Here is a 56226-nt window from a genome sequence, read left to right as displayed (position 1 = left end):
GCAGGCAAGCGCTAAACCTAAACCGATGATATTGATGAGAACAAAGAACTTGCTTTTCATCAAGCTCCTCACAGTGACCTTAAAAAAATTCTTAAACATGATTTGACCTTTTGGTTTGAGATATAAATAGTAGATACAAGTTTAGCCTTAAAGGTTGCATGAATTTTCGAACATTCAACTAACAAATTAGTTGATTTTTTTCAATCTCGAACTTTTCCACTTGTAGGCCTTGAATATAAGCGGCTATAGTTACTTTTGTCAACAGAAAACTTATGGAAAAATGGAATTAAAAAAAGTAGCATTAAACGACCTTCATGAGCAACTTGGAGGCAAAATGGTCCCTTTTGCTGGCTATAACATGCCCGTACGTTACTCTTCTGATATCGAAGAACATAACACAGTGAGAAATGGTATTGGTGTTTTTGACGTTTCCCACATGGGAGAGTTTGTTTTGAGCGGACCAGATGCACTTGACTTAATCCAACGCGTTACTAGTAATGATGCCTCCAAACTTGTGGACGGACAGGCTCAGTATTCTTACTTCCCCAACGAAACTGGCGGAGTGGTAGATGACCTTCTTGTCTACAGATTCAATGCTGAGAAATATATGCTCGTAGTCAATGCTTCGAATATCGACAAAGACTGGGCTTGGGTGTCTAAATACAATACCAAAGGTGTTGGTATGAAGAATGTATCAGACTCTCATTCTCTGTTTGCGGTACAAGGCCCGAAAGCAGTCGAGGCGCTACAAAAACTGACTTCCGTCAACTTATCCGAAATCAAATACTACAACTTTGTAGTAGGTCCATTTGCAGGTGTTGAGCATGTGATAATTTCTGCAACGGGATATACAGGTGCTGGTGGCTTTGAAATCTACCTACATAATGATCATGCAGAATCTGTCTGGAAACAGATTTTCGAAGCTGGTGAAGAATTTGATATCAAACCTATAGGTCTAGGTGCTCGCGATACGTTAAGAATGGAAATGGGCTATTGCCTGTATGGCAACGACATAACCGATGAAACATCTCCTCTTGAAGCCGGGCTTGGTTGGGTCACGAAGTTCACTAAGGAATTCACCAATTCAGCTGCACTTCAAAAGCAAAAAGAAGAAGGTATATCCAACAAACTGGTTGCCTTCAAAATGATTGACAAAGGCATTCCGAGAAGTCATTATGAGCTTCTTGATAATGAAGAAAATAAGATTGGAGAAGTCACATCAGGCACAATGTCTCCTTCCTTGGGTTATGGCATTGGACTAGGCTATGTGACCAAGGAAAGCAGCAAAATCGGTACGGAAATCTTGGTGGCAGTGCGTAAGCGGAGACTTAAAGCCGAGATCGTAAAATTGCCTTTCTACAAATAATGAAAATAGATATTTGTTATACTCCTGAGTTGATTCATCAATTTGATGTTTCAGACAAATGCGTTGTGGTTATCGATGTTTTGAGGGCTACTTCATGTATGGTGGCTGGACTTGGTTCAGGTGTCAAGAGCATTAAGCCCGTAGCCACTGTTGAAGAATGCGAAGCACTCGGTCAACAAGGCTATATAATGGCTGGTGAAAGAGGGGGTAAAAAGTTGGAGCAGTTCGACATTGGGAACTCTCCTTTCGACTATATGCAAACCTCACTGAAAGGAAAAGACATCGCTGCAACAACTACCAATGGCACTAGAGCCATTGACCTCTCCAAAGAGGCGCCTGAAGTAATCATTGGTGCTTTTCTAAACCTGTCTGCAGTTGTCGATTACCTAAAATCCCAAGAAAGGGATATTCTCTTGTTTTGTGCGGGTTGGAAGGGTAAGTATAATCTGGAAGACAGCCTTTTCGCAGGGGCAGTTTGCGATGGACTAAAGAAAACAGCTGATTTCGATTCGGATGGAGTGACAGCGGCTTTCTATTTATATGAGTCAATGCAAAAGGATTTGTTCTACTACATCAGCAGAAGTAATCACGCTGCCAGACTCTCAAAGTTTGGTATCATGAAGGATATTGAATACTGCTCCAGGACGGATGAATTTAGCGTATTACCAAGACTGAAAAATGAGGTGCTGACAGTCTCGAGCTAGTCAACATTTAGGTCTACTTGGACCTCGGCATTCTTGATCACATTCTTCAGGCGTTTGCTTTTCTCTCTCAGGCCATATACCCATCTATTAATGGGCTGAAAGATTTTCGGCATATCAGTTCTGAAAATATCACAGAAGAGTACTACTCGGGTTTCCTCTGTTTTATTCCACACGGCATGTTTATATGTGTCGTCAAAGAGAATATCTTCTCCTTCTTTCCAGTCGTACCGTTCTCCACCATTTATAATATAACACTCCCCTTCTTTGGGGATAACCAACCCTAGGTGATAACGATACACACCTTTGTAGAATCCATTATGTGGAGGAATATGCTTTTGAGGCCCTAGAATAGAGAACATTGCTGTAGTAATACCGGGTATTTGTTTCAAGAGTTCCGTGGTTTTTGGAGCGCGACCGCAGTTCTCTTCTTGCCAGTTCCCGTAAGCCATGAACATAAATACCCTCCATGACGATTTATCTCCATCGTTGATGAACCTCTGAATTTTATCGACTTCATGAAACTTCGGTATATCTTTTTCAACTCGAAGCACCTCGATCAACTCGTCCCGAATGATTTCCCAGTTGTCCTTTAGCAATTGGTGTGATCTGAAGTGTTCTTCTAAATCAACAATGGGCGGGTTCTTATTGAAGAGTCTGAGTATCAGCGAAAAGCTAATGGCAATTAGACTTGGCTCTATGAAGTATAGAATGATGTTTAAGAGGAGAAAGACAACTATTATACCCCCCAGTATCTGAAGAATAATCATATTGGTCCGTTAGATTTAGTTTGTGTTTAATGAGTAATCCAACACAAAAACGAAAAAAAGCCTATCTCAGTTCATGAGACAAGCTTTCTTTTCCAAAATCTATTGAGCCTCTTACTTCTTTTCGAATGTGGTATTGGTTTCTGAAATGATGGTCATCGGGATTGTTATGCCTGGGGCATATAGTTTACCCTCGACTGTTTGAATGGCTTTGACTTTTTTAGGCATACCGGTTTTGACATCTAAATCAATCGTTGTCTCTTGATTACCATTCATTTCGGTATTCACTTCAGTACCCATGACACTCATTGTACCGTTGACATTAATTTTGGCAAGCGCAAGTAATGTATCATCATCACTCCAACTAAAAGTATTTTCCATCTCGACAGGAATATTATTAACCACGGAAGCAGTTTTTATCGTCCAATCAGCACCATTGTCCTGATCATAAATTGCCATCAATGACTCCATTGAGTTCTTTAATAGATCGTCATTATAGTTGGTCAACATTTGGTCTGCCACAGCACCCATCCCTACATTATTAAACTCATTCCTAATTGCATCCCTCATGTCGGAGGTGCCCGAAATACTGAGTATTTTACCCAGACGATTCATCTCTACTGTATAGGATTTGCCATTCATAATCCTTAACGGCAGACTGGTCTGGTCTTGGTCATCAGAATCCATTTCCGTGTTCCCCATAGGAGACTTTAAAGAGATGACTCTCCTCACTCCAGTAACTTTAATGGTATATACATCACCATCCACAGCCATCACTTCTAACTTATCAGTGTTGATCAAATTTTGATCAGTAGACAGAGACTGTCCTTGAACTTGCTGTTGAATATCCTGTTTTACTGTGGCCGTCATGATATAGACATCCCCTTTCTTCAGGTCGTATCCCCTAGGTTTTTGGGCGAGAACTCCAATAGCATTAAAGCATAGGAGCACCAAAACGAATTTTGCGCTTCTCATCATCCCTTCTTAATTATTTCATTTTGTAATTTCTACGGTCACTTCGGTTTTCAAGCTCATAGGAACCGAGGTACCCTGGATACTTAGTTCACCTTCCAATTCCTGAATAGTTTTAATACTTTTACTCATACCTGTCTGAGCATCTAAAGAGAAGACACTTTTTTGCGTACCGATCATTTCGGCAGTCATCTGCTGCCCCATGGTTTCGAATTCCCCACTAAGGATCATATCTCCTTCTGAAGTGATTTCAGCGTCACCAGAATAAGAAAATGCATAAGTGACACTAATAGGTAAGTTATTGACAACCATATTGGCTTCACGATCCCATTGTTTACCAGGCTCTTTATAAATGTAGAATTGGCCATCAAATGAAGTTGTGAGCGTCTTAGCATCAAATGATGTCAGTAATTGATCAGCAGATGATTCTAGTACGGTGCCAGTAAGATCTTTCTTCACTGCTTCCCCTAATTCATCCAAACCTTCAATGGACAAGACTTTTCCATATTTATTCATCCAGATGTAATAGCTCTTTCCGCTAAGTGCTCTAAAGGCCAAATGCTCATCTCCGTCTAAATCAGAATCCATACTCATCGATCCCTGTGGAGTCTTGGAAAGTAATGTCCTTGACAAGCCTGTAGTTTTGAATAAGAACCCATCATTATTCGTGTCAACTACCTCATACAGGTCTATCGTGGTGATTTCTTGTGTAGTGGTCATATTCTGACCAAACATGTTTTGTTCAATATCTTGTTTCACAACGACTGACACTCTGAATTGATCGCCCTTATTGAGCTTATATTCAGTTGGCTTCTGTGCCGAAAGATTCAGCGCCACAAATAGGCCTAATAAGGCCAAAATCTCCTTTTTAAATTTCATATCGTTCAGTTATTGTAGTTTCTCATTATTCTTATGCCTATCCTTATCTCTGGATGTTTTTTTATCCATTCTAGCCCTCCAGGCCGATTGTAGGTCTACCCCGGTTTGATTGGCCAGGCAAACTACCACAAAAAGTACATCCGCTAATTCTTCACCGAGGTCTTTAGACTTATCCGAGTCTTTCTCCGACTGTTCTCCATACCTTCTGGCAATGATTCTAGCTACCTCTCCAACCTCCTCGGTGAGCTGAGCCATATTCGTCAGTTCGTTAAAATAGCGTACACCAAACTCCTTGATCCAGGTATCTACTTCCTCCTGAACAGAGGACAAAGGTTTATTTTCTGTTGTCATCATTTCTTGTCTTTAGTATCAATAATGATGGTAACTGGACCATCATTTACCAATGAAACTTGCATATCAGCACCGAACTCTCCCGAACCAACAGGCTTGCTCAAATCTGAAGCCAATTGTTTTATAAATGCCTCATAAAGCGGAACGGAAATCTCCGGTTTTGCTGCTTTTATATAAGAAGGCCTATTTCCCTTTTTTGTACTCGCATGGAGTGTAAACTGACTAATGACCAAAGCTTCTCCATTAATATCCAATAAGCTCTTGTTCATTACGCCCTCATCATCAGGAAAAATACGCATATTTACAATCTTCCTACTAAGCCATTCCACATCAGTTTGGTCGTCTGATGCTTCGATACCCAGAAGGACCATTGTGCCCACCCCAATACTGGCCTTAACTATATTATTAATGCTTACCGAAGACTCTTTAACACGCTGTATCACTGCGATCATGGGATGCAAAAAACCCGATAAATAATTTAGGATTCAAGTTATACCATATCGAATGTAGAATGATGTGAGAATTTCGTTGGCCATTTCTTTCTGAAAAAGGCGAGAAACGCAGATATAGCATCGCTACATCGAGTATTCTCAACGCCTTTCAGGGAGAAATTGGCAGAAAGGCAGCATCATAGTATGTTCCATTTGGTATTAATTGCATATTTTCACTTCATGCGCATTCGGCTCTATTGGCTGTATATTTTTTTAGGAATTACTATCGCCTGCTTCTTCGGATACCAGCAATTGCAAGAACCGATCAGCTATGATTTGGCCTCAGAATTTGACGGCAATGACTACAGAAATATCTACGAATACTTCACTGGTACGCAATCCGAATATCAAGTTGCTTTTCCATTCCATCAGCGCATTCTAGTTCCGGCTTTAGCCGCTCTTATCAACTCGGGAGACATCTTGTTCGATTTTCAAATCGTTAATCTGATCTTTTCTCTTCTCGCGGTTTGGATCACCTTTATGCTTTGGAGACAGTTAGGCTTTGAGATCAAATGGTTTATTGCAGGCTTCATCTGGCTGCTTTTTCATTGGACAGGTCTGATTAGACTTAATGCATTTGACCCAATCACCGTGGACGTACCGCTGTATTGCTTTCAAGCTCTTTTCGTTTGGCTCATTCTGAAGCGAAAGTTCGTTCACCTTCTTTGGCTGGCACCGCTCGCCACAGCCCAAAAGGAATCCTTCATTGCCCTGATGATCGTATTGTTGCTTTATGCATGGTATCACGATAGAAAGTCGCAAGAAGGTTATTACGACCTCCCGCTGATTGCCGCATCTTTAGTATTGGCTGTGGTAACACAATCTCTTATCACCGGAAACTTTCTTCCTATTGAATCCGGAAAAGGCGCTTTCATTACAATAGGTTTCCATGCCAAGGAAGCCATTTTAAATCCTTTCGAAATTGTTCGATGGTTGGCGGCTATGGCCATGGCCTTTGGCCCGGCTCTCTTTCTAACTTTTGGCCAATATGCTAAAAGCCATCGATACGATAATAGGCGAAACCTCCTGCTCATTTTCAGCCTGACCTATTTGGCATTTGGCATTTTAGCCGGAGGTGACATGACACGCATTATCTATTTGGGATTTCCATTTATTGCCACCTGGATCATCTATGAACTAAGAGAACTCAACACCAAGCACCTTCTAACCCTAGGCATATTATCGTTGCCATTAACGATGCTTTACAAAAGCATTCCAAACCCTGCCTTTGAATGGGAGGTTTGGCAAAGCTGGTATCCTGAATTTGCCGAATCAAGTATAGTCCTGATCATACTAGCGTATACATTAATAGTAGCCTTTATCTTAAATAGAGTGATGAGGTTAAGTGTGATGAAGTGAATTGAAAGACTATTCTTTCTTAAATTAGGCGCTTTAAGTATCAACCTTAATTAGACCTTATGAAGCGTCCGGCTTTTCTCTCTTTAATCATTTTGTTCTGTGTTTCATTAACTGCCATAGCCCAGTCAACTGCTGTGCCTGTCTTTAAAGATGGTGAAGCGCAGATTGTAGAAGCCTTCAGCAATTCGGCTGATTGGATTCGTCATGACCTCTGGGTAGAAACAGAATTCGACACGGATGGTGATGGTAAAATAGATCGTGTACACGTGGCTGTGACAAGGCCCATGCAGACAGAAACCGAAGGATTAAAGCTGCCTGTTGTTTATGAGTCAAGCCCTTACTATGCAGGAACTGCCGGTAACGCACCTGGCTTGTTTTGGAATGTTAAACATGAAATTGGTGCTACTCCTCCTCCGAGAAACCATGTAGAGGTTCAAAGAAGAGGTCAAAGACCCATCATCTCTAATTCACAAATCAGTAGGTGGGTACCTAGGGGATATATCGTTGTACATTCTTCTTCTCCTGGAACAGGTTTGTCACAAGGTGCACCGACTGTAGGAGGCGACAATGAATCATTGGCACCTAAGGCGGTGATTGAATGGCTAGCTGGAAAAGACAACGGCTATACTACTCCTGATGGTGATGAAAAAGTCGAAGCTTTTTGGTCGACCGGTAATGTAGGAATGACAGGTACTTCTTATAACGGAACCATACCCCTAGCCGCTGCCACTACAGGTGTGGATGCGCTAAAGGCGATCATCCCAATTGCCCCAAACACCTCTTATTACCACTATTACCGCTCGAATGGATTGGTAAGAAGCCCTGGTGGCTATTTGGGAGAAGACATTGACGTACTGTACGACTTCATTCATTCCGGTGCAGAAGACAAAAGGCCTTATAACAATAAGACTGTCAGAGATACCGAAATGGCCAACAATATGGATCGCATTACAGGCGACTATAATGACTTTTGGGCAGGACGAGATTATCTCAATGACATGAAGCCCATGAAGGCCGCTTTGCTAATGTCTCATGGTTTTAACGATTGGAATGTAATGCCTGAGCACAGCAACCGCATTGCTCAAGCGGCAAAGAAAATGGGCATCCCGACACAGATTTACTACCACCAAAATGGTCATGGAGGTCCACCTCCAATGAAAATGATGAACCGTTGGTTTACGCGATACCTACATGGCATTGAAAATGGTGTCGAAAATGATCCGAAGGCATGGATCGTCAGAGAGAATGATACCAGAACAGAACCAACTGCCTATGCCGATTATCCTAATCCCGAGGCCAAACCCGTAAAACTCTATCTGGAGGGTAATGCCCCAGCTGTCGGCAATTTGACCACCTCCAAGCCCAAAGGAAAGATGACCGAAACAGTCACTGACGATTATACCAAGTCTGGAGCCGTATTAGCTCAGGCCACTACGTCAGACAACCGTCTGCTGTTTGTTACACCTATTTTGAAAGAGGATCTTCACCTCTCCGGCTTATCTACTATCACCATTAAAGTTGCCAGTGACAAGCCAGCAGTGAACTTATCGGTATGGATGGTCTCTTTACCTTGGAACGAAGGTGACGGCACAAAAATCACAGACAATATCATCACTAGAGGCTGGGCAGATCCTCAGAACAGTAAATCACTTCGAAAGAGCAATCCACTTACCCCCGGTAAGTTTGTTGCACTGAAGTTCGACTTACAGCCGGATGATCAGATCATTCCTGCTGGCCAACAAATTGGCATTATGATCTTCTCGAGTGATAGTGAGTTTACTCTACACCCAGAACCAGGTACAAAGCTAATGGTCGACCTTAATGGAACTTCCATTTCAATTCCTGTAGTAGGAGGAAAAGCAGCGTTTGAGAATGCCACCAAGTAAATGGTCTAAATACCAAGCTCCATCCGCCACCTTGAGAACCAATCGATCGTCATACTGAACCTGTCTACCGACTGGCAGGCTCTTTTCAGGATCTCGGCCTTGTATAGTGTCAAAACAATATAAAAAGTCTTAGCCGTCTGTCGACAGGCAAGCTTATATAAAGCATCTTGGAAGTCCACAAATATTTAAGACCCTGAAACAAGTTCAGGGTGACGGGGAAAAGTGCTACTACATCTTCTGCATAATCTCTGACTGATAGAAATAGCAGCCTTTGTCTTCTTGCTTGGCTACTTTCATCATAGCGTCAGCCACTTTATCGGCATGGATGGGACGGTATTTTTTCCAAGGACCGATAAAAGGAACAATCCTCGTAAAAAGCTGAGCCATCTTTTCACCGGGACGATTCTCTTTTCGATTGCCCCTCAGAAGTGAAGGCTTGAAAATGTAAATCGTACGATAGTCGAGAAACGAAATTTTATCTTCCAACTCCCCTTTAACACGGCTGTAGAAATTCCTAGAGTTCATATTTGATCCCATGGCGGAGACAAGAAAAAAGCGTTTGGCTCCGGCTTTGAGGGCGCGCTTTGCCAACTCCATTGGGTAAGTGAAATCCACTTTATAGAATGCATCCTGTGAACCCGCATTCTTAATGGTTGTTCCAAGTGTACAATAGATATCATCGGCCTCTGGAAATTCATCCATATCAGCCAATTGATCGAAGTTGACAGTAAGTTCTTTTAATTTATCGTGCTGGATTCCGAGTGGCTTTCTCACTAGCGCAATGACTTGACCATAGTCTTTGCTATTCAGTAACATTTGAGTAAGTGACTGGCCAATCAGCCCGCTTGCACCGGCAATGATTGCAGTTTTTGATTCCATACATCTAAAATAGCCAAAAATTCATTTTGAAGCGTAAGCCCCTTGTCTTTCGCATACCATAAATGTAAGTACTCAGTAAACTCCTTGCCTGTCTTTTCCTGACTCACTTTGTTATCAAGAAACGCCTTCTGCATAGGTTCAGGTCTTGGACCCCAAGTGCCTAAAACTTCCAAAGAATCGTCCAAAGCAATCAATTTAGGAATGGAACGGCCGCCATTGGTCAAAAATGCATCGATCAGCGGCAAGTTTTCATCCCTTAGGACAAACCTTAGGTCAATGTTTGGATTTAATTCTGCCATTTTATTAAGAAATGGCAAATTCTGAGCGGCATCACCACACCAACCTTCGGTGATGACAAGCCAGGTCATTTTTTGATCAACAGCCTGTAGTTTACCCATTAATTCTGGTGTAATCTTGCCGATCTTCTCCCACTTGCGCATGCGCTTCTGATTCAGCGTAGCGTAGTTGATCATACTCTCGGACTGATTGGCTCCTGTAGTTTTTCCTTTGGCCAATAGACCATCTAAAAACTCACGATAAGAAGCGTAGGTATAAGCTTTGTTGATAAGGGACTGATTAATCAAAAGTGACATAATGTTATCTTCAATGTTCTAACACTGAGTTAACATAATTGTTATTCAGAAAAGTTCGCTTGTTCCCAAGTTTTATAATTTTCCAGGTCTTCGCGGAAGCATTTACCCAGCCACACGAGAATAGTGGCATCATCTAGCAGGCCCGCTACTGGGATAAAATCAGGAAGTGCGTCTAGTGGTGCGATGAAGTAGAGTAATCCTGCAATTATCATCACCAAAGTTTGCCAAGGCATATCTTTATAGGTGCCGCTCACCGTATTGGTTACCATGCGAGAGACCAGTTTCAGGTATTCAACCAGTTTTTCACGGAGAGAATCATCTTTCTCTGAATCATCTAACTTCGCTTTTAGCTTCACCAAAAGGTTTTTCAAAGACTCGCTGTCATTGACAATTGCGGCAGCCTTCTTTTTGAATCGGTTAAAGTGCTTTTTTTCTCGTGCAGATGGTTCCTTGGCCATGTATTGGGTGTTAGAATAATTGTCTTATTTCCTCTTTAACAACTGATAGTGTCTCCCCTACAGGATCTCTATCCAATTTAATCATATAATCAAAAATCGCCTCCGCCAGATCGATTGCATTTTTCTTTTCATCCATTTTTTGAGAAGACTCTTGAACAGCCGTGACAATATCGTTAACCGTAGCCCGAACTCTCGTCCAAACGCCATCAGAAATATATACTTGCTGTGAGAGGTTATGATTGAACTCTTCCCTAATTTCTTTTAATAGCAATTGTTGAAAATCATAGGCACTGATAGACGGATCACTTAGCCTCAAAAGCATGTTGTTCGGAGAAATACGTTCCAACAACAAAGCCACGCGTTCATAAGCCTGCAGGCGAATGGGCAAAACAGTTTCGTTGTTTTTAATCTTTATATCTAGAAGCCTGTTATCAAACTGCTTCTGTAAAAAATTTCGCATAACCAGATACATGGCATACATGACCAGGGCAGCTGGAACTAATAATTTCAAAAACTCGGTTACATAGTCCATAAATCGGAATACACTTCGGTGCTTTTCATTTAAAAACTGAAATTAGTGAGAATCTCGAATAGGTATTTAAGTTTACATCTGAAAACGTGAAATAATTCTCATTCTTATGACCATTGAACCGGTAAGCCTTACAGAAAAGGCTGTTGAGGAAGTAAAAAACATCATGAACAATAAGAGCATACCTGAGGGCTATGGTCTACGTATTGGTGTCAAAGGAGGTGGTGGCTGTGGCGGACATGGTTTTATGTTAGGCTTCGATAAACCCCAAGAAGGAGACCTCACTTATGAGGTACAGGGCATCACCGTGCACATTGAAAAAAGGCAAACTATGTATCTGGTAGGGCTTGAGGTAGATTTTTATGAGGGAAGCGATGCGAGAGGCTTTACTTTTGTAAACCCAAATAGTGTTACATCGGAATAATTTTTCCAAAAGCCTTAGGCAGAATCGCTTAAGGTCTTTGTCAGCCAGTCATTGAGTTTCATATCCATCACCAAATGAATCCGGTCTTGCTCACTATTATTCATCACCCTATGCGGATCGGACAGCCGAAGGTACCAGCATTCGCCTTCTGCCATTAATACCTCCTTTTGGTTGACATAGAAATGAACATCTTCATTGGTCTGTATCGGTATATGAAGCCTTACATCCTCTTCATCCAAATCATAGTCTCGATGCTCCTTTATTTCAGAACCTGCTGTTAACTTCATAAGCCGAACTGATAAAAGCTTAGTCTCAAATATGCCGAGTAACTCTTGATAGTATGGGCATTCTTTGAGGTAAGGGGTTGGAACAAAATCATCATTATCTGGAACAGCAGAAGCCATCAAAACAGGGTGGTCCCTACCTCTTTGGGCGGTCAATGGAATCACCGACCAATTGCCCTCGTAGTTTTGGGTGACAAAATGATCAATCCAAGAAACTTTCTGCAGGTCAATCATATCCTTTTTGAGCCGTACTGGATCGAATTTAAAAGGTAATCTAATGGCATCATGTGTGAACATAGAGTAAGATATTGAGGCAAGATTGAAATACATAAATCACTAGCTATATATTTGAGAAAAATGACTCCATGTACCTTTATGACTTTGTAGTTCTCACGGACGATCACCACGTTTCACCTGGTCAAATCGATCAGTATATACAAAATGTTCTTGATGAAGATCGTTTAGTTATGGAAGCCCTTCAAGCAAAGGGGTATAGGGTATCACGAAAAAGTTGGTCCGATCCGGAATTCGACTGGTCCAATACCAAAGCGATCATCTTCCGAACCACCTGGGATTACTTCGATCGTTTCGAAGAATGGAAATCATGGTTAGCCCATACCAGCAAACTTACCCAAATGATCAACTCCTACGAGCTGATCGAATGGAATATGGATAAACACTACTTGGGTGATCTCGAAAAACAAGGAATCAATATCCCTCCTACCCGATATATTGAAATTGGGGAAGAAACTAGCTTGGCCCAACTCACCAGCGAAACTGGATGGAAAGATTGTATTCTAAAGCCCTGTATCTCTGGAGCAGCACGACATACCTATAAACTCAATGCCGACAACCTCAATGATCATGAGGCAATCTTACAGGAACTGATCGCGAAAGAGGCCATGATGCTTCAGCCTTTTCAGAAGAATATAGTAGAGAAAGGAGAAGTCTCCTTGATGGTTATGGGTGGAACATTTACCCATGCAGTATTGAAAGTAGCTAAGCCCGGTGACTTCCGTGTACAAGATGATTTTGGGGGTACGGTACAGCTCTATGACCCGTCACAAGAAGAAATTGCTTTTGCCGAAAAGGTGGTGAAGGCCTGTGATCCTCAACCTACCTATGCTCGAGTGGATATAATTAGGGATAATAATGATCAATTGGCTCTTATTGAATTAGAGTTGATTGAGCCAGAGCTTTGGTTTAGGCTATATCCAAAAGCTGCCAGAATTTTAGCCGAAAAGCTATAGTTCTCTTGGGTTTTTGCTCATAATATCGCTTCTTCTTTCCAAAGTAATCCACTTGAAAAATGAATCGAAGCAAGATTTTCAAGGCCCTTCTGCCCCTACCTTTGACCTTAATTACTCTCGGCTGTAATCCAGAAAAACAGACACTATTCCCAACTGACAATGAAGGCGGTTACACCATCGATAAATACGAATCCTCTGACCAAAGTCTGTCAGATTCTGTGTTGATCTTCGGAAAGATAGAGTCAATTCAAAAGAAAGAACCATTGCCAGCAAGTTTCATTAAATGGGCTTGTACAACTGAGATTTCAGACAACATTGGAAACTATCGAATGATGGTAATGAGGAATTTAGATGTTGAATTTCGTTTGTCAGCTAGAAGTATGCTTTATCAGGAAATAAGGACCAAGAGTATCGATTTCGGCAACTTGGATTCGCTACAAATCGACTTTTATCTTGATCTCTCGAATGAAGTCTTTTCGAGCTGTAACTAATCAGAATTTATTGTTTAAGATGGGTTAGCTATAAATAAACTCGAAAGCGCTTTTGTAGCTCCGCATTTTATTTGCACTGTCGATTACCAAATTGTTAAAGGAATCACAGTCAAGCGTTGCAGAACCTCCAATAATAACCAGATGGCTCTTGTAACACTGGAGCCATTTGAGCCAGAGTTGTGAGTTAGATTACACCTAGAGGCTACTCAGGTTTTAGCGAAGGCATTATAGTTCTCTCTGAGATTTACGTATTATGCATTGAATCCAACATTAACAGATGACCTATGGGATTTTTTAGTAGAGATAAAACCAGAACATATGAAGTTAACGGAACGCGAATGAAGTGTGTCGTTTGCCAACATGAAGAGTTTGAAGAACGACAAGCTCAACTTAACACTCAAGTTTCAACATTACTTGGTATCGATTGGGCCGACACAGAAGCCACATGTCTGGTATGCGATAATTGTGATTATGTTCATTGGTTTCTTCCAAGAGAATGAAAGAACTTTTCTGGACATTCCTTTTTTTTACTTTTTTCCAGGCTCATATTGATGCACAAGAGTTTGAACTTGGGGTTTATGGGCCGGTATATGCCGATCCCTATTTTACATATGAATTCTTAGAAGGCAATAGGTTCAAGTACACTGGATATGGTCACCTAGGTACAACCTATAGAGGAGGAGGGAGCTATAGTTTTGAACAAGACAGTATTTACTTCCATTATGAATCTTTGAAATTAGACCCAGCTCAATTGTCTGCTTATTCGATTGACCTTGACCATCAAAAAAGCACTGTACTCCTATCATTATCACTGCAAGTATTTGTGAGTTCTGATTCCTCTAGCTTCCCAGCTGCATGGATCGATATCAATTATGAAGGAACAAAAGCCTCAAGAATCTTACACACTGATGAAAATGGTAAACTGTCTATGTTACTATTCAAACCAATAAAAGAGAATATTCTTACTGTTCGGGCCATGGGTTACAGAACTCTCAAAATTCAACTGGATACGATAAAAAGCGCCTCCGCAAAGATCCGCGTATACTTAAAACCCGCTAATGAATTCACTATAGAAGATAAAATTTCTGCTTACAGGTTTCAGGTCATCAATGATACCTCCTTCACTTTGGCCGGAAAAAGCATTCCCAAAACACTATACCATAAACAGAAATAGTCTATTCGGAAGAATACAAAAACTCAAAAGCGCTTTTATATCCACCTACTTTATTCGCGTAGTCGATCACCGAATTGTAAAAGGAATCGCGTCCAAGCGTTGCAGAATCTCCAATAATGACCAGCTGTGTTTTGGCTCGGGTCATGGCTACATTCATTCTGCGATACTCTTTTAAGAAACCTATCTCATTCTGTTCATTGCTCCTCGTCAGGCCGATATAGATTACATCCCTCTCCTGCCCCTGAAACGCATCCACTGTGTTCACAGAGATTTGTTCTCTAACGGCATCAAAGGCTGGATTCTTTATGAGCAGGTCTTTCAGCAACTCGATTTGTGCTTTATATGGGGCAATAATACCTACTGATTTCTCCAAGGAAAGATTATTGGCCAAGTGTTTAAGCAAAAGATCTGCCTCCTCCTCATTGTAAGTACTCAAAGTTTCCTTATTGACCTTTTCGTGAAAACCACAACCAGCGGTGTCAATAAACTGAAAGTGCTCTATTTCGCTACCTTTCTCTCTTTGAAGTACTTCTTCAGCAGTCTTTAGCTTTCCATCATAGAAATGATCTCCAGAGAATTTCATGATATCAGGGTGCATTCGATACTGCGTTTCGAGCATTACGGACCCTTCAATATGGGCTATGGCCTTTTCAAATAGGGTATGAGCAAGGCCATCCTTAGCTGCCTGAAGCGACTTAATTGTTGGAGGCAATTGTAGATGATCCCCAGCCATAATCACGCGGTGTGCTTTGCGTATTGCGATCCAGCAAGCAGGCTCTAATGCCTGAGAGGCCTCATCGATAAATACAGATTTAAAGGTACAGTCTTGAATCAGTCGGTGTGTCGATCCAACGAGGGTACAAGCCACCACTTGGGCTCGATCAACCAGATCTTCCATAATTTGGGATTCGATACGATCGGCATCGCCTTTTAGCATTCGGGCTTCTTGCATGACCAGCTTACGCTGCATTCGTTCTTCGTACCCAAAGTTTCTTTTGTATTTCTGCCCCATCTTTCGGTACTCATCGGCACGCTTCCGAATGTCTTTCAATTCTTTAAAAAATGGGTGTTTGGATATCTTTACATCCAGGCTATTTTCAATTACCTCAGGTGTCAGTCGAGCCGGGTGACCAATTCTCAAGACTTCAATACCAAGACCATCGAGTTTCTCTACTAAGAGGTCTACCGCAGCATTACTTTGAGCACAGACCAAAACCTGCTTTTCCGTCTTTACCACTTCTTTGATGGCATTGACCAAGGTGGTGGTTTTCCCAGTACCCGGAGGGCCATGAATTATTGCCACATCCTTGGCATTGAAGATTTGCGTCAGTGCCTTATTCTGACCCTCATTAAGATTTACCGACTGAAAATCGAAGCCCTTCTTAAAGGATGCTGGCTTATCGCCATAGAGTATCTCTCTTAGATCAGCCAACCGTCCAGTTTCAGCACTATGCACTTCCTTCAATGCCTTTTGCATTTCGCGATAGCCACCCTCATCGAAGAGCAGGTTCACACCCAGTTTTCCATCTCTAATCCAATCAGGGATATCACTAGAATTGAGCACGATACGAACTTTGTCATTCCTGACATAACTGATGACACCAGAAACAGCATCAGCATCTTCACCATGACCTGAGAAGACACTGGCAATAGCACCGACCTGAAAAGCATGATTCTGTTCTAAATGCGTGGTCCGATCCAACTCAAGCGTATATCGATCGCCTGTGCTGATGTATTGATTCATCAATTGAACCGGATACCATGTCACACCCTTCTGCCTTCTTTCCTCAATTGAAGTATGAAGCATCTTACGCTGGTATTGCGCATAGTCTTCGTCTTTCTCAATTCGGAGCAGTTCCTTGAGATGCTGGATGGTAGATTGGGCTTCGGTCATTGGAATGTACCTGTGTGCAGTACTATTTGTGACGAATCATGGTTATCCGAGATTGCTTTACCTGACCGCCAACTGGTGGGTTTTTCTTGGCTACAGAAATCTCAATAGTGAAGATGTCATTAAAGGCTTCGAAAAGCCTTTCTAAAATTCTTTGTGCCACACGTTCAAGGAGTTTGGTAGGAATCGCCATTTCCTCTTTAGTAATGGCATAGATTCTTTCATAATTGACGGTGCCGTCAAGGTCATCATGTTCAGAGGCGATAGTGAAGTCTGTGGTGACATGAACATCCACAATGAACTCGTTTCCTTTCTCTCTTTCTTCCTCATAAAAACCATGAAAGGCATAGAATTCCATGCCTTCCAGTGAAACTATGTCTTTGCTCATGTTATTCGAACTTATCGAAGAAGGAGCTCTCCTGCTTCTCTTCTTCAGATGATTCTGTTGCCGCGGTTACTTCTTCGGAAGGTGGCGTTTCTTCGATTTCAGCCTCTGGTTCTTCATTTACCTCAATAGTCTCTTCAACTACTTCAGGAATTGATTCTTCCTTCGGCTCTTCTATTACCGCCTCAACCATTTCTTCTGGTGCTGTCTCTTCAATTGGTTCCGTAGTCACTTCGTGAGCAGTCTCATCAACCATCTCATTAATACTCTGCTCGGCAGCTTTGTGCTCGTTCTCTACCAGAATACTTTCAACATCAACAGGTTGTGAGGTATTATCATTCACTTCTCGGCCCAAATCCTTGGCCTTCTTTAAGTGAGGTTTTATATCACTCGGAAAGTCCTGATGTCTTCCAATTTTATTCAGTATATCTTCGGCAAGTAATTTCAAATCGGACATCAATGAGTCCTTACTGGCATTCATACTTCGGAATACCTGCTCTAATTGACGGATTTCATCTTCCATGTCATCAATTATGACACGCGACTTGTTCTCAGCATCTTCAATGATAGACCGAGCTCGTGATTTCGCTTCGCTCATCAAGGCATCAGCTCTCATCTCGGTTTCTTTCATGTGGAGTTCGGCAGTCTTGGTTGCCTGCTCTACCATATTGGCACCAGTATCTTCAGCCGTTTTCAGTGTTTTGAACAGGGAGTTCTCCACCTCACGTAGTTTCTTTACTTCATTTTCTGAAGCTTCGAGTTTATACTTTAGCTCTTTGTTTTGGTCATAGAGTCTTTCCCATTCAATGGAAAGAGAGTTCAAAAATGCGCTGACCTCATCTTTGTCATAACCACGAAAGGCTTTTTCGAATTCCTTTTGCCTTATCTCTAGCGGTGTAATGTTCATACTTACCGAAAATTAAAATTTGATATCCCAGATTGATATACTCCGGTCGTCACTGGCCGACAATAACAGGTTGTTGAAGTTTGTCCAAAGCACCTTGTTGATCGAGGTACCGTGGCCTGCATGCCTTGCCTTGTCAATGACTTTCAGGAGTTGGAAAGTCTCGGCATCCCAGACCTTTATGGACTTGTCCATGCTACAAGTTACAAAATGTTTGCCATCAGGGCTAAAAACCAAATGGTTAATTGCAAACATATGAGCCACGATCGACTCATGCATTTCATAACCTTTTTGTGTATCCCAGATTTTTAAGTGAGCGTCCCGACTTCCACTAATTAAGTAACGCTGATCAGGAGAATATTGTACAGTGAAAACCGATATTTTATGTGCTTCAATTTCCTTAATCAGACTGAAGTCTACTAAGCTATAAATGCGGATAAAATTATCGCTAAAGCCTACTGTCAAGTGGCCTAGTTCTTCAGAAATAGCAATGGTTCTCGCGCTTTTTTCCGATGCCTGTATGACTTGAACGGTCTCTAACGTGGTAATATCGAGTACATGCACCTCCCCATTCGCCAAGGCAGCAAAAATCCGATCCTTAATTACCTTGATATCGAAAATGGCGCTTGTACCAAGCTTGATGGAACCCACCTCTTCCTTTTTAGCAAGATCGACCAGATGTATCCCATCAAAGTTTTGGCCTATTACCAGTGCGTTTCTTTCAGCATAATAAAAAAGCGCATACACAGAACTAGGCACTTTAGCCATCATGCGCCCATTCTCCATGTCGTCAAGATTCCAGAGGGCAACCACACCGTCCCCTCCTGAAGAGAAAAACTCGTTTGGTTTTGGGCCTTGTTCAAGCGTATAAACACAGTCAGAGTGCCCTCCAACGGTATTTACTTTATTGACTTCGATTTTAGGCATGAATAAAAAAGCTAGTATCTTCGATTTGCGGTAAAGCTAAGTCGGCTGAGGTTCAAAACGAACGGTCATGCCGGAAAAATAATCCATTAGATTAGTTATGGATAATTTTATCCGGCATCTAATCAATAGAGCTTTTTAGATTCCGGATATTTTTCTTCTCCTTCAAAAGGAAAGAAGAAAAATTCTGGAATGACGAATGAAGTAGGTGGGATTTAGCTGCCATTAATAATTTTTAGCATTCATGCCAATTGCCCACAAATCTTCGATTACCCCTGAAGTCTCCTATATCTTATGGAAGATCACTGAAACCGAAGATGAATTACTGAAGCATTTAAACCTGAATGAAGAAGAACTTGATGATTTAAATGCTGTCAAAGCACCTTCAAGACGACTAGAGTGGTTAGGAGCTAGAACAGCTTTAAAGCACTTGGTAAATGAGCTCGGCCAGTTTTACATCTATAAGGACGAATTTGGGAAGCCCCACCTCAAAGAAACGAGCATTGGCATTTCTATGTCACATGCGAAGGGATTCGGTGCTGCAGCTATTAACCTCTCAGGAGAAGTTGGAATAGACATTGAAACCGAGCGAGCTCAGATTCATCGCATCGCACATAAATTTCTGCATGTATCAGAAGCAAGTTGGGCGAATGGTAACATAGAACAGTTGACCAAGGTATGGGCAGCCAAAGAAGCACTCTATAAGCTCCATGGAAGGACACAGCTGACTTTTGCAGAGCAACTGATCATCTCTGACTTTTCAAATGGCAGCGAAGTAAAAGGCCAAATCCTAGAGAATGAGATCGCCACTGATTATCAATTGGCGAGTAGTTTCCTCGACCCAATTCATATTTGTTGCGCCTATTAAGGCTACTCGGACTCCTTTTCAATAATATTCAAGAGTAGTTTAATCTCCTCCACCCTTTCAGTATGACCTAACTTTTCGTGAGAGTTGATCAGGTTTCTTAGCATACGAGCTACAATATCGATATGTGAGCAGGGTTCATAGAAACGATCGTTTGGCGAAAGCTTAAGGTTAGCGATGTACTCGTCTACTTCTTTCTTGGAAAAAACAAGGCCGCGATTAAAGGCATTGATGTAAAACTGGACATCGTCTTGCTTATAGGTCATCACGAAAAGGTTGGGAAGGTTTACACCAAAAACGGGCATTTTCAATTTCTGTGCTACCAACATGTAGATGATGCATAATGAAATGGGGTTACCTTTCTTGGTCTGTAAGACCACGCTGAGCATCGAATTTCCTGGGGAGTGGAAGTTTTTGGTATTAGCTCCAAAGTGAAGCTTCCCGAATAAGACTGAATTGAGAATTTTGATTTGATCCACCGGATGGATATCTGCCTTAAATTCAAGCCAGGCCTCATAATAAAGCTGCTCTAACTCTTTGCTCAATTGCTCATACTCGAGGTCCGGATACTGATAAGTGTTGATCAGCCAAACCCCTTCCAACAAGTCCTTTCCTCCATCTATCTTCCAGGCATACAGCTTCTCTTTGAGTAACTCAAATTGAAGATTATGTACCAAATCTTCTATCCTCTTTTGAACGACAGGGTTAAAGCTATTCTCCCATTCAAACTCCAGATAAGGAATGATATACGTACCCATTGACTTGATCTTATCTTCAATATGCTGGACAATTTCAAAGTCGTCATCATCCAGCAATGAGACCATTGCCTTGAGCTCTTTATTATTCAGATGTTCTTCTTCTGACATACTTATGTCTGGATCACTCCCACATTGAATTTCTCAGTAATTGGTGCCTGATTCGCTACCTCAATACCTTTCGAAATCACTTCTCTCGTCTCTAAAGGATTAATTATTCCGTCAACCCATAACCTCGATGCGGCATAATACGGGCTCATTTGTTCATTATAACTTGCGGTAATATCATCCAACAGTTTCTTCTCCTCTTCGGCTGAAATCTCTTTGCCTTGAGCCTTTAGCGTAGACACTTTGATTTGAAGCAATGTCTTAGCTGCCGAACCTCCACTCATTACCGCGATCTGTGCGGTAGGCCAAGCGTAGATCAATCTCGGATCATATGCCTTGCCACACATGGCATAATTACCGGCTCCGAATGAGTTACCTGTGATGATAGTGAACTTCGGTACTACAGAGTTGGCCATGGCATTCACCATTTTCGCTCCATCCTTGATAATGCCACCGTGCTCGGCTCGGCTGCCCACCATGAAGCCACTCACGTCTTGCAAGAAGACCAATGGTATTTTGCGTTGGTTGCAGTTCATGATAAAGCGTGCGGACTTGTCAGCAGAGTCGGAATAGATTACTCCTCCCATCTGCATTTCTCCTTTTTTGGACTTAACTACAACTCGTTGGTTGGCCACAATGCCTACTGCCCAACCATCGATCCGTGCATAACCACAGACGATGGTCTGACCATACTTTTCTTTGTACTCATCAAACTCGGAGTCATCTGCAAACCGCTTAATAAGCTCTCTTACATCATAGGGTTTAGTCCTATCTAAGGGCATGAGTCCCAAAATCTCTTCAGGGTCAAGCTTAGGCGCTTTGGACTCAACTCTGTCAAACCCTGCCTTCTCAAATGCTCCGATCTTGTCGAAAATGTTTTTTATGTAGTCCAAACAAGCTTGGTCATTCGGAAACTTATTATCTGTCACTCCCGAGATTTCGCAATGAGTTGTTGCGCCTCCCAGTGTTTCATTATCAATGTCTTCTCCGATAGCCGCCTTAACGAGGTAGGAACCTGCTAAGAAAATAGAACCTGTTTTGTCAACAATGGCCGCTTCATCACTCATGATAGGTAAATAAGCACCCCCTGCAACACAACTACCCATGATCGCTGCCACTTGGATGATGCCCATAGAAGTCATCTTCGCATTGTTTCGAAACTGCCTTCCAAAGTGCTCCTTATCTGGAAAAATCTCATCCTGCATAGGCAGGAAAACACCAGCACTATCCACCAGATAAATGATCGGTAGACGATTCTCCATGGCCACCTCTTGAGCCCTCATGTTCTTTTTCGCAGTAATTGGAAACCAAGCACCTGCCTTAACAGTAGCATCATTTGCTACGATTACACATGATCGACCTTTTACTTTTCCAATTCCGGTTACTACACCTCCGGAAGGGCAACCACCGTACTCTTTATACATTCCCTCTCCTACAAAAGCACCAATCTCCAAAAAGTCTTCAGGCTTATCGATTAGGTAATTAATTCGCTCACGCGCAGTGAGCTTTCCTTTATCATGCTGCTTCGCAATTTTCTTCTCGCCCCCACCCAGTTTTACTTTTTTGAGCTTGGTGTCTAACTGAAAGATCAGTTGTTGTAATTCGTCTTGGTTCTTATTGAATTCAATATCCATTAAGTCTTATTTGTGCCAATGAGCATTGGCAATTCCTCATAGTTTACTTGTGACTAAAATTAGACCCAAGAAGTGGACTTTTCAAGTGCGGAAACCTATCGGTTCTTTTTCTTTTTGTCAGCGGTACTTCTTCCGTCAGCAGGAGGTCTATTCTTTCTGCCAAAGACAGAGAAGTGCATGTAGCGTTTAGGGTTGTATCTTAAGTCTATAAATAGACTATCTAAGTCGGCCATTGTTTGGGTCATTGTATTATACAACGAATCATCCGACATCAACTTACCCAAAGTACCATCATTAGAATTCAGCTTGTCAAGGAAGGTACGTGTTCCAAGGAGTAAAGAGTCCATACTGACTAATCGTGATTCTATGTCAATCGCATTGAGTTTCTCTCCCAATTCTGTGTACTGATCAGTCAATGGTTTTAATCCACTTAAAGCATAAGTTATTGAATCCGTTAACCAGGTAATTCTATTTTCAACTAGGTCCAAAGAACCTTCTAGTCTTCCCGTTAAATCTTTTACGTTTTCAGAAGCAGCGGTGAAATTGTCGATCGCTTTACCGATACTATCTGCTTTTTCAACAAAGGGCTCAAGTACACCATTAATCTTATTTACTAGGGCAGAAAGTGAATTTGCGGCTGAAAGTCCCTCCTCGGTCAATAATTCTGTAATCCCTCCGTCAATATCGCTGATCAGTGTTTCATAGGGCTCGAGTACACGTGTACCCGGATTCATTACCAGTTTTATCTCTATCCCTCCTAGAAAATCAGGTTTGGTTAGGCGTGCAATAGTACTGTCCGTCAGGTTGATTGTATTGTCGATAGCAAGGGTGACCAAAATCTTATTATAGCTCTCATCACTGAAGCCCCTATCGATAACACTACCTACATCCAACCCATTGAGAATGACTCTATCTCCTTTTTTTAGCCCACTGACGTTTTCATATTCAACGTAGTAAGTACTTAATGGAGAAAATACATCGAGTCCCCTCAAATAGTTAAAGCCAACGTATAATGCAAATGCCGTCAGCAGTACAAATAACCCTACTTTGAATTCTTTTCCTCTTGCCACTCGCTTAGTTTCCAGTTGACTCTAAATATTCAAAATAATCTCTAATTGCCCTAAAAATGGCAGATGCTAAATAGTCTTGCACCTCGGCACTTCCCAGGTCTTTTTCCTCTTTGGGGTTTGTAAGATAGCCTAATTCCACCAAAACACTAGGCATATAGGTGCTCCAAAGTACCCAAAGACTAGACTGCTTTACACCTCGGCTTTTTCTTCCAGCTCGTTTTTTGAACTGCTCATCGATATTTGAAGCGAGTAGAATGCTATTTTCCTGGTAAGCCTCTTGTTGAATTGAAAACATGATGTCTACCTCTGGAGCATTAGGATCAAAGCCTTGATAGATCTCTTCATAATTCTCCTCAAGCAAAATCACAGAGTTTTCGCGCTTGGCTACCTCAAAGTTCCTCCCCTCGTTTTTGGTTCCCATTACAAATACTTCCGTACCTGAAACTGACTCATAACCTGGGTTCATCGCATTGGCGTGAATAGAAACGAATAAATCTGCCTCTGCATCATTGGCCATGATGGCACGAACTTTGGGGTGACTGTACACATCATTTTTTCTAGTATAAATAACCTCAATGTTATCCGTAAGTGTTTCCAGGTATTTACCGACCAATAACGTAACCGGTAGTACTACATCCTTTTCTTTGAGGTTTTTCCCACGTGTTCCCGGGTCTTTACCACCATGTCCCGCATCAAGTACAACCTTATACTTTTTCTTTTCCCCACCATTTGGAGCCTGCATTGCATTGACTTGCAAACAGGAAACAATCAGAAAGATGACCAGAAGGCTATAATTTTTCACTTTGATGCGAATGAAACGATCGATTAAAATAACTTTACGCAAAAATCTTAAAATTTCCGAAAAACGGAAAAATAGCGTGTTTTCAAAACGGATTATATTTTTCTCGCTCTGTTTCTTCATTTTAGTTTTCAATATGAAGGCACAAGTGAATGCCGTAAAACCTGACTCGCTTAATACCCTTCAAAATCGTACCAATTCTTTAGACACCTCTCGGCCCGCGGCAAGAGATACACTCCCTGGTATTCAAGATTCCGCCACAGTAGTGGTCAATGGCATTGAAACAACCATTAAATACTTCGCAAAGGACTCTATCATTACCAAGACCCAGACCAATATCACCTATCTCTATGGCGAAGCCAAAATTGAATATGGCGATATTAACCTGAGAGCCGAGCAAATCATCATCGATCGAAATACTAACGAACTCATGGCCCGTGGAGTTCAAGATTCTACCGGTATCTGGATTGGCAGACCCATTTTTAAAGATAGAGGTGGTGTATATGAAACGGAGGAAATCCGATATAATTTCGAGACACAAAGGGCCAGAATCAAGGGAGTAGCCACGGAACAGCCTGATGGTCAGCTCACTGGAGATGTTATTAAACGAAATGCCGATCAGTCAGCATACATTTCGGAGGGTAAGTATATTCCCTGTCTGGACGACCCCAATGCCACCACCTATATTAAGGCGAAGAAAATCAAGGTTATCCCCGGTAAAAGTGTGATCACAGGGCCCTTCCTGCTTTACGTGGGTGATATCCCCACTCCGTTGGGTCTGCCTTTCGGATTCTTTCCAGATACAGATGAAACCGATGCCTCAGGTGTTTTATTTCCTAAATATGGCGATGAGCAACGAAGAGGTCTTTTCTTAAGAGAGGGAGGCTGGTATCAAGTCTGGAATGAAAAAATACATACCGCCATTACCGGTGACATCTACTCAAAAGGTAGCTGGGGTCTGAAATTACGGACAGCTTATAATAACCGATATAAATACAGCGGCTCGTTAGACATTACCTACAATCGCAACAGAACGCCAGAAACTGACGAGGTACCCCTTGACTCAAGAGACTTTTGGATTTCCTGGTCTCATAGACCAGACTCGAAGGGAAGAAACTCTAATTTCTCGGCTAGTGTCACAGCCGGAACGAGCACGTTTAATCAAAATAACCTATCTACGGTCAACTTACAGAATAACATACGTTCTGAATTTCGCTCTAATGTAAACTTCAGTGGGGTTATACCACGATCGCCTTTTAGCTATGCCATTAGTGGTAGACATAATCAAAACGTACAATCAGGTGTTGTAGACATTTCTTTACCAGAATTCTCTATGACCATGAATAGAATAACCCCATTTAAAAGGTCAAAGGGTGAATTCCTCAAAAGACTGAACCTAGGATGGCGCTTCAATGCTTCAAATAGAGTAACGAATGTGGTTCAACCAGGATCTGCCGGTTTCAACATCGCGAATAGAGCAGTAACCAACGATACTATTGCCGTTACCTTCGCGAGTATTCCTGAGTTATTGGATAACGCCAAGAATGGTGCTCGACATAACGTTGATCTCTCCACTTCATTTTCATTTCTAGAGAACCTTACATTCACACCTTCTTTTAATGTGGAGGAGCTCTGGTACTTGGAAGAACTGAATTATGAATTTCTTCCTGATGAAAATGCAGTAAGAATAGACACGATCAATGGTTTCAGTAGGGCTATGACTTACAGTACAAGCATGGGCTTGTCAACTCAGATCTATGGTATGTTCCCATTCAAGAAGGGACGAAAAATTGAGGCGATTAGACACATTGTTACCCCAACGATCGCCTTTACCTATAGACCTGATTTCAGTGACCCTAAGTTTGGCTTTTATCAGACGGTTCAAACTGATACTACTGGAGATGGTACCTTTAGACAGCTTTCTATCTATGATGGCTTCCGTTTTGGATCACCTTCTCTCGGTGAGTCTGCTGCCCTGAGTTTTTCGGTGAGCAATAAGCTCGAAATGAAGGTAAGAAACGATACGGCCCAGGCAAAAAAGGTGACAATACTGGACAACCTCTCTTTTACGGGAGGTTACAACTTCTTGGCTGACTCCTTCCAGCTTTCAAATATTAACATCAATGCTAGGACATCTCTTTTCGACAGGAAGCTCAATATTATAATGGGTGCCACGCTAGATCCCTATACCTATATAACCAGTACCAATGAAGGGGTAACTACAACCGAGCGGAGAGCCACACTGGCCATAAGATCAGGTCAGGGACTTGGAAGAATTACCAGTGCCCGATTCTCGTTGAGTACGAATTTAAATTCTCGGGCAAATAGCTCCAGTAGCCGGAGTTTTAATGGTGGTGGTGCAATGGGTGAAGAGGGCTTAAATGCACTCGGAGATTTCCCTGGTGAAGACCCCACTCAATTCGGGGCACTGAATAATGGAGGTAATAGCATCTTACCTGAGTATTTCTATGATCCCAATTCTTATGTGGACATTAACATCCCGTGGAACATAAGGCTTAGCTATGATTATAGTTATCGTTGGTCCACCACGGGAACAACCACCCGGCAATCTGTCAGAGCAAATGGACAGGTCCAGTTGACTCCAAAATGGCAGATGACCTACAATACGGGTTATGACTTTGATGCCAAAGACTTTGTACAAACCTCGATCGGTCTATACCGAGATTTAGGGTGTTGGGAAATGAGAGCCAACTGGATTCCTTTTGGAAACTTCACGTCTTACACGATCGACATCCAAATAAAAGCTTCTGCGCTTAAAGATCTTAAGATCAGTAGACGCAGAAGCCAATTTGATACGAGTATCTCTGCGAATTAAAGTGCTTCTATAAATAAGCCTGCTTCTGTCTTTTCGACTTTGGCAAGTCCATTCTGAGTTAACTCCTTAACAGACTTATCCCACTTTTTATTAGATAGCCCAGCACTCTTTTTAAGTACAGGTAATTCTGTTTTGCCTGACTTTGTCAACGTTTCCAGAATCCCCTTTGCTTCATCGCTTAATTCAATAGCCACAGCCTTCTTTTCTGGCTTCATTTGAGGAAAGAAGAGCACATCTTGAATAGAATTGGAATTGGTCATGATCATTGACAAGCGATCGATACCAACACCCAAACCAGCAGTAGGCGGCATACCATACTCCAAGGCTCTTAGGAAGTCCTCGTCTAACACCATCGCCTCATCATCTCCCCTTTTGCCCAACTCCAGTTGCTCTTCAAAGCGCTTTCTTTGGTCAATCGGATCGTTCAATTCGGAGAAAGCATTGCATATCTCTTTACCATTACATATCGCCTCGAACCTTTCTACCAAACCTTCTTTGTCTCTATGTTTCTTGGCCAAAGGAGACATTTCTACCGGGTAATCTGTAATGAAGGTTGGCTGAATTAATTTTGCTTCGCAGTGCTCGCCAAAAATCTCATCAATCAACTTGCCTTTACCCATGGTCTCGTCAATCTCTACTTTGAGGTCTTTCGCGGTAGTCCTCAACTGGTCTTCATCCATTTCGGAGATGTCTACTCCGGTGAAGTGCTCAATGGCTTCGAACATGGTAAAACGTTTCCAAGGTCTTTGGAAATTGATCTTATGTTCTCCAACCTGAACCTCCGTGGTACCGTGAAGGTCCATTGCTACCTTTTCAACCATCGCCTCCACAAGGTCCATCATCCAGTCGTAGTCTTTGTAAGCCACATAGAGTTCTACTTGCGTAAACTCTGGATTGTGGAACCTGGACATTCCCTCGTTTCTAAAGTCCTTTGAGAATTCAAAGACACCATCAAACCCACCAACGATCAATCTTTTAAGGTACAATTCATTGGCAATACGCAGATAGAGTGTCATATCTAGCGTATTATGATGAGTTTTGAACGGACGTGCAGCCGCTCCGCCATACAATGGCTGAAGAATTGGTGTCTCTACTTCCAAATAACCTTTATCAGCAAGGAAGTTCCTCATGGAGTTAACCAATTGGGTTCTTTTGACAAAGGCATCACGAACATGCGGATTCACAACTAAGTCAACATAGCGCTGACGATATCTTTGCTCAGGATCAGTAAAGGCATCATGTACATTGCCATCAGCATCCGTCTTTGGAAGGGGTAGTGGTTTCAATGACTTGGCAAGTACCTTTAGCTCGGTAACGTGAACAGAAATCTCACCTACCTGAGTTTTAAAGGCATAGCCCTTGATGCCGATAAAATCACCAATACCTAAAATCTTTTTGAAAACCGTATTGTAAAGCGTTTTATCCTCCTCTGGGCATAGGTCATCTCTTCTAAGGTAGATTTGTATACGGCCTTCCGCATCTTGCAATTCTGCAAAAGAAGCCGAACCCATGATTCTTCGGCTCATTAGCCTACCCGCCATGCTCACTTCCTTGAAACGCTCAGGTTGTGCATCAAACTGCTCCTTTACTTCCTTCGAAAAAGCAGAAACTTCAAAAGTTTCTGATGGATATGGATTGATTCCTAGCTTCTCGAGTTCAGCCTTTTCCTGTCTTCTTAGTAATTCCTGTTCGCTTAAAACCTGCATTTCACGATTTTTTTGAAGAGCGCAAAGATAGTGATTAGATAAGATTAATTAAACATTTATACCCTCTCATGTACATACTCGAAAATATTTTCTCCTAAAGTTTTAGGATTAATCCGAAATCTTTAGGACATTTCCGAAAATATTAGGAGATGAAAGAATTAACCAAGGCCGAAGAACAGATAATGCAGGTAGTCTGGGAGCATGATCAACTCTTCATCAAAGACATTGTTGATCACATGCCTGAGCCCAAGCCTGCCTACAACACGGTCGGTACTTTTTTAAAGATTTTGGAAACGAAGGGCTTTGTCACTCGCGTCAAGATCGGCAACACATTCGCTTATTCTGCTTCGGTGAAAAAGAAGGCTTATACACAAAGCTTTATGAATGGCTTTTTGAGCAACTATTTCGAAGGTTCCGCGGAAAAACTCTTCTCATTTATGGTAGAGGAAAAAAAGCTCAACCTGAAACAGATAGAAGATTTAATGAAAAAATTGAAGGACAATGATTAATTATATCGTAGAAGCATCAGTGTGCCTTGCGTGCTTTTATAGCATCTATTGGCTTTTTCTGAGAAGGGAAAAACTACTCTCACTCAACCGATTTTATTTATTGACCACCGCAGCAATCTCGCTGGTAATTCCATTACTCAGCTTTGACATTGGATTGAGTTTATTCTCTACACCAACTGGTCAACCCGCCTTGGTTCAGCAGGGCGTGAACAGTGTGGAAACCATTTCACAATCCCCAGTGCTGTCAATTGGCTTGATCTACAAGATCGGTTTAGGCATAGCACTCCTTTTGTTAGGGGCAAAATTCATGTATGCCAAAAAACGAATAGGCAAGAGAATATCACTTAAAGCTAAACCGATAGAAATTGCAGAAACTGAGGGGTTAGGGGCATACAGCTTCTTAAACACCATCTTCATTGGTAAAGAACTGGGGAAGAATTCAGAATTGAAGCAGCATATTATCGCGCATGAGTCTGCTCATATTGAAGGAATGCACTCCTTGGACTTGTTCTTCTTTGAAGTGCTTAAGTGTGTGTTCTGGTTTAACCCATTTAGCTATCTCTATGCCAAATCCATCAAGCTTCAGCACGAATTCATTGCCGATCAGCACGCACTGGAAATGACTAATCCGGCTAGTTATCAAAGATCTTTATTGGAGCTGACGCTATCACAAGTGAATAGCAGTCTTATCTCCAATTTCAACGAACATCCTATAGAAACAAGATTAAAAATGATTCAAAAATTAAACTCAAATGTTATGAAAAAATTCAAAACACTATTCGCCCTACCCGTACTGGCATTATTGGTCATTGCCTTTGCATGTACAGAAACAGCAGAGCCCGAAAGTGAACTGCTAGACATTATTGAAGAAGTGCCTATAAGTGCTAGTGAAGTGGACCCAGTTAGTGACAAAGTTCTAATGATTGTGGACTCATTACGCGCTATAGAGGGTAAGGCAAAGTATGGTTTCAAGTTTAAAACCGAGGCACATTTTGAAGAAGGAGATATAGAAAAACAGGAGTTTGAGATTCCGGTTTTCGAAATCCGTAAAGCCAGAGCCATCTACAAGGAACTGGAAGAGGCAAAAGATGGTAATGTCTTTGTAGAATATATTGATGAGCAAGACCCTAACTTGCACAAAGACCTTACAAAAACTTATAAAAGAGCTTATAACTCCTTTATTGATGAAAGCATGGATGACAAAAAGCTAATTGAAAGAAAGAAGGACTTTGAATTTAGAGTTAAGCAGAAGGACGGTCAAAAAAACTAGGTGACCCGTATTCAAAAAGAGCCAGATGAATTAATTCATCTGGCTCTTTTTATTTACGCTTTATGCAAAAACCAAATTATGCTCTGCGCCTTTTCAGTTCTTTCTGCACCAAAGTTAGTTCCCTACCGCTTTGTCCCTTTACTGAAGTATTCTCAGCTGCTCTTCTAATCAGGTAAGGGATTGTGGCTTTTATCGGTCCGTAAGGCACGTATTTGATCACATTATAATCGCCATGGGCAAGATTGAAAGAGATATGGTCACTCATACCATACAGCTGACCAAAATAGACTCTGTCATCATTTGGCTTTAGACCATGCTCATCCATCAATAAGGTCAACCGATAATTTGATTCCTCATTATGAGAACCTGCGAACAAGCCGATCTCACCAATATGTTCGATACAATAACTACATGCGGCATTAAAGTCACGATCCGTTGAAGCCTTATCAGGTTGAATGGGATCGGTGTAGTTCATTTCCACAGCTCTGACACTCTCCTTTTCCATATAGGCACCTCTTACCAGCTTGGCCCCAAGCACATAACCATCACCTTTGGCCCTATTATGCAACTTTTTCAGGTTTTCCAACATGGCATGACAATACATTTGGAAAGTATAGTAGACCACTGCTTTTTCCTTATTGTACTTCTCCATCATAGCGATGGTCATGTCGTCAATCGGCTTCTGAATCCATGTTTCCTCAGCATCGATCAGCACGGTAACACCCAACTCTGCTGCCAGGCTGCATATCTTAGCTACCCTATCTTGCACGCGGTCATAAGCGGCAGTTTCTTCACTGGTTAAGGTTTCTCCATTATGGATTTTGGCGAGTAAGTCAAAAGAACCGATTCCCGTGATCTTGAAGGCCGCGAACTTCATAACGTCAGACTTGGCGGCCGTTTTGATCGTTTCGATAACTTCATTAGTCGTTGCCTCGAAGCCTGCTTCCGTTTTTTCACCTTCTACTGAGTAATCGAAAATGGCGCCTATTCCATAAGCTTCGAGCTCGTCACAGGTTTCCGAACAAGTATCAAGGGTTTCTCCTCCACAGAAAATATCGAAAATGGTAGATTTGACTATGCCCTTGACTGGCAAGCCAACACCTAAACTAAATTTTGTCAAGGAGGTGCCCAGGCCAACCATCCATGGCCATTTCATGGTAGAAAAGATGAAATGTCTCTTTTTGAGTGCCTTATCAGACTTAGCCTTGAAAGCGATTTCTATTTGATCGAAATCAACAAACTTTTTTAGATCCATAGGGTGAATTAGAGAGGCAAATATAATTAACAAACCGTAAGTCGGTTACATTTGTTATACCAAAGAAGTAAGCTAAAGTAGATGCAGATAGAAGCATTAAATGATTGGATAGAAACGTATAAAAAACCACTGGTCATCTCAGGTCCGTGCAGTGTTGAAAACGAAAAACAAATTCGCGAATCCGTAAGTCCACTGGTTGGTAAAGTGGACATTATTCGTGGCGGTATTTGGAAGCCAAGGACCCGCCCGGGATCATTTGAAGGTGTTGGCGAAAAAGGCTTACAGTGGATCAAATCGCTCAAAGAAGAAGTCCCTTTCAAATTTGCGACTGAAGTAGCTACTCCTGAACATATCGCCCTTGCGCTGAAATATGAAGTAGACATGCTTTGGATAGGTGCTCGCACCACAGTCAACCCTTTTAATGTAAGTGAGCTAGCATCAGCACTTGAGGGTGTGGACATCCCCGTTTTTGTAAAAAACCCTATTCACCCAGAACTTTCCCTTTGGAAGGGAGCCTTAGAACGTTTCTCCAAGGCAGGCATTACCAAGCTGGGTGCTATTCATCGTGGCTTTCATACGTATGAAAAAAAGAAATATAGGAATGCTCCGTTCTGGCAGATTCCAATGGAGCTGAAAAGTGAATTTCCGACCCTTCCGCTAATCTGCGATCCAAGTCATATTGGGGGTACGAGAGAGGCTATTGAGCCTCTTGCACAAAGAGCACTTGATTTAGATTATGATGGTGTAATGATTGAAGCACACTGTGATCCATCTACAGCACTTAGCGATGCACAACAGCAAGTGAGCACCTCTTCTCTATTGGAGATTATTAGCCGCCTCAACCCCAGAGATGCCAGCTTCACAGAAAAGACCTATCTGGATCAACTCGAAATCATTCGAGAGCAGATTGATCAGGCAGACAGAGAATTATTGGAGGCTATCGCAGTAAGAATGAACTTAGTCGAGAAGATTGGCGAATTCAAAAAAGAGAACAATGTGGCTATCTTTCAAATCAGTCGGTGGAAAGAAATATTCAAGTCCAGACCAAATTGGGGAAAACAATTGAATCTTGATGATGAATTTATCGTTGACCTTCTAAGATTGTTGCATCAACAGTCAGTGAAAAAGCAGACTGAGGTGTTTAACATGATAGAAGAAGAACAAAATCATCCTAATGACTAATCTAGGACTACTCGGACCAGAAAACACCTATCACGACATTGCCCGAAAACGGTTTTTGCCGAACGTCAAGCCCACGTTTTATAAAAACTTTGACGAAGTATTTTCGGCATTAAAGGAAGGAAAAATCAATCGGGCATTGATCGCTATAAAGAATAGTACTTCGGGTTTCGTGAGCAACAACCTTGAGAAGATCAAACTTGGCGGCTTTAAGGTTGTTGAGGAATTTGATTTGCCTATCCACCTTTGCTTAGGGAGCATTAACCCTAACTCTTTGCATTCTATTAGGAAGATCTATTCGCACCCCATGGCGATCAAAGAGACCCAGCGTTTTTTTAGAAAGTACAGCCATATCACTTTTATATCGAGCACGAGTACTGCTGGAGCGATTGACGAATTGAAGAACAATCGAGATCCGCATGGTGCGGTTATCTCGAGTATGGAAGCATTAGAGAATAATGCGCTTCATGTTATTTCTGAAAATATCGAGGACGAGCCCAATAATTCCACGACTTTCAGCCTGATAGAAAAATAATTCAATCGATTTACTAAACTTTTCAGTAGAAAGTTTTTGACTAGTCGAGAAGATACATATGTTTATCACGTGAATAGAACATCAGCAGCTTACTATTACTTTTTTTACTTTTTCAGCTTGAATAAGGTGAGCCGCTGCTTGTAAAGAATTTTAAAAAATTAACAATAAGCCCGGTTCACAAGAATCGGGCTTTTTTTATTGCAAAAAAATGGAAATCGTAGACATCAAAGACTGGGGAATAGGTTTATCAGAGCATGTTTTAATTGCCGGACCGTGTAGTGCGGAAAGTCCCGACCAGATTGAGAGCATAGCCAAAGGACTCAGAGGCAGTAATATTGAAATGTTCCGAGCCGGAGTTTGGAAACCCCGTACTCGGCCTGGGTCGTTTGAAGGCATTGGATCTGAGGCGCTCGGTTGGTTAGAAAAGGCCCGAGAAATTCTGAATGTCCCTTTGACGGTGGAAGTAGCCAATACGGCTCATGCAGAAGCCGCCTTAAAAGCTGGTATAGATGTACTATGGATTGGTGCAAGGACTACCGTTAATCCATTTTCAGTGCAAGAGATTTGCGAAGCGCTAAGAGGTACGGACATCCCGGTTATGGTCAAAAACCCAATTAACCCAGACCTGCAATTGTGGCTTGGTGCTATTGAGAGGCTTAACAAGGTTGGCATCAACAAGGTGGCTGCTATTCACAGAGGCTTTTCTGATCCATATGAAAAGCGATATAGAAATAAACCAGAGTGGAGTATGCCGATTCATTTGAAAAGAATGTTGCCAGGCATTTCCGTTATCTGCGACCCAAGTCATATTGCCGGAACGAGAGAAATCATTGCCTCAGTGAGTCAAAGGGCAATTAACTTTGGATTGGATGGCTTGATGATAGAAACGCACCATGACCCAGACAATGCATGGAGTGATGCCAAACAGCAGGTGACTCCGGAAACACTCCAAATCATTTATGAGAATCTAAACTTCAGAGAGACACTTGACAAACACCCTGAAGCGATCAGCGAATTAGATGAGTTCAGGCAGAAAATTGACCTAGTGGACACCCAAATCATCGAATTGTTGTCCGATAGATTCCAGATGATCAAACAAATCGGTGAGTACAAAAGAGAACATAACCTGGCCGTTTACCAACCTAACAGATGGCATGACGTTATGGAGTCAAGAATCAACTCAGGCGTAAAGAAAAACATGACCGAAAAGTTCATGAAAAGCTTTTTATTTGCGGTACATGAGGAGTCTGTAAAAATGCAGGAAGCTCAACTGAAAGAAAAGGTGTAAACCAATATGAGTCAAATCACTATCGATGATATTCAGGCAAGTCTCAAAGGGTTCTTTGACGAGAACAGCCATACCAAAATGGCAGTTTTAGTCGATGAAAAGACACGAGAATTTTGCTACCCGATCATCGAGGACTTACTCCCAGAACATATGGTGATTGAAATTACCTCTGGGGAGATCAACAAAACGCTCGATACTTGCCAAAGTATCTGGCAGGCACTTACTGATGCTGGCTTTGATAGAAAGTCATTGCTGATTAACCTTGGAGGTGGTGTCATTGGGGACATGGGTGGTTTCTGTGCAGTGACCTACAAACGAGGTATTGACTTCATTAACATCCCCACTACCCTATTGGCAGCGGTTGATGCAAACGTGGGTGGTAAACTGGGCATAGACTTTAAAGGCTTCAAAAACCACATAGGTTTCTTTAAAGATCCCAATGCCGTATTAATAGATCCCGTATTTCTTGAGACCCTCCCCGAGCAAGAACTTAGGTCTGGCTTTGCTGAAGTAATTAAACATGGGCTAATTACCGATAAGGATTACTACCAACAAGTGGCAAAAAAAGGATTGGCTCAGGACAACTGGAATGCCGTCATTTCCCATTCTGTAGAAATCAAAAACGAGGTTGTAAAGCAAGACCCTAAAGAAGGAGGTCTAAGGAAAATTCTAAACTTCGGCCACACGATCGGCCATGCGATAGAAAGCTTTTATCTCGATTCAGAAAATCATTTGTTACATGGTGAGGCTATCGCTATCGGAATGATCTGTGAAGCCTATGTTTCTAAAAAGTTATTAGGTCTTGAAGAAGTCGATCTACAGGAGATTTGTAGCACAATTCTGAACATTTACCCTGAACTTAGCATTGAGAAGAAAGACTTTACATCCATCATCAAGTTGATGTATCAGGACAAAAAGAATGTGGCCAATTTTCTCAACCATTCCCTCCTATACGAGATTGGTAGAGCGGGTTATGATGTAGCTGTTGATGAAAAAGATGTGATGGATGCCCTGTTCTTCTACTTAACCTTAAAGCGATAAATTGGAAACCATTACGCTGAAACACAGTCCGGTGATTAAAAGCTCGGAGGTTCAGCTCGAAGCTTCAAAAAGTGAGAGCAACCGTGCCCTGATTATCAATGCGCTTTCAGGTGGAGAATCTGGCTTGAAAAACCTTTCTAACGCTAGAGATACACAGACCATGCTTCGGTTATTGGCCAGTGAGGAAGATATTCTGGATGTCTTGGATGCCGGTACTACCATGCGTTTTCTTACCGCTTATTCAATTCTGGGAGACAAACCCAGAATACTCACAGGAACAGAGCGGATGCAGCAGCGTCCGATAAAGATTTTGGCCAAGGCGCTGAAACAAATTGGAGCTAAGATCAAGTTCTTGGAAAATGATGGCTTTCCTCCACTTAAGGTGCACCCGCTAGTAGAGCAAAAGAAGAACCTCATTAGCATTAAAGGAGATGTGAGCAGTCAGTATATTTCTGCTCTGCTTATGATTGCCCCTTGCCTACCGAATGGATTGACTTTAGAGTTGAAAGGTAAAGTCGGAAGTCGACCCTACATCCAGATGACATTGGATATGATGCGCCTTTTCGGAATCGATGCATCATGGACCAATAAGACCATTGAGATCAAGGCTCAACAATACGGATCATACGATTACGTAGTGGAGTCCGACTGGTCCGGTGCCAGCTACTGGTATAGTTTCGTGGCCTTGGCAGATCAGGCCAAGGTGAAGCTATTGGGACTCAGACAAAAATCCCTTCAAGGAGATATCGCGATTGTAAGAATCATGAACCAACTCGGTGTGATGAGCACTTTCGAAGAGGACGGTGTGATTCTGGAAAAGATACCCCATGGAAATTCAGTAGAAATAGATTTCTCTGACTGCCCTGACCTTGCCCAAACAGTTGCCGTAGTGTGTGGTGTAAAGAGGATTGAAAGTCGTTTTACTGGACTGGAAAGTCTACGCATAAAGGAGACTGACAGAATTAAAGCACTCAAAAGGGAATTGAAGAAGTTCTCCATCAAGTTAAAGGAGACGGAGGAAGGTGTTTGGGAAGTCAAGTCTAAGTTTGAACCTGGGCAAGACACTGTCAGCGTTCACACTTATGAAGATCACCGTATGGCAATGGCCTTTGCTCCATTATGTACTCAGCAAGAAATCATCATTGAAGATCCGAGCGTGGTGAATAAGTCCTATCCAAGCTTTTGGGATCATGTGTCTGAAGCCATTGGCGCCTAAATTGATCTAAATCAAATGTCAGCTAAATTACTTTCCATATCTTGGAATCAATTCAGCGCGCACATCGTTTAGCCTTCATTGATCTTATCCCAGCATGTCAAAAAAGAAAAAGCTTAACAATATTACAGTCGGCCAGGTATTTAAAACTATCATTTGGCCCAAACGAGGGCTCCTATTGATAGGATTAGTTCTCATTTTACTCCGAAGTGCAGCAAGTCTAGTTTTACCCGGAGCTACTCGATACCTTATCGATGATGTAGTAGTCAACAAAGACATGCAGAAACTTTGGCTGGTGATTATAGTGACGATCGCGGCCATTATTACACAAGCTGGAACGTCCTTTGCACTTACTCGACTGCTGAGTGTACAAGCCCAAAAGCTTATCGCCCAACTCCGGGTAAAAGTCCAAAAGCACATTCTCTCCTTGCCCATCAATTACTTCGACAGTACAAAATCGGGTGCTCTTGTTTCTAGGATTATGACCGATGTAGAAGGTGTTAGAAACTTGGTGGGTACAGGTCTTGTTCAACTCTTAGGAGGACTATTGACTTCTATTGGGGTCTTGTATATTCTCATTGATATGAATGCAAAGTTGACAGCATTCGTTATTGCCCCTGTGGTCATTTTTGGATTAGTGGCTATGAAAGCCTTCGCATATCTGAGACCAATCTTCAGAAAAAGAGGGCAGCTTAATGCCGAAGTCACGGGTCGTCTAACGGAAACCTTAAATGGAGTAAGAGTAATCAAGGGTTTTGGTGCAGAACTTCAAGAAATAGAAACTTTCGAAAATGGTGTTGATGAGCTTTATCAGAATGTAAAGAAGACACTGACCGCAACAGCGATTGTTACAAGCTCAGCTACTTTCTTATTAGCTGGTGTGGCTAGTACAGGAATTCTCGGTATTGGAGGGTATTACATTATTCAGGATAGTATGACTCCTGGTGAACTCGTTGCCTTCATTGCTTATCTGGCCGTTATGATTGCCCCTATTGTTCAAATGTCGAATATCGGTAGTCAAATCACTGAGGCCTTTGCTGGTTTAGATCGTACCGAAGAAATTATGAAAACATCTACGGAAGACGAGGATCCTAAACGCACGGTCGAACTCCAAGAAATCAAAGGTGATATCATATTTGACGATGTGAGCTTTGCCTACGAAGAAGATAAAGAGGTGCTCAAAAACATCAGTTTTGATGCGCCTTCAGGAAGTGTGACGGCTCTGGTTGGAACTTCAGGTTCGGGTAAGTCTACGATTGCAGGTTTGGCGGCTACATTCTTGAATCCCCGAGAAGGACAAATCACTTTGGATGGAATTGACTTGTCCACGGCTAAACTGAGAAGCTATCGGCAAAACCTAGGCGTTGTATTGCAGGACGATTTTCTCTTTGAGGGTACTATTAGGGCCAATATTCTTTTCCCTCGACCAAATGCCACTGAAGAAGAATTAAAGACTGCCGTAGAAAGCGCTTATGTCCATGAGTTCACCGATCGGTTTGAGGATGGCCTTGATACATTGATTGGAGAGCGAGGCGTAAAGTTATCCGGAGGACAACGCCAGAGAATTGCCATTGCGCGTGCAGTATTGGCAAATCCTAAGATTTTGATCCTGGATGAAGCTACTTCCAATCTCGATACTGAAAGTGAGACCTTTATACAAAAAAGTTTGTCTACACTAATGGAAGGCCGAACCACTTTTGTGATTGCCCACAGGTTGAGTACTATTCGACAGGCAGATCAGATATTGGTGATCGAAGAAGGGCAAATTGCCGAGCGTGGAACTCATGACGAATTGATCGCCAAAGAAGGTCGCTATTATCAGTTGTACACCTATCAGGCACGCATATAATCAATGAGTAAGCGCATCGACATTATTAAAAAAGAGGTCCTATCCAACAATTGGTATACCCTCAGAAAAATCACTTTCGACTATACAGCCAAAGATGGTTCCGTTCAAAGACAAGAGCGAGAGGCATATGACCGTGGAAATGGCTCAACTATACTCTTATATAATAAGGAGAAAGGCACAATGGTATTAACCCGTCAATTCAGAATGCCTACTTACCTCAACGGCAATGCAGATGGTTTTCTGATTGAAGCCTGTGCCGGTTTGTTAGAGGAAGATAACGCGGAAGACTGCATCCGAAAGGAAACGGAAGAAGAGACGGGTTACAGAATCGCCAATGTGCGAAAGGTATTCGAGAGTTATATGTCGCCTGGTTCTGTCACTGAGATTCTATACTTCTTTGTAGCGGAGTATGAAGACGACATGAAAGTCAATGACGGTGGCGGTTCCGATGAGGAAGAAGATCTCGAAGTCTTGGAACTACCATTCGACAAGGCCATTGAAATGGTGAGCACTGGCGAAATCAAGGATGCCAAAACGATCATACTCATTCAGTATGCTCAAATCAATGGGTTACTTGACGACTAAAATGTAGGTGATTTTTTACAGAAAGTCCTATTTTAGACTCATGTCAAAGTTTACGATTAGCTCCCTACTTATCCTACTATCTCTCACCTGTTTGGCCCAAGACCCAACCCGATTTGCTGAAGAGGTTGATAAGATTAAAGTGACTGAGACCAATTATCCCTCCGAAAATAGAATCGTTTTTACTGGAAGCTCTAGTATTAGGCTTTGGACAGACTTTAAAGACTACTTCTCCGATCACAATGTGATCAATACTGGGTTTGGTGGTTCAGAGACCAGTGACCTCATCCACTATAAGAAAGAATTGGTCAGCAACTTTAAACCCGAACAGGTATTCATCTACGAAGGAGATAATGATATCAACTCAGGTAAGTCCAGTTTTGAAATCTTTACTGACCTGACTGCTTTAGTAGGAGACCTGATCATAAAAGATGGAATAAAGAACATCGTTATCATTTCACCCAAGCCAAGCATTGCCAGGTGGTCCTTGAAGGCCAAGTATGAGGAGTTGAACCAAGTTCTTGAAAAAGTGTGCGCTATTTGGGACGAAATTCAATTTGTAGATGTATGGACCCCCATGCTTAATACCGATGGTTCGCTGAAAAAAGACCTGTTTATTGAAGACGGACTTCACATGAATAAGGCAGGTTACGACATATGGATAGCGCAAATTCGCCCATTTCTGATTAAACCATAATTTTTTTCAAAATTCTTTTCTGTGCAAAAAACCCTCTTTTGAGTAATTCAGAAGGGATTTTGAAGGAATTTCGCTGTCCGAATTTTTAGAGGTAGATAATTTTTTATGAATATATGTTGAATATTTCATATATGTTTTTCATCTTTAGGTACATTTAACCTAAACAGATGAAACCGATAGCAGTATACGTACTGTTCTTGGGCGGCATGATGGCTGCTTATTTCTCTCAAAAAGAGGATAAAAGGCCATCGTACTATGCCCAGCTGGAGTCGATAGAACTCGAATCTCCAGTTCAGCTCACCGGCTACTACTCATTGCCTGGTGAGCGCACCGGTTTCAATCAAGAAGCATCTAAAAAGGCCTATCACATCTATTTTGAGAACAAGTCTTCAGCACCACTGAAGGTTGCTATCCGCTACAAAGAAATCGATGGCGATTGGTCTGTAGATGGTCTAGTAAAGCTTGCCCCAGGCGAAAGAAAACTCATGGGGAAATCTGACGAAAAAACATATTTCTACCACGTTGCCACGAAGGACAAATCGCGAAAAGCGCCTTCGGACTCCTTCAAATTTCCATTAAAGGCTAAATCAGGCAAAAAATACCCCTTTAGGAAAAAAGAGATTTGGGAGTGTTACGACATGCAAGTGTGCAACGCATTTGCCGTGTTTAGGTAACGTAAGGACGGGGAGGCTGCTGGAGCCTCCCCTATGTCCATTCCATTAACTTCATCAAAACTTCTTCATCAACTGGTTAAAATAAGCTGGTGACTCTGTGAGTCGACTTCCATACCAACTGAATAGTTCACCATCTACCAACTCGATTTGGGTATTAGGCAAAGCGAGTTTCAATTCCTCAACATGCTTTTCCTTGAATGGATAAGGCTCTGAGGACAAAAGCAAGGCATCTGGATTTAGTCGCTGAAGCTCTTGAATATCTAGAGCAGGGTATCGGACTTGTTTTACAAGGTTTTCAAAGCCTATAGTGCTGATCATATTGTCAATGAAGGTATCCTTGCCAGCAGCCATATATGGATCTTTCCAGATCAGATAAATCACCGAGGGTTTAGACGGTGAAGGAGCGATTGCGGAAAACCCTTCCTGAATTTCATTTACCAAGTCTTGCGCTTCCTCCCCTTTACCAACAAGACCTCCGACAGCCTCAATCATCCCGAGTGCATCTTTCAGGTTGCCGATATCACTCATCCAAACAGGATAATCCCTGGCTAAGGCTTCAATTCCCTGCTGTTCATTCTCCTCCTTATTACCGATAATCAAATCCGGCTTAAGGGCATGAATCTTATCTAGGTGATACTTTTTGGTCCCTCCTACTATAGTTTTTTCAGATCGCCAATGTTCAGGATGAATACAGAACTTAGTAAGCCCTACCACACGATCCGCCAGACCGAGATGATATAATAACTCCGTTTGGGAAGGAACCAGAGAAACAATTCGTTGAGGTAATTCAGGGACGCTCACTTTACGTCCCATTTGATCTATTACCTCAACCATACTATTTCAGGTAGCTAAAATCATGATCGGCTGGCAACTGCACGAGAAACTCATACATCAAATCGATCACTTTATCAATGTCTTTTTCATGGGCCGTTTCAACCGTAGTATGCATATACTTTAAAGGAAGTGATATCAATGCTGAAGGCACACCTTCGTTTGAATAAGCAAAAGCATCCGTATCTGTGCCTGTAGATCTGGACGAAGCAGAACGTTGGAAGTCAATCTTTTTATCATCCGCTACACTCATCAACATTTTGAGCAGGTTATTATGCACCGCTGGGCCAACGGTCAAGACAGGACCTAAACCTGCCTTCTGATCGCCATCGAACTTCTTATCGTACATTGGTGAGTGCGTATCGTGGCATACATCTGTGACCACAGCTACATCAGGCTTGATCCGCGCTGCAATCATTTCAGCACCACGAAGTCCGATCTCCTCCTGAACCGCATTCACAACATAAAGAGCAAATGGCAATTCTACCTTGTTTTCCTTAAGTCTTCGAGCCACTTCGGCAATCATGAAACCTCCAATTCGGTTATCTAGAGCCCGTCCACACCAGTACTTATTATTCAACTTGAACAGTTCGTCTTCGAATGTGATTACGGTGCCCACGTGAATACCCATTTCTAACACCTCCTCTTTTGAAGAAGCCCCCACATCGATAAAGATGTTTTTCAGAGTAGGTGCTTTCTCATTCGCCTTGTCCCTAACATGAATGGCAGGCCAGCCAAACACGCCTTTAACCACACCCTTGTCCGTATGTAAATTCACTCGTTTTGAAGGGGCTATTTGATGATCTGATCCGCCATTGCGCACCACATAGATATAACCATCATCACCAATGTAATTGACAAACCAGCTAATCTCGTCAGCATGGGCCTCAATCACTACTTTGTAAGGTGCATCTGGATTAATGACACCTACAGCAGTCCCATACTTATCAGTGAAAAATGAGTCTGTGAAAGGCTTGATATAATCCAGCCAGATTTGTTGCCCTGAACTTTCAAATCCTGTCGGAGAGGCATTGTTCAAGTATTTTATTAGGAAGTCTTCGCTCGTCTTATTCATCTTATAATGGTATGTTACCGTGTTTCTTTTTTGGTAAAGTATCTACCTTATTCTCCAACATGCTGAATGCCCTGATCAATTTCAGTCTTGTAGTATCTGGAGTGATGACTTCATCGACATAGCCTCTTCTGGCAGCACGATACGGATTGGCAAATTTGGCCGTGTACTCGTCAACTTTCTCCTGTAGTTTGGCTTCGGGATCCTCGGCCGCGGCAATCTCTCTTTTGAAGATGATTTCTGCGGCACCCTTAGCACCCATTACAGCGATTTCGGCCATAGGCCATGCATAATTCATATCTGCCCCGATGTGCTTAGAGTTCATCACGTCATAAGCACCGCCATAAGCTTTTCTCGTAATCACAGTGATCCTTGGCACTGTGGCTTCGGCAAAGGCGTAGAGTAATTTGGCTCCATTAGTGATAATACCTCGCCATTCCTGATCCGTTCCTGGCAAGAAACCCGGTACGTCTTCTAAGACTAATAATGGAATATTGAAGCTGTCGCAAAAGCGCACAAATCTGGCACCTTTTACACTCGCATCAATGTCGAGTACACCAGCAAGTGATGCCGGCTGGTTACCTACAATACCGATAGACCTACCCCCGATCTTTGCAAAACCGACTATGATGTTCTCAGCATAATTCTTGTGCACCTCGAAGAACGAATCTTCGTCAATCAGATGCTCAATGACCTCATGCATGTCATAAGGTTGATTAGGGTTATCCGGAATGATATCGTTGAGTTTCGTTCTAATCTCACTCTCAGCATTGTACTTGTAAACTGGAGCATCTTCCTCACAGTTCTGAGGGATGTATGAGATCAGTCTCTTAATGTCGTTCAAGCATTGCACCTCATTGGCAGAAGAGAAATGCGTAACACCGCTTTTTGCGCTATGGGTACTTGCCCCACCGAGCTCTTCGGCCGTCACATCTTCCTGCGTTACGGTCTTCACTACGTTTGGACCTGTCACGAACATATAGGAAGTATTCTCCACCATAAAGATAAAGTCAGTAATCGCTGGCGAATACACCGCCCCTCCGGCACAAGGTCCCATGATTGCAGATATCTGAGGGATAACACCAGAGGCCCGAGTATTTCGATAAAAGATATCGGCATAACCTCCGAGAGAAACCACGCCTTCTTGGATTCTGGCTCCACCGGAATCGTTCAAGCCAATAATGGGTGCGCCATTCTTCATGGCCAAGTCCATTAGCTTACAAATCTTTTCTGCATGTGTTTCTGATAAGGAGCCTCCAAAAACCGTGAAATCTTGAGAATAGACGTAAATCAGACGTCCATTAACCGTTCCGTATCCTGTAACGACACCATCACCAAGGTAAACCTCCTTGTCCAAGCCAAAATCGGTAGCGCGATGCTCTACAAACTTCCCGATCTCTTCGAAAGAGCCTTCATCCATTAACAAAGTGATACGCTCTCTGGCAGTAAGCTTACCTCTCTTATGCTGTGCTTCGATTCTTTTCTCTCCTCCGCCCAACATGGCCTGTTCATGCTTAGATTCAAGCAATGCATATTTCTCTTCCTTGCTTAACAGGTGGGTCTGAGGTGCCCCGTTTTTCTGATCTCCCATAGGTACTTAATTAAGTAGCCAAAGATATATAGATAGACTCAAAAAAGAATTTTCGGCTCTAGTAATTCCACAATCGGAAGATTCATTATTTATCAATATGCCTTATATTCGGCCAACCTTTAATCAGGTCCTATTGACTATGCGCAAAGCGGTTATCGATCTTGGAACAAACACTTTTCATCTCTTCATTGTCGAGATTGACAAGGGCGAGATGAAAACCCTTTATAAGGAAAAGATTGCAGTTAAAATTGGTCAGAATGGTATAAGCAAAGGAAAGATTGCTAACGATGCCATCAAAAGAGCCATCCACACCCTGAAGATCTTCAAGACAGTGCTCGATCAATTTGAAGTGACCGATGTAAAAGGTGTCGCAACGAGTGCCATCCGTAGTGCAAAGAATGGTCAGGAGCTTGTAGAATTGATTAAGGAAGAAACCGGAATCCACATCAATGTGATTTCTGGAGAATTGGAAGCTGAGTTGATTTTCGAAGGTGTAAAAGCCGCCATGGAAATGTCTAATCAAAATCATTTGGTAATGGACATTGGCGGTGGCAGCGTGGAATTCATTATTGGTAATGATCAGGAAATACTGTGGAAAAAGAGCTTTGAAATAGGAGCACAACGCCTGCTCGATAAATTTCATAAAAGTGATCCAATGCCTGCCGAAAGTGTTGATGAAATGTTCGTTTGGCTGGCCGATGAACTTGCCGATCTCAAAACTGCGCTTGAAGTCCATAAACCAACTGGTCTCGTAGGTTGCTCCGGCACATTCGACACCCTATCAGAGATTTACCTTAATCAAATTAAAAAGGAACGCAAACTTTCAAGCACCACCTTTAAGCTACCCATCAAAGACTACCATGACATTCACAGAGATCTGCTGATCAAGGATAAGGCAGAGCGTTTGGCGATACCTGGCATGGTAAGCATGAGGGTCGACATGATCGTTGTGGCAAGTTGTCTGATCTCCTTTGTCTTGGAAGATTTGGATGTAAAGCATATTACGGCATGTACCTATGCCCTCAAAGAAGGCCTGCTCTATTCCGACAGAGCCTTAACTGAAATATCAGATAGTAAATAATTCATGGCTGTTTATTCACATAAAGAACTCTACGATTTTGCCCATGCTGTTTTTATGAAAATGGGTTGCTCCGAGGCCGATGCGACTACAGCATCTGACACCCTGCTATCAGCAGATTTAAGAGGTGTTGATTCTCATGGTGTAGCTCGGCTGAGTGGTTATGTAAGGCTCTGGGAAAAGGGAAGAATTAATACTACACCTGATATTAAAATTGTACATGAATCTCCCAGTACGGCAGTAGTGGATGGTGATGCCGGCTTAGGTTTAGTGGTAGCCCCATTTGCCATGCAAGTAGCCATTGAAAAGGCAAAAAATGCTGGAACTGGCTGGGTGGCGGTAAAAAACTCTAACCATTATGGTATTGCCGGTTATCATGCGATGAAGGCATTGGAACACGATATGATTGGTATGTCTATGACCAATGCCAGTCCTTTGGTCGCTCCTACTTTTTCAAAGGAGAGACTATTAGGCACAAATCCGATTGCTGTGGCGATTCCGGCTAAAGACGAACCACCATATGTGGGCGACTTTGCTACGACTACTGCTGCTAACGGTAAACTGGAAATCTTACAAAGAAAGGATGAGCCAGCACCAGAAGGGTGGATTCAGGATGCCGAAGGTAATGTGACCACTAGCGCCTATGGCGTGAAAGAAGGTGGGGCTTTGAGACCACTCGGAGGCGATAGGGCCAACGGAAGTCACAAGGGTTATATCCTGGGTTCTATGGTAGATATTTTCTCTGCTGTGCTTTCAGGCGCCAACTATGGGCCATGGGCTCCTCCTTTCGTGAGCTTTATGGATCCCGTCAGTGATCCTGTGGGTGAAGGTCTTGGTCATTTCTTCGGTGCCATGCGCGTAGATGCCTTTAGACCTGCTGATGAGTTTAAGTCGCATATGGATAAATGGATCCGGAGATTTAAAACCTCAGAGCCAGTAAATCAGGAAGAACCTGTGCTAATTCCTGGTGACCCTGAAAGGGCGATGGAAAACGAGCGGATGACCAATGGAATTCCATTATTGGATGCGGTGGAAAATGACCTGTGGCAGCTTGGCGATCGTTTTGGCGTAAGCCTTAAAGGGTAATCCCTCCTCTGATCACGACAGCACTGTTGTAAGGGGATTTGAGATCATCATGTAACAGATTAAGCAGTACCGTCAGGTTAATCCCTCCTCTGCCAAATACAGGTTGAAAAATACCACCCCCAATAAATAGTCCTGGCACCCATTCTCTCACTGTTCCTTGTGACCCGTCAAAGGATGGAAATTCAGTATTCAACGTTTCAAATTCTGCATGGGCGAAGAAGTTGTCATATACCCGATGTCTCAAGAAGGTTCTTCCTCCATATACACTGTTGCTCACCGTAAATCTATTACCCGATGGAATTGCGATAAACTCTCTGGAGAGGTATAGGTAAGTAGTTCCAACACCCACCGAAAAATCATCATTGAACATATAACCCGCTAATGGGGAAACGTCTATGAATGTAAAGCGATTACCAAGATTAAATGAGAAGTTACCTCCAAAGTATAATCGATCCTTGAAGCTTAGCTCTTCTGGCTCTTCTTCGAAATAGACTTGGGCATTTGATGTAGAAACAACTCCAATTATGAGTGTAAGGGCAATTAAGATTTTTTTCATATGCACTGTAAACGAAAAAGTCCTCGAAAGAGGACTATAAATCTTGATTATTTTTCTTAGTCTTCGGTGACTACAATATACAAATCTTCAGAAGGCTTCTTCATGAGATAGTTTTCTCTGGCAAACTTTTCAAGTAAGGCTTTATTAGTACTTAATTCTTCCTTGTCCTTTAACACTTGAACCTTCTTATCAATATAGAAAGCCTTCTGGGCTTTGAGCCCATTCAGTTTTTGTGTCATTTTAATCTGAGAAACTACATCATTGGAGTCCACAAGGAGCATCCATACAATAAAGAAGGTTCCGAAAAGGAAATAGTAGTTCTTGAAGAATTTTGGAATCTTGGTGAAAGGATTCATAGTATAAAAGTAATCAACTTTTCACCAAGATTCCAAAAAGGAGGATTCTAGTTATTTGGTGCTCCTCCGTCAACCCATGCAAGAATGCTTGTAATCTGAGCATCCGACAAGGCAGGAGAGCCACCTGGAGGCATTGTTCTACCAGCTACTCTATTTCTAATGGCAGCAGCTCTTGGTTGTACATCTCCAAATCCATTGATAGCAAAAGGAGCATTACCACCGTCAACATGACATCCGGAAGTTGCACATCTAGCAGTAAAGATTGGTGCTATATCATTAGCGAAAGAAGGCACAGCTTGTCCATCTTCACTTATCACCACTTGCTCAGTTCCTGAACATCCTTGGTTTGTTCGAGCAGTCACAGTATAAGTGCCAGCTGCTAAGTTAGAGAAGGTACCTGAAGCCTGAAAAGTATTGCCATCGATGCTATACTCAAAGGTTCCACTACCTCCTGTTGCAGAAGCCATAAAGCTACCATCCGATTGACCGGCCGCAGCATTGGTATTGTTTGAGATGGCAATAGAGACCGGTACAGCACATGGATCAGGTTGATCATCGCCTCCTCCGTCACTACCACAGGCAGAGATGATAAGGGCGATTGCTATTAGTGAATAAAGTACTTTAGTTTTCATAATCAATCATTTGATAGCCTATACCCTATGAAGTTGAAAAAGGCTGCGCCTGTTTAAGATTTTTTTGTGACAATCAGAATTATTTATGACCAACCAGCAAAAGCTGCCCCTTAAAAACAAAAAAAGCCCCTTCTGCGATATACAGAAGGGGCCATTTTTTATAATGTGGAGGAACTAGTAAGCGTTTCTGAAATTACTTCCTGGAAACTTAGCTACCTCACCCAATTCTTCTTCAATTCTAATCAACTGGTTGTACTTGGCCATTCTATCTGAACGCGAAGCCGAACCCGTCTTGATCTGACCTGTATTCAATGCCACTGCCAAATCTGCAATGGTGTTGTCCTCAGTTTCACCTGACCTGTGTGACATTACAGCCGCGTAGCCATTTCTATTGGCAAGGCTTACTGCTTCAATTGTCTCGGTTAAAGTACCAATCTGGTTAACCTTGATCAAGATTGAATTGGCAATACCATTGTCAATTCCTCTTTGAAGTCTGGTTACGTTGGTCACGAATAGATCGTCACCGACAAGCTGTACTTTGTCACCAATCTTGGTTGTCAAAGCTTTCCATCCTTCCCAATCATCCTCGAACATTCCATCTTCGATAGAAATGATAGGGTATCGCTCACTTAGATCGGCCAGGTAATCGGCCATCTCTACTGGAGAAAGCTTCTTGCCTGTTGAATCTTTGAAGTAGTATACCTTTTCATCTTCCAGATAAAACTCGGAAGAGGCTACATCCAGGGCATAAACTATATCTTCGCCTACCTTATAACCAGCATTTTCAACAGCCTCAGAAATGACTTGAAGTGCTTCATCATCTGAACCAAGGTTCGGTGCAAAACCACCCTCATCACCAACGTTTGTCGCTAGACCTCGGCTTGAAAGTACTTTCTTCAGGTTATGAAAAATCTCGGCACCCATTCTGATCGCTTCAGAGAAACTCTCAGCACCGACAGGCATAATCATAAATTCCTGAAAGTCGATAGAGTTATCAGCATGTGATCCACCATTGATGATATTCATCATCGGTACGGGAAGCGTGTTTGCACTTACGCCACCAACATATCTATATAAAGGAAGACCTAACTCAGCAGCAGCAGCTTTCGCAACCGCCAATGAAACACCAAGTATGGCGTTCGCTCCTAGTTTACTCTTGTTATCAGTACCATCCGCTTCAATCATGATCTTATCGATCAGGTTTTGCTCGAATACAGAAAAACCGATTAGCTCATCGGCCAGAATATCATTGACATTCTCTACTGCCTTCTTCACACCTTTACCCAGGTACTCGTTTCCGCCATCGCGTAACTCAACCGCCTCATGTGCTCCGGTAGAAGCTCCAGAAGGAACAGCAGCACGACCTAAAACTCCGTTTTCAGTGATTACATCTACTTCAACAGTAGGATTACCTCTTGAGTCCAGAATTTGTCTGGCGTGAATACTTTCTATTAAACTCATAGTTTGTTTCTCTTACGATTTGATAAGATTGATAAATTCATCGAACAAATAACGCGAATCGTGAGGACCCGGTGACGACTCTGGGTGATATTGTACGGAAAACGTTTTCTTACCTTTTACTTGAATTCCAGCACAAGTGTCATCATTTAAGTTTATATGCGTTAGCTCGACTGTATCGGACTTTTCAACATCTTCTCTGCTTACTGCAAAACCATGATTCTGTGAGGTCACTTCACTCTTGCCTGATACTAGGTTCTTCACTGGATGATTTAGTCCTCTATGGCCATTGTGCATTTTAAAGGTAGAGATACCGCATGCTAATGAGATGATCTGATGCCCAAGGCAAATCCCAAACAATGGCATATCTTCCGCCATAATTTCCTTAGCTGTTTGGATAGCATAGTCCATTGAAGATGGATCGCCAGGTCCATTGGATAAGAAGTATCCGTTAGGGTTCCAGGCTTTCATTTCTTCGAAAGAAGTTTTCGCATTGAAAACCTTCAAATAGCTACCGCGACTGGCCAAGTGCTTGAGAATACTAGTCTTTACACCAAGATCTAATACTGCAATTTTATGATCAGCATTTTCATCGCCAACAAAGTAAGGTTCTTTCGTACTTACGAATGACGAAAGCTCCAGGCCTTCCATTGAAGGTACTTCCGCTAGTCTTCTTTGTAGTTCATCATCAGACAAATCTTCCGAAGAGATAATAGCATTCATAGCACCTTTACTTCTGATATGACGAACGAGCAAGCGCGTATCCAATTCGGATACACCTACGATGTTGTTCGTCTCTAAATATTCTTGCAAAGAACCATCAGCTAAGTTTCTGCTGTAATCCTCTGAAAATGTGTTGACCACAAGTCCAGTGATCTTTGGTGCATCAGATTCATTTTCTGAATCTTCAACTCCGTAGTTTCCGATGTGAGAGGTAGTATTTATAACGATTTGACCGTAGTAAGAAGGGTCAGTATAAATCTCTTGATAACCTGTCATACCTGTATTAAAGCAGATTTCTGCTCCTACAGTCCCTATTTTTCCGATGGCAATTCCTTCAAAGCGAGATCCGTCTTCTAGTAAGAGGACTGCTTTCTTTTGGGATAAATTCAATGTGTTATGCGACATATGTTGATGGGCGTGCGACTTTTCGCATCGTGCAAAAATAAGCTCAAAAGTTTACCGAGCAAAATGGATTTTAAGAAGGGAGAATTTAGGGCTTAGAGGGGAGGGTTTGAGATGTTAGATGTTAGATGTTAGATGTTAGATGTTAGATGTTAGATGTTAGATGTTAGATGTTAGATGTTAGATGTTGAAAAACGGAAATGCTTGTTATTCGTTATTCCGGCTAGCGTGTGTTTTCTGAAGTTCTCAGGTTATTGTGACTTTCTCAGCAAATAGATTATCAAGAGGACTATCACTAGTAGTATCAACAGACTAGATAAAGAAATCATGAAGTAGGTATCATATAGGCTGAAGTCTACCGAACCAGGCACAAAGTATGTCAGTAGTAACAATACAACCGATATATAAATTAGAAGCCTCTTATTCATCCCCTTGACTCGGTTTGATTAAGTGTAGACGTGTCAACCAAAATAATGCAATTCCAATGAGAATACTATTACCAAAAAACGTCACTGTTTGAAATGTAGGCCACTCACCATAGAACCAAATATAGTAGACCAGAGAGGCGATAATAGTTGTATAACACACAGTCAGTAATGCTCTAACCCAGCTAACTATGATCCATCTACTGCCTCGATAGCGCTCAATTAAAAAGAGATAAACCCACAAGACGAAAAAGTATGGAACAGCAAAGAAAAACAGCTCGATAAAGAGAAAATAACCCAATGTAGAACCAAGAGGTTGATCTATAGAGTTGTTAATACTCTGGGTAATCAAAAACACTCCCTTAAGGACTAAGTCGATAACCATGAGCTTGAGAAATATACTATAGAGGTCTTTCAATATCTCTTCTTTAGACCTCGAAAATATGTGCTTTCAAATTAGCTCACAAAAAAAGGGATTGAACTTGCGCCCAATCCCTTTTGAAATATTTGTTAGAAAGACTATTCTGCGTCCTTCTTTTCTTCTTCTGAATCGTCAGCAGAAGCTTCTGGCTCAGTAGCCTCACCTGCTTCTGCAGCTGGTGCTTCTTCTTCCTCAGTCGCTGCTTCAGTAGTTTCTTCTACTTCTGCCTCAACTACCTCTTCTACCTCAGGAGTTGTCTCTTCTACAGTAGCCTCTTCAACTACTGCTTCTTCCACAACTGCCTCTTCAACCACAGCTTCAGTAGCAGTAGCTTCAACGGCTGTATCAGCTGCTTTCTTCTTACCACCTCTTCTTCTTGTGCTCTTCTTCTTAGGCGCTGCTTCAGTCAACAACAATTCGTTGTAGTCTACCAACTCGATGATACACATATCAGCATTATCACCTAACCTGTTGTTAGTTTTGATAATTCTGGTATATCCGCCTGGACGTGCAGCTACTTTCTCAGCGATTTCGTTGAAAAGTGTAGATACTGAATCCTTGTCTTGTAGGTAAGAGAAAACAACTCTTCTAGAATGTGTTGTATCATCTTTAGCCTTCGTGATCAATGGCTCAACATATTTTCTCAACGCTTTTGCTTTCGCAACAGTCGTGGTGATTCTTTTATGCTGAATCAAAGAAGAAGCCATGTTAGACAGCATTGCCTTTCTGTGAGGCGCTGTTCTACTTAAGTGATTAAATTTCTTCCCGTGTCTCATTTCTCTTACTCCTCTTCGAGTTTATATTTTGCCAAGTCCATTCCGAAAGTCAGGTTCTTGTCAGCAACAAGTTGCTCTAGCTCAGCCAAAGACTTCTTACCAAAGTTTCTGAATTTCATCATGTCTGAAATTTCCAATCTTACCAAGTCGCCCAAAGAACGAACATCAGCAGCTTTCAAGCAGTTGTAAGCTCTAACAGAAAGATCAAGATCGTTCAAGTTAGTTTTCAATAGCTTACGCATGTGAAGCATTTCTTCATCTACCTGCTCTGGCTCATCTAGCGCGCCAGTTTCTAGGATCATGTTCTGATCAGAGAATAGCATGAAGTGCTGGATCAAAATGTGAGCTGCACCTTTCAATGCATTCTCAGGGTGGATAGAACCATCAGTTTTGATGTCTAACACAAGCATTTCGTAGTCAGTTTTCTGCTCTACCCTTGTGTTTTCCACGCTGTACTTCACATTTTTGATTGGTGTGAAGATGGCATCAATCGGAATAAATCCGAATACTTGCTCAGAAGGTTTGTTATCTTCCGCAGGAAGGTAACCTCTACCCTTCTCGATTGTCAATTCAATCTCGAACTTGATACCATTGTCTAAGTAACAAACCACGTCTTCTGGATTCAAGATCTCAAAAGCACTAGTGAATTTTCCAATATCACCTGCTGTGAATTTGTCTTGACCTTCGATCACTACATTTATCTTGTTGTCAACGGTGTCAGAAATCTTTTTGAATCTTACTTTCTTAAGGTTCAAGATGATCTCAGATACGTCTTCAACTACACCCTCTATAGTAGAGAACTCATGCAGTACGCTAGGAATCTTAATTCCTGTGATCGCATAGCCTTCTAAAGAAGAAAGTAAAATTCTTCTTAGTGCATTACCAACTGTTACCCCGTAACCTTTTTCCAATGGTTTAAATGTGAACAGACCGTGAAAATCGTCTGCCTTCTCCATCACCACCTTCTCCGGGATTTGAAATGCTAGTATTGACATATATCTAAAATTTAAAAGGTTCTTAAATGTATTATTTAGAGTAAAGCTCGACAATAAGCTGCTCTTTGATATTCTCAGGAATATCTTCTCTAGCAGGCGTATTGATTACCGAACCAGTCATTTCTGACTTGTTCCACTCTAACCAAGGGTATTTCTGTACTGAATTAGCACCTAAGCTCTCAGTGATCAACTCAAGAGATTTTGATTTCTCTCTCACACCAACAACGTCAGTAGATTTTACCTGGTAAGAAGGGATGTTCAACACTTCACCATTGATAGTGATGTGCTTGTGAGAGACTAATTGTCTCGCAGCTCTTCTTGTAGGTGCAATGCCTAATCTGAAAACGATGTTGTCTAGTCTTGTCTCCAATAACTGAAGTAAGATCTCACCGGTAATACCCGATTTTGCTGAAGCTTTATCAAAAAGGTTTGCAAACTGTCTTTCTAACACACCATAAGTGTATTTAGCCTTTTGCTTCTCCATTAACTGGATTGCATATTCAGATTGCTTTCTTCTTCTACTCCTGCCATGTTGGCCTGGAGGATAAGCTTTCTTTTGTAATGCTTTGCTGTGACCAAAAATAGGATCATTAAATCTCCTTGCAATTTTAGCCTTTGGACCTCTATATCTTGCCATTACTAATAATTTCTAAAATTAAACTCTTCTTCTTTTTGGAGGACGACATCCATTGTGTGGTAGTGGTGTTACATCTCTAATGAGTGTTACTTCAATACCAGAGTTCTGGATAGTTCTGATAGCAGATTCTCTACCTGCACCAGGTCCTTTTACAAAGACTTCTACTTTTCTTAATCCCAATTCATATGCTTTTTGAGCACAATCCTGAGCTGCTTGTTGTGCAGCGTATGGGGTATTTTTCTTAGAGCCTTTAAAGCCCATCTTTCCTGCCGAAGCCCAAGAGATTACTTGACCTTGTTGGTTGGTCAAAGAGATGATGATGTTGTTGAAAGACGCCTTGATGTGCGCCTGTCCAAGTGCATCCACCTGTACTACTCTCTTTCTTGCTTTATCTTTTCTTTTCTCAGCCATCTTTATAATATTTTTTAGCTGTTATTATTTAGTAGCCTTTTTCTTGTTCGCAACTGTCTTTCTCTTACCTTTTCTAGTTCGAGAGTTGTTCTTAGTATGCTGACCGCGAACAGGCAAGCCTCTTCTGTGTCTCAAACCTCTGTAACAACCGATATCCATCAATCGCTTGATGTTCAATTGCACTTCAGACTTAAGCACACCTTCGATCTTGAACTCTTCACTAATGATAGTTCTGATCGCTTTCTGCTGGTCATCATCTAGTTCACCAATCTTGGTATTTACATCAATACCAGCTTTGTTCAGCACATAATTAGCTGAGCTACGACCAATACCGAAAATGTATGTTAAACCAATTTCGGATCTCTTGTGATCTGGAATATCTACTCCTGCAATCCTTGCCATAATTATCCTTGTCTTTGTTTGAATCTAGGATTCTTCTTGTTAATCACGTACAACTTTCCGTTTCTGCGGATTACCTTACAATCAGCGCTACGCTTCTTGATGGACGCCTTTACTTTCATCGTTAGTTATTTATACCTGTAAGTAATTCTACCCTTTGTTAAATCATAAGGCGACATTTCAAGCTTTACTTTGTCACCCGGTAATATTTTGATATAGAACATTCTCATTTTACCTGAGATGTGCGCCAGCACAACATGTCCATTTTCCAATTCAACACGGAAGGTCGCATTGGGCAATGCCTCAATGATAGTTCCGTCTTGCTCTATAGATCCTTGTTTCGCCATATTAAAGTTTTACTACTTCTTCTATGTATTTATGCGTTGTCAATATTTCTGTTCTATCCTTGAAGATGGCTACCGTATGCTCATAATGTGCCGATGGCTGACGATCTCTCGTTCTAATGGTCCATCCATCACTTTCCTGAACAATGTTTCTGGCTCCCAAATTGACCATCGGTTCAATGGCGATCACCAAACCTTCATTCAATTTTGGGCCCCTTCCACGTTTTCCGTAGTTCGGTACTTCCGGTCCTTCATGGAGGCTTCTGCCCAAACCATGACCTACCAGCTCTCTCACCACTGTGTATCCTCTGTCTTCCACATATTTCTGGACGGCATAGGCTACATCTCCTATTCTGTTACCAAACTTGGCCTCTTCAATACCTTTATACAACGACTCTTTCGTTGCTTTAAGAAGGGATAATGTCTCGGGGGAAATTTCTCCTACTGGGTAAGTATAAGCGGAATCGCTATGAAAACCTTTGTAGAAGACTCCACAATCTATAGAGATTATATCACCGTCTTTCAATTCGTACTCGCTAGGAAATCCATGAACGACTACTTCGTTCGTAGATATACATAGCGTTGCTGGAAATCCATTGTATCCTTTAAAGGAAGCTTTGGCTCCATGATCTGCGATAAACTCTTCAGCTATCTTGTCCAGATCTTTTGTTTTTACGCCAGCCTTTACATGCTTGGCTACTTCTCCGTGTGCTTTGCCTAATATCTGGGCACTTTCACGAATCAGTTCAATTTCTTCTTCAGTCTTATAAAAGATCATTATGCAACAGCTACACTCTGAGATCTACCTCTCATCTTGCCTGACTTCATCATCCCTTCATAATGTCTCATAAGAAGGTAGCTTTCTATCTGCTGCAAAGTATCTAATATTACACCTACCATAATGAGTAGGGACGTTCCTCCGTAGAACAACGCAAACTGATCACCAACACCCGCATTTCTAGCAAACACAGGTAATACTGCGATGATTGCTAAGAAAATAGATCCTGGTAATGTAATTCTATCCATTACATCTCCTATGAAGTCTGAAGTAGGCTTACCCGGCTTAATACCTGGGATAAAACCACCATTTCTCTTCAGATCGTCAGCCATACTCGATGGGTTCACCGTGATCGCTGTGTAGAAGAATGTAAATGCTATAATCAAAATACCGAAAACGATATTGTATTGCCATGAATATGGATTGGAGAAG

62 protein-coding genes (2 of these 62 only partly in view) are annotated in these 56226 nt (G+C 42.0%); 23 read left to right on the top strand and 39 right to left on the bottom strand.

Translation table 11 applies throughout. The features are described 5' to 3' along the window. Positions 1 to 99, bottom strand: partial view of an ABC transporter permease gene (locus tag BFP97_RS19795; RefSeq protein ID WP_069844073.1) — the 5' end (the start) only. Its footprint begins 2283 nt before the window's first position; the window shows 99 of its 2382 coding nt (coding positions 1-99); its start codon is at positions 97 to 99; its stop codon lies off the left edge, out of view. A 181-nt stretch (positions 100 to 280) separates the two neighbouring features. On the opposite strand from BFP97_RS19795, the gene gcvT reads away from it, so the two are divergent. Next, on the top strand, positions 281 to 1366 hold the full coding sequence (gene gcvT / locus BFP97_RS19790; RefSeq protein ID WP_069844072.1) for a glycine cleavage system aminomethyltransferase GcvT: 1086 nt from the start codon (positions 281 to 283) through the stop codon (positions 1364 to 1366). Further along, complete coding sequence (locus BFP97_RS19785) at positions 1366 to 2070, top strand: 2-phosphosulfolactate phosphatase (protein WP_317039347.1); 705 nt, start codon at positions 1366 to 1368, stop codon at positions 2068 to 2070. Before gcvT ends, BFP97_RS19785 begins: the two co-directional genes overlap by 1 nt. On the opposite strand, the gene BFP97_RS19780 is transcribed toward BFP97_RS19785, so the two are convergent. The 5 genes from BFP97_RS19780 to dtd all read right to left on the bottom strand — a co-directional run bounded on the left by BFP97_RS19780 (position 2067) and on the right by dtd (position 5488). After that, positions 2067 to 2837 (bottom strand): aspartyl/asparaginyl beta-hydroxylase domain-containing protein, encoded by a 771-nt coding sequence (locus BFP97_RS19780; RefSeq protein WP_069844070.1) that lies wholly within the window; start codon positions 2835 to 2837, stop codon positions 2067 to 2069. The genes BFP97_RS19785 and BFP97_RS19780 overlap by 4 nt on opposite strands. Positions 2838 to 2948: 111 nt before the next feature. Next, positions 2949 to 3812: a DUF6263 family protein gene (locus BFP97_RS19775; RefSeq protein ID WP_069844069.1), complete on the bottom strand. Its 864-nt coding sequence runs from the start codon at positions 3810 to 3812 to the stop codon at positions 2949 to 2951. Positions 3813 to 3827: 15 nt separating this feature from the next. Next, entirely contained in the window at positions 3828 to 4685 is an 858-nt protein-coding gene (locus tag BFP97_RS19770) for a DUF6263 family protein (protein ID WP_069844068.1), read from the bottom strand. Between the two features lie 9 nt (positions 4686 to 4694). Beyond that, positions 4695 to 5039: a nucleotide pyrophosphohydrolase gene (locus tag BFP97_RS19765; protein WP_255399540.1), complete on the bottom strand. Its 345-nt coding sequence runs from the start codon at positions 5037 to 5039 to the stop codon at positions 4695 to 4697. After that, a complete protein-coding gene (gene dtd / locus BFP97_RS19760) occupies positions 5036 to 5488 on the bottom strand; it encodes a D-aminoacyl-tRNA deacylase (RefSeq protein ID WP_069844067.1) in 453 nt (150 codons plus the stop codon). Before dtd ends, BFP97_RS19765 begins: the two co-directional genes overlap by 4 nt. A gap of 219 nt (positions 5489 to 5707) precedes the next feature. On the opposite strand from dtd, the gene BFP97_RS19755 reads away from it, so the two are divergent. Both BFP97_RS19755 and BFP97_RS19750 read left to right on the top strand, forming a co-directional pair. Next, positions 5708 to 6886, top strand: coding sequence for a hypothetical protein (locus tag BFP97_RS19755; protein WP_069844066.1), 1179 nt, complete (start codon positions 5708 to 5710; stop codon positions 6884 to 6886). Positions 6887 to 6945: 59 nt separating this feature from the next. Further along, positions 6946 to 8772, top strand: a complete 1827-nt coding sequence (locus BFP97_RS19750; protein ID WP_069844065.1) for a Xaa-Pro dipeptidyl-peptidase — start codon at positions 6946 to 6948, stop codon at positions 8770 to 8772. A gap of 228 nt (positions 8773 to 9000) precedes the next feature. On the opposite strand, the gene BFP97_RS19745 is transcribed toward BFP97_RS19750, so the two are convergent. Genes BFP97_RS19745 through BFP97_RS19730 form a run of 4 tightly spaced genes read right to left on the bottom strand, consistent with a single transcriptional unit; the run spans position 9001 to position 11234 of the window. Beyond that, positions 9001 to 9651 carry an NAD(P)H-binding protein gene (locus BFP97_RS19745; protein WP_069844064.1) on the bottom strand — a complete coding sequence of 217 codons (651 nt, stop codon included), beginning with the start codon at positions 9649 to 9651 and terminating at the stop codon, positions 9001 to 9003. Continuing rightward, positions 9609 to 10244 carry a thioredoxin family protein gene (locus BFP97_RS19740; RefSeq protein ID WP_069844063.1) on the bottom strand — a complete coding sequence of 212 codons (636 nt, stop codon included), beginning with the start codon at positions 10242 to 10244 and terminating at the stop codon, positions 9609 to 9611. The genes BFP97_RS19745 and BFP97_RS19740 overlap by 43 nt, the downstream gene beginning before the upstream one ends. Positions 10245 to 10285: 41 nt before the next feature. Then, complete coding sequence (locus tag BFP97_RS19735) at positions 10286 to 10702, bottom strand: YkvA family protein (RefSeq protein ID WP_069844062.1); 417 nt, start codon at positions 10700 to 10702, stop codon at positions 10286 to 10288. A gap of 10 nt (positions 10703 to 10712) precedes the next feature. Further along, positions 10713 to 11234, bottom strand: coding sequence for a hypothetical protein (locus BFP97_RS19730; RefSeq protein ID WP_069844061.1), 522 nt, complete (start codon positions 11232 to 11234; stop codon positions 10713 to 10715). Positions 11235 to 11340: 106 nt separating this feature from the next. Between BFP97_RS19730 and BFP97_RS19725 the strand changes: the two genes are divergently transcribed. Next, entirely contained in the window at positions 11341 to 11655 is a 315-nt protein-coding gene (locus BFP97_RS19725) for a HesB/IscA family protein (RefSeq protein ID WP_069844060.1), read from the top strand. 14 nt (positions 11656 to 11669) lie between these two features. Here BFP97_RS19725 and BFP97_RS19720 read toward each other — a convergent pair whose 3' ends face one another. After that, on the bottom strand, positions 11670 to 12236 hold the full coding sequence (locus BFP97_RS19720) for an aspartyl/asparaginyl beta-hydroxylase domain-containing protein (protein ID WP_069844405.1): 567 nt from the start codon (positions 12234 to 12236) through the stop codon (positions 11670 to 11672). A gap of 68 nt (positions 12237 to 12304) precedes the next feature. Here BFP97_RS19720 and BFP97_RS19715 point away from each other — a divergent pair, with 68 nt between their 5' ends. The 3 genes from BFP97_RS19715 to BFP97_RS19700 all read left to right on the top strand — a co-directional run bounded on the left by BFP97_RS19715 (position 12305) and on the right by BFP97_RS19700 (position 14854). Beyond that, complete coding sequence (locus BFP97_RS19715) at positions 12305 to 13189, top strand: RimK family alpha-L-glutamate ligase (protein ID WP_069844059.1); 885 nt, start codon at positions 12305 to 12307, stop codon at positions 13187 to 13189. A gap of 59 nt (positions 13190 to 13248) precedes the next feature. After that, positions 13249 to 13680, top strand: a complete 432-nt coding sequence (locus BFP97_RS19710) for a hypothetical protein (RefSeq protein WP_069844058.1) — start codon at positions 13249 to 13251, stop codon at positions 13678 to 13680. A 496-nt stretch (positions 13681 to 14176) separates the two neighbouring features. Beyond that, positions 14177 to 14854, top strand: a complete 678-nt coding sequence (locus BFP97_RS19700) for a hypothetical protein (protein WP_069844056.1) — start codon at positions 14177 to 14179, stop codon at positions 14852 to 14854. A gap of 1 nt (position 14855) precedes the next feature. Here BFP97_RS19700 and BFP97_RS19695 read toward each other — a convergent pair whose 3' ends face one another. The 4 genes from BFP97_RS19695 to BFP97_RS19680 are packed head-to-tail and all read right to left on the bottom strand — an operon-like array spanning position 14856 to position 18961. Continuing rightward, the gene (locus tag BFP97_RS19695) at positions 14856 to 16748 is read right to left on the bottom strand and encodes an AAA domain-containing protein (RefSeq protein ID WP_069844055.1); all 1893 of its coding nucleotides are present in this window, start codon (positions 16746 to 16748) and stop codon (positions 14856 to 14858) included. Between the two features lie 22 nt (positions 16749 to 16770). Continuing rightward, positions 16771 to 17133, bottom strand: coding sequence for a dihydroneopterin aldolase (gene folB, locus BFP97_RS19690; RefSeq protein ID WP_069844054.1), 363 nt, complete (start codon positions 17131 to 17133; stop codon positions 16771 to 16773). Position 17134: 1 nt separating this feature from the next. Further along, positions 17135 to 18037, bottom strand: a complete 903-nt coding sequence (locus tag BFP97_RS19685; RefSeq protein ID WP_069844053.1) for a DivIVA domain-containing protein — start codon at positions 18035 to 18037, stop codon at positions 17135 to 17137. Positions 18038 to 18049: 12 nt separating this feature from the next. Continuing rightward, positions 18050 to 18961: a WD40 repeat domain-containing protein gene (locus BFP97_RS19680; RefSeq protein WP_069844052.1), complete on the bottom strand. Its 912-nt coding sequence runs from the start codon at positions 18959 to 18961 to the stop codon at positions 18050 to 18052. A gap of 241 nt (positions 18962 to 19202) precedes the next feature. On the opposite strand from BFP97_RS19680, the gene BFP97_RS19675 reads away from it, so the two are divergent. Next, complete coding sequence (locus tag BFP97_RS19675) at positions 19203 to 19826, top strand: 4'-phosphopantetheinyl transferase family protein (RefSeq protein WP_069844051.1); 624 nt, start codon at positions 19203 to 19205, stop codon at positions 19824 to 19826. 2 nt (positions 19827 to 19828) lie between these two features. On the opposite strand, the gene BFP97_RS19670 is transcribed toward BFP97_RS19675, so the two are convergent. The 4 genes from BFP97_RS19670 to BFP97_RS19655 all read right to left on the bottom strand — a co-directional run bounded on the left by BFP97_RS19670 (position 19829) and on the right by BFP97_RS19655 (position 24234). Next, positions 19829 to 20689 carry a transglutaminase-like domain-containing protein gene (locus BFP97_RS19670; RefSeq protein WP_069844050.1) on the bottom strand — a complete coding sequence of 287 codons (861 nt, stop codon included), beginning with the start codon at positions 20687 to 20689 and terminating at the stop codon, positions 19829 to 19831. 2 nt (positions 20690 to 20691) lie between these two features. Then, positions 20692 to 22320 carry an acyl-CoA carboxylase subunit beta gene (locus BFP97_RS19665; RefSeq protein ID WP_069844049.1) on the bottom strand — a complete coding sequence of 543 codons (1629 nt, stop codon included), beginning with the start codon at positions 22318 to 22320 and terminating at the stop codon, positions 20692 to 20694. Positions 22321 to 22415: 95 nt separating this feature from the next. Then, positions 22416 to 23390 carry an MlaD family protein gene (locus BFP97_RS19660; RefSeq protein WP_069844048.1) on the bottom strand — a complete coding sequence of 325 codons (975 nt, stop codon included), beginning with the start codon at positions 23388 to 23390 and terminating at the stop codon, positions 22416 to 22418. Between the two features lie 4 nt (positions 23391 to 23394). Then, a complete protein-coding gene (locus tag BFP97_RS19655) occupies positions 23395 to 24234 on the bottom strand; it encodes an N-acetylmuramoyl-L-alanine amidase (RefSeq protein WP_255399539.1) in 840 nt (279 codons plus the stop codon). A gap of 91 nt (positions 24235 to 24325) precedes the next feature. Between BFP97_RS19655 and BFP97_RS19650 the strand changes: the two genes are divergently transcribed. Continuing rightward, on the top strand, positions 24326 to 27025 hold the full coding sequence (locus BFP97_RS19650) for a putative LPS assembly protein LptD (RefSeq protein ID WP_069844047.1): 2700 nt from the start codon (positions 24326 to 24328) through the stop codon (positions 27023 to 27025). Here BFP97_RS19650 and lysS read toward each other — a convergent pair. Next, positions 27022 to 28731, bottom strand: a complete 1710-nt coding sequence (gene lysS, locus BFP97_RS19645) for a lysine--tRNA ligase (protein WP_083262674.1) — start codon at positions 28729 to 28731, stop codon at positions 27022 to 27024. The genes BFP97_RS19650 and lysS overlap by 4 nt on opposite strands. Positions 28732 to 28880: 149 nt before the next feature. Here lysS and BFP97_RS19640 point away from each other — a divergent pair, with 149 nt between their 5' ends. Both BFP97_RS19640 and BFP97_RS19635 read left to right on the top strand, forming a co-directional pair. Further along, the gene (locus BFP97_RS19640; protein WP_069844046.1) at positions 28881 to 29240 is read left to right on the top strand and encodes a BlaI/MecI/CopY family transcriptional regulator; all 360 of its coding nucleotides are present in this window, start codon (positions 28881 to 28883) and stop codon (positions 29238 to 29240) included. Further along, entirely contained in the window at positions 29233 to 30510 is a 1278-nt protein-coding gene (locus BFP97_RS19635; RefSeq protein WP_069844045.1) for a M56 family metallopeptidase, read from the top strand. Before BFP97_RS19640 ends, BFP97_RS19635 begins: the two co-directional genes overlap by 8 nt. A 76-nt stretch (positions 30511 to 30586) precedes the next feature. Here BFP97_RS19635 and BFP97_RS19630 read toward each other — a convergent pair whose 3' ends face one another. Further along, on the bottom strand, positions 30587 to 31765 hold the full coding sequence (locus tag BFP97_RS19630; RefSeq protein WP_069844044.1) for a proline dehydrogenase family protein: 1179 nt from the start codon (positions 31763 to 31765) through the stop codon (positions 30587 to 30589). Positions 31766 to 31846: 81 nt separating this feature from the next. Here BFP97_RS19630 and BFP97_RS19625 point away from each other — a divergent pair, with 81 nt between their 5' ends. The 9 genes from BFP97_RS19625 (at position 31847) to BFP97_RS19585 (ending at position 40823) form a co-directional block, all read left to right on the top strand. Next, the gene (locus BFP97_RS19625) at positions 31847 to 32947 is read left to right on the top strand and encodes a chorismate mutase (protein WP_069844043.1); all 1101 of its coding nucleotides are present in this window, start codon (positions 31847 to 31849) and stop codon (positions 32945 to 32947) included. Continuing rightward, a complete protein-coding gene (locus tag BFP97_RS19620) occupies positions 32940 to 33479 on the top strand; it encodes a prephenate dehydratase (RefSeq protein ID WP_069844042.1) in 540 nt (179 codons plus the stop codon). The genes BFP97_RS19625 and BFP97_RS19620 overlap by 8 nt, the downstream gene beginning before the upstream one ends. A gap of 208 nt (positions 33480 to 33687) precedes the next feature. After that, positions 33688 to 34767 carry a bifunctional 3-deoxy-7-phosphoheptulonate synthase/chorismate mutase type II gene (locus BFP97_RS19615; RefSeq protein ID WP_069844041.1) on the top strand — a complete coding sequence of 360 codons (1080 nt, stop codon included), beginning with the start codon at positions 33688 to 33690 and terminating at the stop codon, positions 34765 to 34767. Between the two features lie 6 nt (positions 34768 to 34773). Next, on the top strand, positions 34774 to 35808 hold the full coding sequence (gene aroB, locus BFP97_RS19610) for a 3-dehydroquinate synthase (RefSeq protein ID WP_083262673.1): 1035 nt from the start codon (positions 34774 to 34776) through the stop codon (positions 35806 to 35808). A gap of 31 nt (positions 35809 to 35839) precedes the next feature. Then, positions 35840 to 37024, top strand: coding sequence for a 3-phosphoshikimate 1-carboxyvinyltransferase (locus BFP97_RS19605; RefSeq protein WP_255399538.1), 1185 nt, complete (start codon positions 35840 to 35842; stop codon positions 37022 to 37024). A gap of 94 nt (positions 37025 to 37118) precedes the next feature. Beyond that, positions 37119 to 38870: an ABC transporter ATP-binding protein gene (locus BFP97_RS19600; protein WP_069844038.1), complete on the top strand. Its 1752-nt coding sequence runs from the start codon at positions 37119 to 37121 to the stop codon at positions 38868 to 38870. 3 nt (positions 38871 to 38873) lie between these two features. Next, entirely contained in the window at positions 38874 to 39455 is a 582-nt protein-coding gene (nudK, locus tag BFP97_RS19595; protein WP_069844037.1) for a GDP-mannose pyrophosphatase NudK, read from the top strand. Positions 39456 to 39495: 40 nt separating this feature from the next. Further along, a complete protein-coding gene (locus tag BFP97_RS19590) occupies positions 39496 to 40149 on the top strand; it encodes a GDSL-type esterase/lipase family protein (protein ID WP_069844036.1) in 654 nt (217 codons plus the stop codon). 167 nt (positions 40150 to 40316) lie between these two features. Beyond that, the gene (locus BFP97_RS19585) at positions 40317 to 40823 is read left to right on the top strand and encodes a DUF1036 domain-containing protein (protein WP_069844035.1); all 507 of its coding nucleotides are present in this window, start codon (positions 40317 to 40319) and stop codon (positions 40821 to 40823) included. A gap of 54 nt (positions 40824 to 40877) precedes the next feature. On the opposite strand, the gene BFP97_RS19580 is transcribed toward BFP97_RS19585, so the two are convergent. The 3 genes from BFP97_RS19580 to BFP97_RS19570 are packed head-to-tail and all read right to left on the bottom strand — an operon-like array spanning position 40878 to position 44317. Then, entirely contained in the window at positions 40878 to 41657 is a 780-nt protein-coding gene (locus BFP97_RS19580) for a helical backbone metal receptor (protein ID WP_069844034.1), read from the bottom strand. A 1-nt stretch (position 41658) separates the two neighbouring features. Further along, positions 41659 to 42729, bottom strand: coding sequence for a M42 family metallopeptidase (locus BFP97_RS19575; RefSeq protein WP_069844033.1), 1071 nt, complete (start codon positions 42727 to 42729; stop codon positions 41659 to 41661). 1 nt (position 42730) lies between these two features. Further along, the gene (locus tag BFP97_RS19570) at positions 42731 to 44317 is read right to left on the bottom strand and encodes an acyl-CoA carboxylase subunit beta (protein WP_069844032.1); all 1587 of its coding nucleotides are present in this window, start codon (positions 44315 to 44317) and stop codon (positions 42731 to 42733) included. A gap of 139 nt (positions 44318 to 44456) precedes the next feature. On the opposite strand from BFP97_RS19570, the gene BFP97_RS19565 reads away from it, so the two are divergent. Beyond that, a complete protein-coding gene (locus BFP97_RS19565; RefSeq protein WP_255399537.1) occupies positions 44457 to 45398 on the top strand; it encodes a Ppx/GppA family phosphatase in 942 nt (313 codons plus the stop codon). A 3-nt stretch (positions 45399 to 45401) separates the two neighbouring features. Next, positions 45402 to 46481 carry an Ldh family oxidoreductase gene (locus BFP97_RS19560; RefSeq protein ID WP_069844030.1) on the top strand — a complete coding sequence of 360 codons (1080 nt, stop codon included), beginning with the start codon at positions 45402 to 45404 and terminating at the stop codon, positions 46479 to 46481. On the opposite strand, the gene BFP97_RS19555 is transcribed toward BFP97_RS19560, so the two are convergent. The 15 genes from BFP97_RS19555 to secY form a co-directional block, all read right to left on the bottom strand. Beyond that, complete coding sequence (locus BFP97_RS19555) at positions 46471 to 47037, bottom strand: hypothetical protein (RefSeq protein WP_069844029.1); 567 nt, start codon at positions 47035 to 47037, stop codon at positions 46471 to 46473. The genes BFP97_RS19560 and BFP97_RS19555 overlap by 11 nt on opposite strands. Before the next feature lie 56 nt (positions 47038 to 47093). Further along, positions 47094 to 47393 carry an FtsB family cell division protein gene (locus BFP97_RS19550; protein ID WP_069844028.1) on the bottom strand — a complete coding sequence of 100 codons (300 nt, stop codon included), beginning with the start codon at positions 47391 to 47393 and terminating at the stop codon, positions 47094 to 47096. A 47-nt stretch (positions 47394 to 47440) separates the two neighbouring features. Next, positions 47441 to 48025, bottom strand: coding sequence for a hypothetical protein (locus BFP97_RS19545; RefSeq protein WP_069844027.1), 585 nt, complete (start codon positions 48023 to 48025; stop codon positions 47441 to 47443). A gap of 174 nt (positions 48026 to 48199) precedes the next feature. Further along, positions 48200 to 49486, bottom strand: coding sequence for a phosphopyruvate hydratase (gene eno, locus BFP97_RS19540; RefSeq protein ID WP_069844026.1), 1287 nt, complete (start codon positions 49484 to 49486; stop codon positions 48200 to 48202). Positions 49487 to 49498: 12 nt separating this feature from the next. Then, a complete protein-coding gene (gene carA / locus BFP97_RS19535) occupies positions 49499 to 50611 on the bottom strand; it encodes a glutamine-hydrolyzing carbamoyl-phosphate synthase small subunit (RefSeq protein ID WP_069844025.1) in 1113 nt (370 codons plus the stop codon). Positions 50612 to 51028: 417 nt separating this feature from the next. Then, positions 51029 to 51451, bottom strand: coding sequence for a hypothetical protein (locus BFP97_RS19530; RefSeq protein WP_069844024.1), 423 nt, complete (start codon positions 51449 to 51451; stop codon positions 51029 to 51031). A 101-nt stretch (positions 51452 to 51552) separates the two neighbouring features. After that, positions 51553 to 52230 (bottom strand): 50S ribosomal protein L17, encoded by a 678-nt coding sequence (gene rplQ, locus BFP97_RS19525; RefSeq protein ID WP_069844023.1) that lies wholly within the window; start codon positions 52228 to 52230, stop codon positions 51553 to 51555. Between the two features lie 5 nt (positions 52231 to 52235). Further along, entirely contained in the window at positions 52236 to 53225 is a 990-nt protein-coding gene (locus tag BFP97_RS19520) for a DNA-directed RNA polymerase subunit alpha (RefSeq protein ID WP_069844022.1), read from the bottom strand. Positions 53226 to 53256: 31 nt separating this feature from the next. Beyond that, positions 53257 to 53862: a 30S ribosomal protein S4 gene (rpsD, locus tag BFP97_RS19515; protein ID WP_069844021.1), complete on the bottom strand. Its 606-nt coding sequence runs from the start codon at positions 53860 to 53862 to the stop codon at positions 53257 to 53259. A gap of 18 nt (positions 53863 to 53880) precedes the next feature. Further along, positions 53881 to 54273 carry a 30S ribosomal protein S11 gene (gene rpsK / locus BFP97_RS19510; RefSeq protein WP_069844020.1) on the bottom strand — a complete coding sequence of 131 codons (393 nt, stop codon included), beginning with the start codon at positions 54271 to 54273 and terminating at the stop codon, positions 53881 to 53883. A gap of 24 nt (positions 54274 to 54297) precedes the next feature. Beyond that, a complete protein-coding gene (gene rpsM / locus BFP97_RS19505) occupies positions 54298 to 54675 on the bottom strand; it encodes a 30S ribosomal protein S13 (RefSeq protein ID WP_069844019.1) in 378 nt (125 codons plus the stop codon). A 2-nt stretch (positions 54676 to 54677) separates the two neighbouring features. Further along, a complete protein-coding gene (gene ykgO / locus BFP97_RS20400; protein WP_045460160.1) occupies positions 54678 to 54794 on the bottom strand; it encodes a type B 50S ribosomal protein L36 in 117 nt (38 codons plus the stop codon). A 6-nt stretch (positions 54795 to 54800) separates the two neighbouring features. After that, positions 54801 to 55019 carry a translation initiation factor IF-1 gene (gene infA / locus BFP97_RS19500; RefSeq protein ID WP_069844018.1) on the bottom strand — a complete coding sequence of 73 codons (219 nt, stop codon included), beginning with the start codon at positions 55017 to 55019 and terminating at the stop codon, positions 54801 to 54803. A 1-nt stretch (position 55020) separates the two neighbouring features. Further along, positions 55021 to 55794 carry a type I methionyl aminopeptidase gene (map, locus tag BFP97_RS19495; RefSeq protein ID WP_069844017.1) on the bottom strand — a complete coding sequence of 258 codons (774 nt, stop codon included), beginning with the start codon at positions 55792 to 55794 and terminating at the stop codon, positions 55021 to 55023. Next, a protein-coding gene (gene secY / locus BFP97_RS19490; protein ID WP_069844016.1) for a preprotein translocase subunit SecY crosses the window boundary here: on the bottom strand, positions 55794 to 56226 show its 3' portion. 896 nt of this gene lie beyond the right edge of the window; the window shows 433 of its 1329 coding nt (coding positions 897-1329); the start codon falls outside the window, past its right edge; it ends in the stop codon at positions 55794 to 55796. Before secY ends, map begins: the two co-directional genes overlap by 1 nt.

The organism is Roseivirga sp. 4D4 (genome assembly GCF_001747095.1).
Lineage (GTDB): Bacteria > Bacteroidota > Bacteroidia > Cytophagales > Cyclobacteriaceae > Roseivirga.
This window is presented reverse-complemented; position numbering and strand designations above follow the sequence as displayed.

What these genes read in the sequence shown, in the direction of transcription:
- gcvT (WP_069844072.1), top strand. Translation starts at nt 281, where the DNA reads ATGGAATTAAAAAAAGTAGCATTAAACGACCTTCATGAGCAACTTGGA.
- BFP97_RS19785 (WP_317039347.1), top strand. Translation starts at nt 1,366, where the DNA reads ATGAAAATAGATATTTGTTATACTCCTGAGTTGATTCATCAATTTGAT.
- BFP97_RS19780 (WP_069844070.1), bottom strand. Translation starts at nt 2,837, where the DNA reads ATGATTATTCTTCAGATACTGGGGGGTATAATAGTTGTCTTTCTCCTC.
- BFP97_RS19775 (WP_069844069.1), bottom strand. Translation starts at nt 3,812, where the DNA reads ATGATGAGAAGCGCAAAATTCGTTTTGGTGCTCCTATGCTTTAATGCT.
- BFP97_RS19770 (WP_069844068.1), bottom strand. Translation starts at nt 4,685, where the DNA reads ATGAAATTTAAAAAGGAGATTTTGGCCTTATTAGGCCTATTTGTGGCG.
- BFP97_RS19765 (WP_255399540.1), bottom strand. Translation starts at nt 5,039, where the DNA reads ATGATGACAACAGAAAATAAACCTTTGTCCTCTGTTCAGGAGGAAGTA.
- dtd (WP_069844067.1), bottom strand. Translation starts at nt 5,488, where the DNA reads ATGATCGCAGTGATACAGCGTGTTAAAGAGTCTTCGGTAAGCATTAAT.
- BFP97_RS19755 (WP_069844066.1), top strand. Translation starts at nt 5,708, where the DNA reads ATGCGCATTCGGCTCTATTGGCTGTATATTTTTTTAGGAATTACTATC.
- BFP97_RS19750 (WP_069844065.1), top strand. Translation starts at nt 6,946, where the DNA reads ATGAAGCGTCCGGCTTTTCTCTCTTTAATCATTTTGTTCTGTGTTTCA.
- BFP97_RS19745 (WP_069844064.1), bottom strand. Translation starts at nt 9,651, where the DNA reads ATGGAATCAAAAACTGCAATCATTGCCGGTGCAAGCGGGCTGATTGGC.
- BFP97_RS19740 (WP_069844063.1), bottom strand. Translation starts at nt 10,244, where the DNA reads ATGTCACTTTTGATTAATCAGTCCCTTATCAACAAAGCTTATACCTAC.
- BFP97_RS19735 (WP_069844062.1), bottom strand. Translation starts at nt 10,702, where the DNA reads ATGGCCAAGGAACCATCTGCACGAGAAAAAAAGCACTTTAACCGATTC.
- BFP97_RS19730 (WP_069844061.1), bottom strand. Translation starts at nt 11,234, where the DNA reads ATGGACTATGTAACCGAGTTTTTGAAATTATTAGTTCCAGCTGCCCTG.
- BFP97_RS19725 (WP_069844060.1), top strand. Translation starts at nt 11,341, where the DNA reads ATGACCATTGAACCGGTAAGCCTTACAGAAAAGGCTGTTGAGGAAGTA.
- BFP97_RS19720 (WP_069844405.1), bottom strand. Translation starts at nt 12,236, where the DNA reads ATGTTCACACATGATGCCATTAGATTACCTTTTAAATTCGATCCAGTA.
- BFP97_RS19715 (WP_069844059.1), top strand. Translation starts at nt 12,305, where the DNA reads ATGTACCTTTATGACTTTGTAGTTCTCACGGACGATCACCACGTTTCA.
- BFP97_RS19710 (WP_069844058.1), top strand. Translation starts at nt 13,249, where the DNA reads ATGAATCGAAGCAAGATTTTCAAGGCCCTTCTGCCCCTACCTTTGACC.
- BFP97_RS19700 (WP_069844056.1), top strand. Translation starts at nt 14,177, where the DNA reads ATGAAAGAACTTTTCTGGACATTCCTTTTTTTTACTTTTTTCCAGGCT.
- BFP97_RS19695 (WP_069844055.1), bottom strand. Translation starts at nt 16,748, where the DNA reads ATGACCGAAGCCCAATCTACCATCCAGCATCTCAAGGAACTGCTCCGA.
- folB (WP_069844054.1), bottom strand. Translation starts at nt 17,133, where the DNA reads ATGAGCAAAGACATAGTTTCACTGGAAGGCATGGAATTCTATGCCTTT.
- BFP97_RS19685 (WP_069844053.1), bottom strand. Translation starts at nt 18,037, where the DNA reads ATGAACATTACACCGCTAGAGATAAGGCAAAAGGAATTCGAAAAAGCC.
- BFP97_RS19680 (WP_069844052.1), bottom strand. Translation starts at nt 18,961, where the DNA reads ATGCCTAAAATCGAAGTCAATAAAGTAAATACCGTTGGAGGGCACTCT.
- BFP97_RS19675 (WP_069844051.1), top strand. Translation starts at nt 19,203, where the DNA reads ATGCCAATTGCCCACAAATCTTCGATTACCCCTGAAGTCTCCTATATC.
- BFP97_RS19670 (WP_069844050.1), bottom strand. Translation starts at nt 20,689, where the DNA reads ATGTCAGAAGAAGAACATCTGAATAATAAAGAGCTCAAGGCAATGGTC.
- BFP97_RS19665 (WP_069844049.1), bottom strand. Translation starts at nt 22,320, where the DNA reads ATGGATATTGAATTCAATAAGAACCAAGACGAATTACAACAACTGATC.
- BFP97_RS19650 (WP_069844047.1), top strand. Translation starts at nt 24,326, where the DNA reads ATGAAGGCACAAGTGAATGCCGTAAAACCTGACTCGCTTAATACCCTT.
- lysS (WP_083262674.1), bottom strand. Translation starts at nt 28,731, where the DNA reads ATGCAGGTTTTAAGCGAACAGGAATTACTAAGAAGACAGGAAAAGGCT.
- BFP97_RS19640 (WP_069844046.1), top strand. Translation starts at nt 28,881, where the DNA reads ATGAAAGAATTAACCAAGGCCGAAGAACAGATAATGCAGGTAGTCTGG.
- BFP97_RS19635 (WP_069844045.1), top strand. Translation starts at nt 29,233, where the DNA reads ATGATTAATTATATCGTAGAAGCATCAGTGTGCCTTGCGTGCTTTTAT.
- BFP97_RS19630 (WP_069844044.1), bottom strand. Translation starts at nt 31,765, where the DNA reads ATGGATCTAAAAAAGTTTGTTGATTTCGATCAAATAGAAATCGCTTTC.
- BFP97_RS19625 (WP_069844043.1), top strand. Translation starts at nt 31,847, where the DNA reads ATGCAGATAGAAGCATTAAATGATTGGATAGAAACGTATAAAAAACCA.
- BFP97_RS19620 (WP_069844042.1), top strand. Translation starts at nt 32,940, where the DNA reads ATGACTAATCTAGGACTACTCGGACCAGAAAACACCTATCACGACATT.
- BFP97_RS19615 (WP_069844041.1), top strand. Translation starts at nt 33,688, where the DNA reads ATGGAAATCGTAGACATCAAAGACTGGGGAATAGGTTTATCAGAGCAT.
- aroB (WP_083262673.1), top strand. Translation starts at nt 34,774, where the DNA reads ATGAGTCAAATCACTATCGATGATATTCAGGCAAGTCTCAAAGGGTTC.
- BFP97_RS19600 (WP_069844038.1), top strand. Translation starts at nt 37,119, where the DNA reads ATGTCAAAAAAGAAAAAGCTTAACAATATTACAGTCGGCCAGGTATTT.
- nudK (WP_069844037.1), top strand. Translation starts at nt 38,874, where the DNA reads ATGAGTAAGCGCATCGACATTATTAAAAAAGAGGTCCTATCCAACAAT.
- BFP97_RS19590 (WP_069844036.1), top strand. Translation starts at nt 39,496, where the DNA reads ATGTCAAAGTTTACGATTAGCTCCCTACTTATCCTACTATCTCTCACC.
- BFP97_RS19585 (WP_069844035.1), top strand. Translation starts at nt 40,317, where the DNA reads ATGAAACCGATAGCAGTATACGTACTGTTCTTGGGCGGCATGATGGCT.
- BFP97_RS19580 (WP_069844034.1), bottom strand. Translation starts at nt 41,657, where the DNA reads ATGGTTGAGGTAATAGATCAAATGGGACGTAAAGTGAGCGTCCCTGAA.
- BFP97_RS19575 (WP_069844033.1), bottom strand. Translation starts at nt 42,729, where the DNA reads ATGAATAAGACGAGCGAAGACTTCCTAATAAAATACTTGAACAATGCC.
- BFP97_RS19570 (WP_069844032.1), bottom strand. Translation starts at nt 44,317, where the DNA reads ATGGGAGATCAGAAAAACGGGGCACCTCAGACCCACCTGTTAAGCAAG.
- BFP97_RS19565 (WP_255399537.1), top strand. Translation starts at nt 44,457, where the DNA reads ATGCGCAAAGCGGTTATCGATCTTGGAACAAACACTTTTCATCTCTTC.
- BFP97_RS19560 (WP_069844030.1), top strand. Translation starts at nt 45,402, where the DNA reads ATGGCTGTTTATTCACATAAAGAACTCTACGATTTTGCCCATGCTGTT.
- BFP97_RS19555 (WP_069844029.1), bottom strand. Translation starts at nt 47,037, where the DNA reads ATGAAAAAAATCTTAATTGCCCTTACACTCATAATTGGAGTTGTTTCT.
- BFP97_RS19550 (WP_069844028.1), bottom strand. Translation starts at nt 47,393, where the DNA reads ATGAATCCTTTCACCAAGATTCCAAAATTCTTCAAGAACTACTATTTC.
- BFP97_RS19545 (WP_069844027.1), bottom strand. Translation starts at nt 48,025, where the DNA reads ATGAAAACTAAAGTACTTTATTCACTAATAGCAATCGCCCTTATCATC.
- eno (WP_069844026.1), bottom strand. Translation starts at nt 49,486, where the DNA reads ATGAGTTTAATAGAAAGTATTCACGCCAGACAAATTCTGGACTCAAGA.
- carA (WP_069844025.1), bottom strand. Translation starts at nt 50,611, where the DNA reads ATGTCGCATAACACATTGAATTTATCCCAAAAGAAAGCAGTCCTCTTA.
- rplQ (WP_069844023.1), bottom strand. Translation starts at nt 52,230, where the DNA reads ATGAGACACGGGAAGAAATTTAATCACTTAAGTAGAACAGCGCCTCAC.
- BFP97_RS19520 (WP_069844022.1), bottom strand. Translation starts at nt 53,225, where the DNA reads ATGTCAATACTAGCATTTCAAATCCCGGAGAAGGTGGTGATGGAGAAG.
- rpsD (WP_069844021.1), bottom strand. Translation starts at nt 53,862, where the DNA reads ATGGCAAGATATAGAGGTCCAAAGGCTAAAATTGCAAGGAGATTTAAT.
- rpsK (WP_069844020.1), bottom strand. Translation starts at nt 54,273, where the DNA reads ATGGCTGAGAAAAGAAAAGATAAAGCAAGAAAGAGAGTAGTACAGGTG.
- rpsM (WP_069844019.1), bottom strand. Translation starts at nt 54,675, where the DNA reads ATGGCAAGGATTGCAGGAGTAGATATTCCAGATCACAAGAGATCCGAA.
- ykgO (WP_045460160.1), bottom strand. Translation starts at nt 54,794, where the DNA reads ATGAAAGTAAAGGCGTCCATCAAGAAGCGTAGCGCTGATTGTAAGGTA.
- infA (WP_069844018.1), bottom strand. Translation starts at nt 55,019, where the DNA reads ATGGCGAAACAAGGATCTATAGAGCAAGACGGAACTATCATTGAGGCA.
- map (WP_069844017.1), bottom strand. Translation starts at nt 55,794, where the DNA reads ATGATCTTTTATAAGACTGAAGAAGAAATTGAACTGATTCGTGAAAGT.